The organism is Asanoa sp. NPDC049573 (assembly GCF_040676615.1).
Taxonomy (GTDB): Bacteria; Actinomycetota; Actinomycetes; order Mycobacteriales; family Micromonosporaceae; genus Asanoa.
In genome coordinates this window covers 441,800-498,401 of sequence record NZ_JBFAPI010000005.1, presented here as the reverse complement: position 1 = coordinate 498,401, position 56,602 = coordinate 441,800, and the positions used below count along the sequence as shown (strand labels likewise).

At 71.6% G+C, this 56,602-nt stretch carries 50 protein-coding genes, 1 tRNA gene and 1 pseudogene (2 of these 52 cut by a window edge); 29 read left to right on the top strand and 23 right to left on the bottom strand.

All coding sequences use genetic code 11. The annotated features are described in order from the left end of the window. On the top strand, positions 1-1,406 hold the 3' portion of the coding sequence (gene zwf / locus AB0J74_RS15275; protein WP_363448337.1) for a glucose-6-phosphate dehydrogenase. It extends 124 nt beyond the left edge of the window; only the last 1,406 of its 1,530 coding nucleotides appear in the window; the start codon falls outside the window, past its left edge; it ends in the stop codon at positions 1,404-1,406. Then, the gene (gene aroQ / locus AB0J74_RS15270; RefSeq protein WP_363448336.1) at positions 1,406-1,861 is read left to right on the top strand and encodes a type II 3-dehydroquinate dehydratase; all 456 of its coding nucleotides are present in this window, start codon (positions 1,406-1,408) and stop codon (positions 1,859-1,861) included. The genes zwf and aroQ overlap by 1 nt, the downstream gene beginning before the upstream one ends. Here the strand turns inward: aroQ and AB0J74_RS15265 are convergent. Genes AB0J74_RS15265 through AB0J74_RS15255 form a run of 3 tightly spaced genes read right to left on the bottom strand, consistent with a single transcriptional unit; the run spans position 1,835 to position 4,481 of the window. Beyond that, positions 1,835-2,992 carry a CaiB/BaiF CoA-transferase family protein gene (locus tag AB0J74_RS15265; RefSeq protein WP_363448335.1) on the bottom strand — a complete coding sequence of 386 codons (1,158 nt, stop codon included), beginning with the start codon at positions 2,990-2,992 and terminating at the stop codon, positions 1,835-1,837. The two genes, aroQ and AB0J74_RS15265, sit on opposite strands and share 27 nt — an antisense overlap. Before the next feature lie 12 nt (positions 2,993-3,004). Next, complete coding sequence (locus AB0J74_RS15260) at positions 3,005-3,706, bottom strand: hypothetical protein (protein WP_363448334.1); 702 nt, start codon at positions 3,704-3,706, stop codon at positions 3,005-3,007. Positions 3,707-3,746: 40 nt separating this feature from the next. Next, positions 3,747-4,481, bottom strand: a complete 735-nt coding sequence (locus tag AB0J74_RS15255; protein WP_363448333.1) for a methyltransferase domain-containing protein — start codon at positions 4,479-4,481, stop codon at positions 3,747-3,749. 65 nt (positions 4,482-4,546) lie between these two features. Here AB0J74_RS15255 and AB0J74_RS15250 point away from each other — a divergent pair, with 65 nt between their 5' ends. The 3 genes from AB0J74_RS15250 (at position 4,547) to AB0J74_RS15240 (ending at position 6,871) form a co-directional block, all read left to right on the top strand. After that, a complete protein-coding gene (locus AB0J74_RS15250; RefSeq protein ID WP_363448332.1) occupies positions 4,547-5,584 on the top strand; it encodes an SAM-dependent methyltransferase in 1,038 nt (345 codons plus the stop codon). Positions 5,585-5,634: 50 nt separating this feature from the next. Then, positions 5,635-5,976 carry a YciI family protein gene (locus AB0J74_RS15245; protein ID WP_363448385.1) on the top strand — a complete coding sequence of 114 codons (342 nt, stop codon included), beginning with the start codon at positions 5,635-5,637 and terminating at the stop codon, positions 5,974-5,976. Positions 5,977-6,037: 61 nt separating this feature from the next. After that, the gene (locus tag AB0J74_RS15240; RefSeq protein WP_363448331.1) at positions 6,038-6,871 is read left to right on the top strand and encodes an alpha/beta hydrolase; all 834 of its coding nucleotides are present in this window, start codon (positions 6,038-6,040) and stop codon (positions 6,869-6,871) included. On the opposite strand, the gene AB0J74_RS15235 is transcribed toward AB0J74_RS15240, so the two are convergent. Continuing rightward, the gene (locus AB0J74_RS15235; RefSeq protein WP_363448330.1) at positions 6,857-7,954 is read right to left on the bottom strand and encodes an L-dopachrome tautomerase-related protein; all 1,098 of its coding nucleotides are present in this window, start codon (positions 7,952-7,954) and stop codon (positions 6,857-6,859) included. The genes AB0J74_RS15240 and AB0J74_RS15235 overlap by 15 nt on opposite strands. A gap of 139 nt (positions 7,955-8,093) precedes the next feature. On the opposite strand from AB0J74_RS15235, the gene AB0J74_RS15230 reads away from it, so the two are divergent. The 3 genes from AB0J74_RS15230 to AB0J74_RS15220 are packed head-to-tail and all read left to right on the top strand — an operon-like array spanning position 8,094 to position 10,464. After that, a complete protein-coding gene (locus AB0J74_RS15230) occupies positions 8,094-9,269 on the top strand; it encodes a PLP-dependent aminotransferase family protein (protein ID WP_363448329.1) in 1,176 nt (391 codons plus the stop codon). A gap of 11 nt (positions 9,270-9,280) precedes the next feature. Beyond that, a complete protein-coding gene (locus AB0J74_RS15225; protein WP_363448328.1) occupies positions 9,281-9,694 on the top strand; it encodes a cupin domain-containing protein in 414 nt (137 codons plus the stop codon). After that, positions 9,691-10,464: an SDR family oxidoreductase gene (locus tag AB0J74_RS15220; protein ID WP_363448327.1), complete on the top strand. Its 774-nt coding sequence runs from the start codon at positions 9,691-9,693 to the stop codon at positions 10,462-10,464. The genes AB0J74_RS15225 and AB0J74_RS15220 overlap by 4 nt, the downstream gene beginning before the upstream one ends. Here the strand turns inward: AB0J74_RS15220 and AB0J74_RS15215 are convergent. After that, the gene (locus AB0J74_RS15215) at positions 10,461-11,039 is read right to left on the bottom strand and encodes an Lrp/AsnC family transcriptional regulator (protein WP_363448326.1); all 579 of its coding nucleotides are present in this window, start codon (positions 11,037-11,039) and stop codon (positions 10,461-10,463) included. The genes AB0J74_RS15220 and AB0J74_RS15215 overlap by 4 nt on opposite strands. Positions 11,040-11,305: 266 nt before the next feature. Here AB0J74_RS15215 and AB0J74_RS15210 point away from each other — a divergent pair, with 266 nt between their 5' ends. From AB0J74_RS15210 to AB0J74_RS15200, 3 genes are all read left to right on the top strand, one after another. Continuing rightward, a complete protein-coding gene (locus tag AB0J74_RS15210; protein ID WP_363448325.1) occupies positions 11,306-13,291 on the top strand; it encodes a hypothetical protein in 1,986 nt (661 codons plus the stop codon). Positions 13,292-13,882: 591 nt separating this feature from the next. Next, on the top strand, positions 13,883-14,563 hold the full coding sequence (locus tag AB0J74_RS15205) for a DUF305 domain-containing protein (protein ID WP_363448324.1): 681 nt from the start codon (positions 13,883-13,885) through the stop codon (positions 14,561-14,563). A gap of 97 nt (positions 14,564-14,660) precedes the next feature. Then, positions 14,661-15,434 (top strand): nuclease-related domain-containing protein, encoded by a 774-nt coding sequence (locus AB0J74_RS15200; RefSeq protein ID WP_363448323.1) that lies wholly within the window; start codon positions 14,661-14,663, stop codon positions 15,432-15,434. A gap of 87 nt (positions 15,435-15,521) precedes the next feature. On the opposite strand, the gene AB0J74_RS15195 is transcribed toward AB0J74_RS15200, so the two are convergent. From AB0J74_RS15195 to AB0J74_RS15170, 6 genes are all read right to left on the bottom strand, one after another. Further along, positions 15,522-19,841: a discoidin domain-containing protein gene (locus AB0J74_RS15195; protein WP_363448322.1), complete on the bottom strand. Its 4,320-nt coding sequence runs from the start codon at positions 19,839-19,841 to the stop codon at positions 15,522-15,524. A 299-nt stretch (positions 19,842-20,140) separates the two neighbouring features. After that, positions 20,141-22,312, bottom strand: a complete 2,172-nt coding sequence (locus tag AB0J74_RS15190; RefSeq protein WP_363448321.1) for an MMPL family transporter — start codon at positions 22,310-22,312, stop codon at positions 20,141-20,143. A 1-nt stretch (position 22,313) separates the two neighbouring features. Beyond that, entirely contained in the window at positions 22,314-22,853 is a 540-nt protein-coding gene (locus AB0J74_RS15185; protein WP_363448320.1) for a TetR/AcrR family transcriptional regulator, read from the bottom strand. Between the two features lie 63 nt (positions 22,854-22,916). Beyond that, the gene (locus AB0J74_RS15180) at positions 22,917-23,693 is read right to left on the bottom strand and encodes an isocitrate lyase/phosphoenolpyruvate mutase family protein (protein ID WP_363448319.1); all 777 of its coding nucleotides are present in this window, start codon (positions 23,691-23,693) and stop codon (positions 22,917-22,919) included. An 87-nt stretch (positions 23,694-23,780) separates the two neighbouring features. Next, positions 23,781-25,163 (bottom strand): hypothetical protein, encoded by a 1,383-nt coding sequence (locus tag AB0J74_RS15175; RefSeq protein ID WP_363448318.1) that lies wholly within the window; start codon positions 25,161-25,163, stop codon positions 23,781-23,783. Continuing rightward, positions 25,160-25,672 (bottom strand): SigE family RNA polymerase sigma factor, encoded by a 513-nt coding sequence (locus AB0J74_RS15170; protein WP_363448317.1) that lies wholly within the window; start codon positions 25,670-25,672, stop codon positions 25,160-25,162. Before AB0J74_RS15170 ends, AB0J74_RS15175 begins: the two co-directional genes overlap by 4 nt. 236 nt (positions 25,673-25,908) lie before the next feature. Here AB0J74_RS15170 and AB0J74_RS15165 point away from each other — a divergent pair, with 236 nt between their 5' ends. Beyond that, the gene (locus AB0J74_RS15165) at positions 25,909-26,475 is read left to right on the top strand and encodes a hypothetical protein (protein WP_363448316.1); all 567 of its coding nucleotides are present in this window, start codon (positions 25,909-25,911) and stop codon (positions 26,473-26,475) included. A gap of 600 nt (positions 26,476-27,075) precedes the next feature. After that, on the top strand, positions 27,076-27,300 hold the full coding sequence (locus AB0J74_RS15160) for a hypothetical protein (RefSeq protein ID WP_363448315.1): 225 nt from the start codon (positions 27,076-27,078) through the stop codon (positions 27,298-27,300). Positions 27,301-27,465: 165 nt separating this feature from the next. Here AB0J74_RS15160 and AB0J74_RS15155 read toward each other — a convergent pair. From AB0J74_RS15155 to AB0J74_RS15140, 4 genes are all read right to left on the bottom strand, one after another. Next, positions 27,466-27,537: transfer RNA gene (locus AB0J74_RS15155), tRNA-Val, on the bottom strand. A gap of 34 nt (positions 27,538-27,571) precedes the next feature. Then, the gene (locus AB0J74_RS15150) at positions 27,572-28,036 is read right to left on the bottom strand and encodes a peroxiredoxin (protein WP_363448314.1); all 465 of its coding nucleotides are present in this window, start codon (positions 28,034-28,036) and stop codon (positions 27,572-27,574) included. Positions 28,037-28,042: 6 nt separating this feature from the next. Beyond that, a complete protein-coding gene (locus AB0J74_RS15145; protein ID WP_363448313.1) occupies positions 28,043-28,477 on the bottom strand; it encodes a DUF3052 domain-containing protein in 435 nt (144 codons plus the stop codon). Between the two features lie 155 nt (positions 28,478-28,632). After that, entirely contained in the window at positions 28,633-30,882 is a 2,250-nt protein-coding gene (locus tag AB0J74_RS15140; protein ID WP_363448312.1) for a thiamine pyrophosphate-dependent enzyme, read from the bottom strand. Positions 30,883-30,986: 104 nt separating this feature from the next. Between AB0J74_RS15140 and AB0J74_RS15135 the strand changes: the two genes are divergently transcribed. Together AB0J74_RS15135 and aceE are read left to right on the top strand one after the other, a co-directional pair. Next, positions 30,987-31,394 (top strand): YjbQ family protein, encoded by a 408-nt coding sequence (locus AB0J74_RS15135; protein ID WP_363448311.1) that lies wholly within the window; start codon positions 30,987-30,989, stop codon positions 31,392-31,394. Positions 31,395-31,547: 153 nt separating this feature from the next. Beyond that, complete coding sequence (gene aceE, locus AB0J74_RS15130) at positions 31,548-34,298, top strand: pyruvate dehydrogenase (acetyl-transferring), homodimeric type (RefSeq protein ID WP_363448384.1); 2,751 nt, start codon at positions 31,548-31,550, stop codon at positions 34,296-34,298. 65 nt (positions 34,299-34,363) lie between these two features. Here the strand turns inward: aceE and AB0J74_RS15125 are convergent, their stop codons facing one another. From AB0J74_RS15125 to AB0J74_RS15115, 3 genes and pseudogenes are all read right to left on the bottom strand, one after another. After that, on the bottom strand, positions 34,364-34,747 hold the full coding sequence (locus tag AB0J74_RS15125; protein ID WP_363448383.1) for a toll/interleukin-1 receptor domain-containing protein: 384 nt from the start codon (positions 34,745-34,747) through the stop codon (positions 34,364-34,366). 299 nt (positions 34,748-35,046) lie between these two features. Then, positions 35,047-35,709: pseudogene (locus AB0J74_RS15120) on the bottom strand (ATP-binding protein); the annotation flags it as partial. 1,330 nt (positions 35,710-37,039) lie between these two features. Further along, the gene (locus AB0J74_RS15115) at positions 37,040-38,578 is read right to left on the bottom strand and encodes a polysaccharide lyase family 1 protein (RefSeq protein ID WP_363448310.1); all 1,539 of its coding nucleotides are present in this window, start codon (positions 38,576-38,578) and stop codon (positions 37,040-37,042) included. Between the two features lie 199 nt (positions 38,579-38,777). Here AB0J74_RS15115 and AB0J74_RS15110 point away from each other — a divergent pair, with 199 nt between their 5' ends. From AB0J74_RS15110 to AB0J74_RS15095, 4 genes are all read left to right on the top strand, one after another. Continuing rightward, positions 38,778-40,094, top strand: coding sequence for a GH1 family beta-glucosidase (locus AB0J74_RS15110; protein WP_363448309.1), 1,317 nt, complete (start codon positions 38,778-38,780; stop codon positions 40,092-40,094). Next, positions 40,081-41,358, top strand: coding sequence for an MFS transporter (locus AB0J74_RS15105; RefSeq protein WP_363448308.1), 1,278 nt, complete (start codon positions 40,081-40,083; stop codon positions 41,356-41,358). The genes AB0J74_RS15110 and AB0J74_RS15105 overlap by 14 nt, the downstream gene beginning before the upstream one ends. A gap of 302 nt (positions 41,359-41,660) precedes the next feature. Beyond that, complete coding sequence (gltX, locus tag AB0J74_RS15100; protein WP_363448382.1) at positions 41,661-43,055, top strand: glutamate--tRNA ligase; 1,395 nt, start codon at positions 41,661-41,663, stop codon at positions 43,053-43,055. A gap of 234 nt (positions 43,056-43,289) precedes the next feature. Next, complete coding sequence (locus AB0J74_RS15095; RefSeq protein WP_363448307.1) at positions 43,290-43,937, top strand: hypothetical protein; 648 nt, start codon at positions 43,290-43,292, stop codon at positions 43,935-43,937. A 2-nt stretch (positions 43,938-43,939) separates the two neighbouring features. Here the strand turns inward: AB0J74_RS15095 and AB0J74_RS15090 are convergent, their stop codons facing one another. The 3 genes from AB0J74_RS15090 to AB0J74_RS15080 all read right to left on the bottom strand — a co-directional run bounded on the left by AB0J74_RS15090 (position 43,940) and on the right by AB0J74_RS15080 (position 45,582). Beyond that, positions 43,940-44,497 carry a WHG domain-containing protein gene (locus AB0J74_RS15090; protein WP_363448306.1) on the bottom strand — a complete coding sequence of 186 codons (558 nt, stop codon included), beginning with the start codon at positions 44,495-44,497 and terminating at the stop codon, positions 43,940-43,942. Between the two features lie 46 nt (positions 44,498-44,543). Continuing rightward, positions 44,544-44,888 (bottom strand): hypothetical protein, encoded by a 345-nt coding sequence (locus AB0J74_RS15085; RefSeq protein WP_363448305.1) that lies wholly within the window; start codon positions 44,886-44,888, stop codon positions 44,544-44,546. Between the two features lie 142 nt (positions 44,889-45,030). Continuing rightward, positions 45,031-45,582, bottom strand: a complete 552-nt coding sequence (locus AB0J74_RS15080; RefSeq protein WP_363448304.1) for a hypothetical protein — start codon at positions 45,580-45,582, stop codon at positions 45,031-45,033. A 131-nt stretch (positions 45,583-45,713) separates the two neighbouring features. Here AB0J74_RS15080 and AB0J74_RS15075 point away from each other — a divergent pair, with 131 nt between their 5' ends. Beyond that, entirely contained in the window at positions 45,714-46,892 is a 1,179-nt protein-coding gene (locus tag AB0J74_RS15075; RefSeq protein WP_363448303.1) for a histidine kinase, read from the top strand. Between the two features lie 27 nt (positions 46,893-46,919). On the opposite strand, the gene AB0J74_RS15070 is transcribed toward AB0J74_RS15075, so the two are convergent. Continuing rightward, positions 46,920-47,585, bottom strand: a complete 666-nt coding sequence (locus tag AB0J74_RS15070; protein WP_363448302.1) for a phosphatase PAP2 family protein — start codon at positions 47,583-47,585, stop codon at positions 46,920-46,922. 12 nt (positions 47,586-47,597) lie between these two features. Here AB0J74_RS15070 and AB0J74_RS15065 point away from each other — a divergent pair, with 12 nt between their 5' ends. The 6 genes from AB0J74_RS15065 (at position 47,598) to AB0J74_RS15040 (ending at position 54,011) form a co-directional block, all read left to right on the top strand. Then, positions 47,598-48,812 carry a helix-turn-helix domain-containing protein gene (locus AB0J74_RS15065; protein ID WP_363448301.1) on the top strand — a complete coding sequence of 405 codons (1,215 nt, stop codon included), beginning with the start codon at positions 47,598-47,600 and terminating at the stop codon, positions 48,810-48,812. Between the two features lie 136 nt (positions 48,813-48,948). Beyond that, the gene (locus AB0J74_RS15060) at positions 48,949-50,118 is read left to right on the top strand and encodes an acyltransferase domain-containing protein (protein ID WP_363448300.1); all 1,170 of its coding nucleotides are present in this window, start codon (positions 48,949-48,951) and stop codon (positions 50,116-50,118) included. Further along, positions 50,115-51,059 (top strand): beta-ketoacyl-ACP synthase III, encoded by a 945-nt coding sequence (locus AB0J74_RS15055; RefSeq protein WP_363448299.1) that lies wholly within the window; start codon positions 50,115-50,117, stop codon positions 51,057-51,059. The genes AB0J74_RS15060 and AB0J74_RS15055 overlap by 4 nt, the downstream gene beginning before the upstream one ends. A 48-nt stretch (positions 51,060-51,107) precedes the next feature. Beyond that, the gene (locus AB0J74_RS15050; RefSeq protein ID WP_116075309.1) at positions 51,108-51,347 is read left to right on the top strand and encodes an acyl carrier protein; all 240 of its coding nucleotides are present in this window, start codon (positions 51,108-51,110) and stop codon (positions 51,345-51,347) included. A gap of 1 nt (position 51,348) precedes the next feature. Continuing rightward, positions 51,349-52,575 carry a beta-ketoacyl-ACP synthase II gene (fabF, locus tag AB0J74_RS15045; protein ID WP_363448298.1) on the top strand — a complete coding sequence of 409 codons (1,227 nt, stop codon included), beginning with the start codon at positions 51,349-51,351 and terminating at the stop codon, positions 52,573-52,575. Positions 52,576-52,589: 14 nt separating this feature from the next. Further along, entirely contained in the window at positions 52,590-54,011 is a 1,422-nt protein-coding gene (locus AB0J74_RS15040; protein WP_363448297.1) for a carboxyl transferase domain-containing protein, read from the top strand. Here the strand turns inward: AB0J74_RS15040 and AB0J74_RS15035 are convergent. Continuing rightward, positions 54,008-54,226, bottom strand: coding sequence for a hypothetical protein (locus AB0J74_RS15035; protein ID WP_363448296.1), 219 nt, complete (start codon positions 54,224-54,226; stop codon positions 54,008-54,010). The two genes, AB0J74_RS15040 and AB0J74_RS15035, sit on opposite strands and share 4 nt — an antisense overlap. Positions 54,227-54,267: 41 nt before the next feature. Here AB0J74_RS15035 and AB0J74_RS15030 point away from each other — a divergent pair, with 41 nt between their 5' ends. The 3 genes in view from AB0J74_RS15030 to AB0J74_RS15020 are tightly spaced (at most 13 nt apart) and all read left to right on the top strand, a layout consistent with a single transcriptional unit that may run on beyond the window. Then, positions 54,268-54,966 carry a class I SAM-dependent methyltransferase gene (locus tag AB0J74_RS15030; RefSeq protein WP_363448295.1) on the top strand — a complete coding sequence of 233 codons (699 nt, stop codon included), beginning with the start codon at positions 54,268-54,270 and terminating at the stop codon, positions 54,964-54,966. A 13-nt stretch (positions 54,967-54,979) separates the two neighbouring features. Beyond that, the gene (locus AB0J74_RS15025; RefSeq protein ID WP_363448294.1) at positions 54,980-55,612 is read left to right on the top strand and encodes a class I SAM-dependent methyltransferase; all 633 of its coding nucleotides are present in this window, start codon (positions 54,980-54,982) and stop codon (positions 55,610-55,612) included. A 4-nt stretch (positions 55,613-55,616) separates the two neighbouring features. After that, positions 55,617-56,602: the 5' portion of an ATP-binding protein gene (locus AB0J74_RS15020; protein WP_363448293.1), read on the top strand. 781 nt of this gene lie beyond the right edge of the window; only the first 986 of its 1,767 coding nucleotides appear in the window; the start codon lies at positions 55,617-55,619; its stop codon lies off the right edge, out of view.

Below are 56,602 nucleotides of genomic sequence, written 5' to 3'. Positions count from 1 at the left end.
TGATGCCGGCGCTGGCCCGACTCGCCCAGTACAAGCGGCTGCCCGACGAGTTCCGCCTGGTCGGCGTCGCCCGCAGCCACCTGTCCGACGAAGAGTTCCGGCAGCGGTTCCCAGCCGGGCCGGCCGCCGAGGCGCCGGGCCTGGTGGAGAACATGCGCTACCTGAGCGGCGACTACGACAACCCGGACACCTTCCACCGGCTGCGCGACCTGCTCGACAGCTTCGACCGCGACGCCGGCACCGCCGGCAACCGGCTCTTCTACCTGGCCACGCCGCCGCAGGCGTTCGTACCCATAATCGAGAACCTGGCCGCCGCCGGGCTCAACCAGCCGGGCGCCCCCAACGGCTCGGCCCGGCTGGTGATCGAGAAGCCCTACGGCCACGACGAGGCCAGCGCGCGCGACCTCGACCGCCGCATCCACGCCGGGTTCGAAGAGGACCAGGTCTTCCGGATCGACCACTACCTGGGCAAAGACACCGTGCAGAACGTGATGGCGCTGCGCTTCGCCAACACGATCTTCCAGCCGATCTGGAACCGCACCTGGATCGACCAGGTGCAGATCACCGTGGCCGAGACGCTCGGCGTCGGCAGCCGGGGCGGCTTCTACGAGCACGCCGGCGCGATGCGCGACATCGTGCAGAACCACGTGCTCCAGGTGCTCGCGCTGGCGCTGATGGAGCCGCCCGCCTCGTTCGCGCCGGAGGCGTTGCGCAACGAGAAGGTCAAGCTCCTGCAGTCGATCCGGCACCCGGCGGACGGCGACATCGACCGGATCGCGGTGCGCGGTCAATACACCCGCGGCGGCACCAGCGGCGACCTGATGCCCGGCTATCGCGACGAGCAGGGCGTCGACCCGCTGTCCCGGACCGAGACCTACGCGGCCATGCGGCTCGACGTCGACAACTGGCGCTGGGCCGGCGTGCCGTTCTACGTGCGCACCGGCAAGCGGCTGCCGCGCCGGGTCACCGAGGTCGTGCTCCAGTTCACCCGGCCGCCGCACCTGCCGATCAGCGCCGCCCAGGTCACCGGCCTGCAGCCCGACGCGCTGATCCTGCGCATCCAGCCCGACGAGGGCATCACGCTGCGGTTCGGCGCCAAGGTGCCGGGCCACTCGTTCCGGGTGCGCACCGCGACGATGGAGTTCTCCTACGAGTCGACGTTCCGCGAGGAGTCGCCCGAGGCCTACGAGCGGTTGCTGCTCGACGCCCTGATCGGCGACCCGACGCTGTTCATCCGCTCCGACGAGGTGCTGCAGAGCTGGCGGATCGTCGACCCGATCATCGAGCACTGGGCCAACAGCCGCGGCCGGATCCCGCTCTACGAGGCCGCGTCCTGGGGCCCCGACGAGGCCGACCAGTTGCTCGCCCGCGACGGCCGGTCCTGGCACAACCCCGGCGGCCGCTGATGTCCTCGGTCTACGTGATCAACGGACCCAACCTCAACCTGCTCGGCCTGCGCCGGCCCGAGGTCTACGGCACCACCACGCTGGCCGACGTCGAGGACCTGTGCCGCGAGGAGGCCGGCAAGCTCGGGCTCGACCTCGAGTTCCTGCAGTCCAACCACGAGGGTCAGCTGGTCGACTGGGTGCAGGAGGCGGGCGCCCGGGTGGCGGCCGGCGAGTGCGTCGGCGCCGTCCTCAACGCGGGCGCCTACACGCACACGTCGATCGCGCTCCACGACGCGATCGAGGGTGCCAGCCTGCCGGTGGTCGAGGTGCACATCTCCAACGTGTTCGCCCGCGAGGAGTTCCGCCACCCGTCGTTCATCTCGCCCGTCGCCCGCGGCGTCGTGGTCGGCTTCGGCGTGCGGGGTTACGTGCTGGCCCTGCGGGGGCTAGTCGACGACTCCGGCCGCGCGTAACGCGGCGGTCTCGTCGTCGGGCACGCCCAGCTCGGCCAGGATCGCCTTCGTGTGCTCGCCCGGGCGCGGTGCCCGGCCCGGCGTCGGCGGCGCGGCCGGCACCTCTTCGGGGTCGGTCGCGAACCGCGGCGTCGGTGTCACCTGCGCAGCGCCGTCGTGCCCGGCGATTGGCGCGTAGAGCCCGCGGGCGGCCGCCTGCGGCGCGTGCGGCGCCTCGCCCGGCTCCAACACCGGCGTCACGCACGCGTCGGCCTCGGCGAACAGCTCGGCCCACTCGTCGCGGGTCGCGGTCGCGAACGCCGCCGTCAGCGCCGTGCGCAGCGCCGGCCAGCGGCTCGGGTCGCGGTGGGCGGCCACCAGGTCGGGGTCGCCGTCGAGGCCGAGGCCGGCGAGCAGGTTGAGGTAGAACCGGTGCTCGATCGAGCCGACCGCCACGTAGCCGCCGTCGGCGCAGCGGTAGACGTCGTAGTAGGGGCAACCGGTGTCGATCAGGTTGGTCCCCCGCCGGTCGGACCAGAGCCCGCTCGCCCGCAGCCCTTGCAGCATCGCCATCAGCGACGTGGTGCCGTCGTGCACGTTGGCGTCGACCACCCGCCCGCCGCCGGCCCAGAGCGCGCACATGATGCCGTAGACCAGGAAGAGCGCTCCGCCGCCGAAGTCGCCGACCAGGTTGAGCGGCGGCTGCGGCGGGCCGCCGGCCCGGCCGATGGCGGCCAGCGCGCCGGTCAGGCTGATGTAGTTGATGTCGTGCCCGGCCGCGCCGGCCAGCGGGCCGGTCTGCCCCCAGCCGCTCATCCGGGCGTAGACCAGCGCGGGTCGCACCGCCAGGCAGGGCACCGGGCCGATGCCGAGCCGCTCGGCCACCCCGGGCCGGAAGCTCTCCACCAGCACGTCGGCCCGGGCGACCAGGCGGAGCAGCAGGTCGGCGCCGGCGGGGGTCTTGAGGTCGAGCGCGATCGACCGGCGGCCGCGGTCGACGACCGGATTGAGCGGGTATTCGGGCGAGCCGCCGATGCGGTCGACCCGGATCACGTCGGCGCCCATGTCGGCCAGCAGCATGACAGCGTAGGGTGCCGGACCGACTCCGGTCAGTTCCACGACACTCAGGCCGGACAGCGGGCCCCTGGACATGCGCGGATGGCCTTAAGCTGAAGGGACTGGGGCCGGGCGTCGGGACGGGCGTCCGGCCCCAGGCCCACGTGGGCGGGTCAGCCGCAGGCAGCGCACGCCGAGATAGAGCAGCAGCCCATAGCCGGGCAGCGTGGGCAGGCCGCCGACCAGCGCGCCCCACAGCGACGTGCCGCGGCCGGGCGCGCCCATCGTGAGCACGAGGCCGGCGCCCAGCATCGCCAGCACGGTGACCACCGCGGCGACGCCGACGATCCGCACCAGCGGCGCCGCCGAGACGGCGCGCCGGGCCAGCGCGTGCATCAGCAGCAGGGCGACCGCGAAGCCGATGCTGGCCGCGACCAGGAACAGGTCGTTGGCGTGGGCCAGGTCGTGGTAGGCCCGGGTGGGCGCGACACCGGTGCTGGTCGACCGCCACATCAGCGTGGAAAGCGTCATGACCAGCGGCAGCGCGACCGCGAAGACCCAGGCGGTGCGCCAGGCCTGCGCGACCGCCAGCTCGGCCTGGAACTCCGGGGCGACCGTGCGCAGCGGGCCGAACTCGGCGACCGCCCGCCGCTGCGCCTCGGCCGGGTCGACCTCGGGCGAATCCGCCCGCACGGCCTCGGCCGCGTCGTGCAGCCCGTCGCGCACCTCGACGATCATGTCGTTCTTGCGCCGGCGCGGCCCGTGCAGCCGCCGGTCGAGCTCGCTGACGTAGCTGTCGATCGCGGTCACGGGCTCCATTGTGCCGGCCGATCCGGGCCGCGGACCAGTTTCAGCGGGTACGGGCCTGGTAGAGCTCGGTGTCGACGGCGACCCGGACCTCGTCGCCGAGGCGGGCCAGGATGTCGGCGAACAGGGCCGCGCGGGCCGGCGACGGCAGCGCGGCGTAGACCGTGCGGTTGGCCAGGGTGGCGACGTAGTCGACCGTCGGCATCGTGAGCTGCCAGCGGTAGACCCGCGACTCGCGGTGCACCAGGCCGTGTATCCCCGGCCACGGCCGCTCGTCGGGCAGCATCCCCTGGTCGAACCGGATCCCGGGCGCGTGCTCGCGGTGCGCGGCCTCGAGGTCTTCGGTGACCGCCGGGTCGGTGGTGCGGTCGCGGTTCCAGAACAGCGCGATGACCCCGCTCGGGCCGAGCACCTCGGCCGCCTTGCGCCAGCGGACCGCGGGGTCGACCCGGTGCCAGGCCTGCGCGCTGAACAGCAGGCCGAACTCGCGGTCCGGCACGTACTCCTCGAAGGTGCCGATCGACACCGTGACCGGCGCGCCCGCGACGCGGCGGGTGAGCACCGCGGCGCTGCGCGGGTTGGGTTCGATCGCCGTGACGGCCACGCCGCGGGCGACGAACTTGAGGGTCGCCCGGCCCGTGCCGGCGCCCACCTCGATCGCCGGCCGGCCGGCCAGTCGGGCGTATTCGACGACGTCGTCGACGAGCTGGTCGGGGTAGCCGAGACGGAGCCGGTCGTAGGAACCGACGCGGCGCATCCGCTCTGGCACTTCTGTCACTCGTCGTACCTATCATCCCGACCGCTGCCGGCGCACTCCGGTAGGCCACCTAGAATCGGCGGACCATGCGCTACGCGATGCTGATCCTGCCCTCGGCCAACCGGGTCTACGCCGAGTCCTCCGTCGAACTGACCGCCGCCGAGCTGGAGATCTTCGGTGCGGCGGTGCTCGGCGACGAGCTCACCGACGTCGCCACCGAGCGGATCGGCGGCGTGCCCTACGTGACGTTCGACTCGGCCGCCCTCGACGAGCGGGCGGTCGGGTTCCTGGCCAACCTGTCGTCGATCTACGCGCTCTTCGCCGTCGAGAACGGCGGGTTGCTGCGCCCGATGCCGCTGCGGCCGCTCGACCGCTTCGACGACGACCTGATCACCATCCCGAAGTACTCCGGGAAGACCAACGAGCAGTTCACCAAGCTGCTGCTGAACGCGACCCTGATGGGCTCGGCGTTCGCCGACCGGATGCTCGACCGGCGGTTCAGCGTGCTCGACCCCCTGGCCGGCCGGGGCACGACCCTGAACCAGGCGATGATGTACGGCTTCGACGCGCTGGGTGTCGACCGCGACCAGAAGGACTACGAGGCCTACAGCACGTTCATCCAGCGCTGGCTCAAGGAGAAGCGGATCAAGCACCGGACCGAGCAGGGGCCGGTGCGGCGCAACCACAAGGTGGTGGGCCGGCGGTTGCAGATCACCCTGGCCGCCGACAAGGCCGACTACCGGGCCGGCGACACCCAGCGGATCGACATGGTCAACTCCGACACGACCCGCACGCTGGAGTTCTGGAAGGCCGGCTCGGTCGACCTGGTCGTGGCCGACGCACCCTACGGCGTGCAGCACGGCAGCCGCACCCAGGAGACGGGCCTGACCCGCAGCCCGATCGAGTTGCTGCGGGCGGCGGCGCCGGTCTGGGCCGGCGCGCTGCGCCGGGGCGGCGCGCTCGGCCTGTCGTGGAACACCCACGTGGCCGACCGCGACGCCGCGGCGGAGGTGCTGGCCGGCGCCGGCCTGGAGGTGCTGGACTCGGCACCGCACCGCCGCCTCGCCCACCGCGTCGACCAGGCGATCCGCCGCGACGTTCTGATCGCCCGCAAGCCCGGCTAACGGGCCTCGTCATGCTCTCCCGGGCGCTAAGGTTGGCGGCCGTGAAATACATGCTGCTGATCTACAACAACCCCGCCGCGATCGACGCCATGTCCGAGCAGGAGCGCACCGGCCTGTTCGCCGAGGTCGACACGATCATGGCCGAGCTGACGGCCTCCGGCGAGCTGATCCGGGGCGAGGGACTGGCCGCGCAGGCCAAGACCGTACGCCTGCGCGGTGGTGTCGTGTCGACGACTGACGGGCCGTTCGTGGAGGCGAAAGAGCAGTTCGCCGGCTACATCGCGGTGGACGTCGCGACGCCCGAGCGGGCCGTCGAGATCGCCGCGCGGTGGCCGGACGCCCGCTGGGGCGCGATGGAGGTCCGCGAGATTATTGGCGGCTCCGAGGGCTGACCTGTCGAAGCGGCGTGGTCGGTTCCGACGTCCCGGGTGAAGTCACCCGATGGAGGAAGACATGACGACGCTCAAGGTTCCCGGTGCCACGATCTACCACGAGGTTCGCGGCACCGGCCCGACGTTGCTGCTGATCTGCGGCGGGGTCTATGACGCGGCCGGCTATGCGGGGCTGGCCCGGGCGCTGGCCGACCGCTACACGGTGCACACCTACGACCGGCGCGGCAACTCCCGCAGTCCGCTCGACGGCCCCGACGCGGCGCAGTCGCTGCCCGAGCACGCCGACGACGCGGCCGCGCTGCTCGACCTGGCCGGCGACGGGCCGGCGTACGTGTTCGGCAACAGCTCCGGCGCGATCATCGGCCTCGACCTGGCCGCGCGCTACCCCGGCAAGGTGCGCCGGCTGGTCGCGCACGAGCCGCCGCTGTTCGACCTGCTCCCCGAGCGCGACACGCTGATGGCGATGGTCGACGAGGTGGAGAAGACGTTCGCCGCCGAAGGACCGGCGGCGGCCAACGCGGTGCTGCAACGCGGCCTCGACATGGGCCCGGCCGACGACGCGCAGGAGCGCGCGCCGGGCGGCGGCCCCGCCGAGACGCCCGACCCGGAGACGCTGGCCATGTTCGGCCGCCTGGAGCACAACTTCGGGTTCTTCATCGGGTACGAGGTCCCACCGTTCAGCCGCTACGTCCCCGACTACGCGGCGCTGCGCGGCGTCGACATCGTGCCGGCGGCCGGCGAGGCGTCGGTGGGGCAGCCGCCGCACCGGGCGGCGTTAGCGCTCGGTGAGCGTCTCGGCACGGCGGCCGCGTCGGTGCCCGGCGACCACGGCGGTTTCGGCCAGCAGGTGCCGGCCTTCGCCGCGCGGCTCGACGGGCTGCTACGGGCGCAATAGCACCGGGCCGGCGTCGATCGCGACCCGGAACAGCGCGTACGGCGGTTGGCGCAGGTCCTTTCCGTCGTTGTACGGGGGTGCGCGGTGCAGTTGGTTGGCGGTCACGTAGACGTGGCCGTCGGTGGCCACCGAGAGGGTGTCCGGCCAGAGCAGCCGCGGGTCGTGCACGAGCGTCTCGAACTCACCGCCGGCCGTGCGCCGGAAGATGGCGTTCTGCTCGTACGCGGTGATGTAGAGGCGGTCGGCGTCGTCGGTCTCCAGGCCGTCGGCGCAGCTGCCCTTGTCGCCCTCGTCGACGACGGTGGCGGCGACGGCGGCGGCGTCCAGCGAGCGGTCGCAGAGCGCGTCGACCGAGACGCTGTAGAACCGCCGGGACATCAGGGGGCAGTAGAACAGCCGGCTGCCGTCGGCGGAGATGGCGATCCCGTCGCTGCCGAAGGTCACCGGCGCCGGTGCCGCGTCGCCGGGCCGGCTCATGAAGTAGCGACCCTCGACCACCGGCCGGCCGGCGTGCAGCGACGGCGCCTTGGTCGAGGGGTGGTCGTGCAGCCGGCGCCACGACTCGCCGGTGGCCAGGTCGACCACGATGATGCCGTTGGGACCGTGGTTGGCCGAGTCGGTCACGAACGCCATCCCCTGGTCGCCGCGACGCAGGTCGAAGCGGACGTCGTTGAGGTAGGTCGACGGCAACGCCACGTCGGTCGGGAAGGTGATCACCTGCGCGACCGCGTCGGTGTCGAGGTCGATCCGGACCAGCTTCGGCCCGCCGTGTCTGGTCGGCCGCAGGAACGGTGAGCCGGTGTCGACCACCCAGAGCCGGTCGAGCGGGTCGACGACCACGCACTGCACCGAGACGAAGGCGTGCCGGTCGTCGTCGGCGTCGGGCCGGTTCCAGGCCGCGTCCGGGAACGGCACCCGGGCGCCGTCGCGCAACTCGGCCACGGTGGCCGTGACGTCGTCGCCCCAGAGTGGATGGTTGACGAAGATGCGTCCGGTGTGCGAGACAGTGACACCGGTCGGCATCGGCGGCTCGATGGTGGCAACCAGTTCGAGGTTGCCGGTGGGCTGATCGGTGCTGGCCATCACCCTCGCCTACCCGTTGACGCGAGGCGATAACCAGCGTTTTTCGCAGATGATTTGTAAGGCAGTTTTGGCTCTTGGTCTTTCGGTTGACCCGATGTTACGGTCACCGACCGAACGCTTGCTTCTCCCGGAGGCCGCCGTGACCGATCTCGACCTACGCCTGGCCCGCCGGGCCGCCGGCAGCGGCGACGAGCTGAGCGCGATCCTCTCACTGGTCAACACGCCCGGCCTGATCACCTTCTCGGGTGGCTTCCCGGCACCGGAGATCTTCCCGGCCGGCTACGTCCGCGACCTCGCCGTCGGTGAACTCGGCAACGCGGCCCCGGTGGCACTGCAGTACACGCCGACCGAAGGGCTCGCGTCGTTCCGTACCCTGCTGGCGTCCTGGATCAAGTCGTCACAGGGCACGGCACCGGACGCGCTGATGGTGACCAGCGGCGGCATCGAGGCGCTCCAACTGATCTGCCGCACGTTGCTCGACCCCGGCGACCGCGTGCTGGTCGAGTCGCCGACCTACCTGGGCGCGATCACCGCGTTCAGCGGCTTCGAAGCGCGGATCGACGCGGTCGCCGCCGACGACGACGGCCTCGACCCGGCCGCGCTGGCCGCGGCGCTGGCCACCGGGCCGGCGCCGAAGCTGCTCTACGTGATCCCGGACTTCCAGAACCCGACCGGCGCCTGGCTGTCGACGCAGCGCCGGCACGAACTGGTCGCGCTGGCCCGCCGGCACGGCCTACTGGTGGTCGAAGACGTGGCCTACCGCGAGTTGGGCTTCACCGGCGAGCAGCGGCCGTCGCTCTGGTCGCTGGCACCCGACGTGGTCGTGCAGATCGGCACCTTTTCCAAGATCCTCTTTCCCGGCGTACGGCTCGGCTGGGCGGCCGGGCCGCCGGCGCTGATCCCGCACCTGGTGCGGGCCAAGCAGAACTCCGACCAGTGCGCCGGCGGGTTCGGGCAGTGGCTGGCCGAGTCGTTCCTGCGCGACGGCCGCCTCGACGGCCAGGTCGCGCTCGCCCGCCGCACCTACGCCCGGCGGTGGGCCGCGATGGAGGCCGGCCTGACCGCGCACCTGCCGCCGGGGTTCTCCTGGACCACCCCCCGCGGCGGCTTCTTCACCTGGGTCAGCGGGCCGCCGACCCTCGACACCGCGGCCCTGCTTCCCCGGGCCCGCGAGCTCGGCGTCGCCTTCGTGCCCGGCGCACCGTTCCACGCCCGCCGCGACACCCACCACAAGCTGCGGCTGGCGTTCAGCGCCACCACGCCCGACGAGATCGCCGAAGGCACCCGGCGGCTCGGCGCGTTGTTGTCGTCCTGAGGAGGATCTCCATGAGCACCGCGGAATCGCATTTCGGAAGCGCCGGCGGTACACCCACCACGCCCGGCCGGTTCGTCGACCGCACGAAGATCGACCCACACGAGATCCTGCCGGGCCTGAACTTCCAGCCCGTGCTGGGCGAGAAGAGCCTGCTCAACTTCGTCACCTTCGACGCGCACGCCGAGGCGCCCCGGCACAGCCACGAGGAGGAGCAGGTCGTGCTCGTCCTGGAGGGCGAGATCGAGTTCGAGATCGACGGCGAGGTCCGGGTGCTCACCGCCGGCGACGTCGCGGTGATCCCGCCGTGGGTGCCGCACGGCGCCCGCACCACCGGCACACCGTGTCTCGAGGTCGACTTCTTCACGCCGCCCCGGGCGACGCTGCTCGACCAGGCTCGCGCCGCCGCCGAAAAGGGCGACGCGTGAAGCTGGGCCTTTCCGGCCGGCACGCGCTGGTCACCGGCGGCAGCAAGGGCATCGGCTACGGCATCGCCGCGGAGCTGCTGGCCGAGGGCGCGTCGGTGACCATCTGCGCCCGCACCGCCGACGAGGTGGCCGCCGCGGCCACATCCCTCGGCGGCCCGGTGTCCGGCCACGCCTGCGACGTCACCGACCCGGCCGCGGTCGAGGCGCTGGTCGCCGCCGCGGCGGGCGAGCGCGGCGGGATCGACATCCTGGTCAACAACGCCGGCGGGGCGCACCCGGGCGGCTTCGAAGACCTGACCGACGACGACTGGAAACGCGACCTCGACGTCAAGCTCTTCTCCCAGATCCGCTGCACCCGCGCCGCCCTGCCACACCTGCGGCGCAGCGCCGCACCCCGGGTGATCAACATCAACGCGGTGTACGCCCGCTACCCCGACCCGGCGTTCTTCGCCACCTCGGTCAACCGGGCCGCGTGCCACAACCTGACCAAGGTCCTGGCCCAGCAGTACGGCCCCGAGCGGATCCTGGTCAACAGCGTCAACATCGGCTTCGTGGTCACGCCGCAGTGGGAGAACATCCGGGCCCGCCGGGCGCCGGACCTGACCCCCGACGAGTTCTTCGCGAAACTGGCCGCCGAAGAGGTGCCGCTGGGCCGGTTCGGCGCGGTCGACGAGGTCTCCGGCCTGGTCGCGTTCCTGGCCAGCGACCGCGCCAGCTACATCACCGGCGCCTCGATCGACGTCGCGGGCGGGATGGGCAAGTATTCCTAAGGGTTGTCGCGCAGTTCGGCGATCAGGCCGTGGACGAACTCCTTGCGCGGGGTCTCGGCCAGGCTGAGCAGGGTCTCGGTGCGGGAGACGCCGGGGATCTGCCAGATCCCCTCGAGCAGGATCGCGCGCAGGTGGGCCTGGTCGCGCACCCGCAGCCGGGCCAGCAGGTCGATCGAGCCGGTAACCACGCTGACTTCCTCGACCTCGGGAATGGCGTGCAGAGCGCGAATTATCGCGGCCTGGTCGGTGGCCGCGATGACGGAGAGGAAAACCTGCATCGGAAAGCCGAGCGCGGCCCAGTCGATATCGGCGCGGTAGCCGCGGATCACGCCCAGCCGTTCGAGGCGCGCGATCCGGTCACCCACCGCCGGCGGCGACATCTGCAGCTCACGGGCCAGACCCCGCTGGCTCGTGCGGGCATCCTGAACGAGCAACTCCAGCAGGCGAAGGTCGACGGCGTCGAGCGTGGCCGGCGCGACCGGCGTGCTCACGACATCGGCGATCGCCGCCAGCGGGCTGCGCTTTTTCCGCGCGTCTTCCGTCACGCCGGAATCCAATAACACCGCCGCGACCATGTCAAAGAACGCTTTTCGGCGCGGTACCCGGTGGGCCGGCTGTCCCATGTGGCCGGTTGCCCGATCATGCGCGTGCCCGCAGCGGCCGAATCGTTGGCGGTTGTACGGACAGTCGGGCGTGCCGGCTGGCGTACGTGTGCCAAAAGCCGAGGAAGTTACCCCGTAGGCATTATCGAATGCCCACTGTTCGATATAACGTGTCACCGAGCGAGGCGGTCGTTACCGCGACCGCGACTGTTGGGTCCCCCTGCCCCGAGAGGCTCCGCATGGCTCCTTCCCTCAGAAAGGGTTTCGCCGTCACCGCGGCGGCCCTGCTCGCCCTGGCGTTGCTGCCGGGCGTCGCCGCCGCCGACCCGGATCCACGGATCGGTCTCGGCGGCGGCTGGCTCGACGCCCAAGAGGCGGCGAGCAACATCGAGCACCTCGCCCACGTCGACAAGCCGGCCGGCGCCTTCGACCCGGCCAACCCGTCGAACTTCTCCTACGTCGCCTCCGACATGGCGTTCAGCGGCACGCACGCGTTCATGGGCGGCTACAACGGCTTCACCGTCTTCGACGTGTCGAACCCGTCGTCGCCGTCGATCGTGACCAACGTGATCTGCCCCGGCGGGCAGGGCGACGTCTCGGTTTACGGCAACCTGCTGTTCATGTCGGTCGAGGAGACCCGGGGCCGGGTCGACTGCGGCACCGACGCGACCGTCGGCCAGCGCTTCCAGGGCGTCCGCGTCTTCGACATCAGCAACGTGGCCAGCCCCCAGCAGGTGGCGGCCGTCCAGCTGTGCCGCGGTTCGCACACGCACTCGCTGGTCACCGACCCCAAGGACGCGTCCAACGTCTACGTGTACGTGTCCGGCACGGCCGGTGTCCGCAACGACGGCCTGGCCGGCTGCAACAACAACCCGGCGGCCGGCGAGAACCCGTCGCGCTGGCGGATCGACGTGATCAAGGTTCCGCTCGCCGCTCCCCAGACGGCGGCCGTGGTCAACAACCCGCGGCTGTTCGCCGACGAGACCACCGGGGCGGTCGACGGCCTGCAGAACCAGCCGCCGGCGCCGCGGCACCCGTCGGGCAGCAACTGGAGCCCGTCACCGGTCACCGACGCCTGCCACGACATCACCGCCTACCCGGCCCTCGGGCTGGCGGCCGGCGCCTGCGAGGGCAACGGCATCCTGATCGACATCTCCGACCCGGCCAACCCGAAGCGGCTCGACGAGGTCTCCGACCCCAACTTCGCGTACTGGCACTCGGCGACGATCAACAACGACGGCACCAAGGTCGTCTTCACCGACGAGTGGGGTGGTGGCACCGGTGCCCGGTGCCGCGACACCGACCTGCCCGAGTGGGGCGCCGACGCCATCTTCGACATCGTCGACGGGAAGATGCAGTTCCGCAGCTACTACAAGCTGCCGGTGCCGCAGACGGTGCAGGAGAACTGCGTGGCACACAACGGCTCGCTGGTTCCCGTTCCGGGCCGCGACATCATGGTCCAGGCGTGGTACCAGGGCGGCCTGTCGCTGATGGACTTCACCGACTCGGCGCACCCGAAGGAGATCGCCTTCTTCGACCGCGGTCCGCTCAACCCCAACACCCTCTCGCTCGCCGGTTTCTGGTCGGCCTACTGGTACAACGGCCAGATCTACGGCAGTGAGATCGCGCGCGGCTTCGACACCTTCGGGCTCAAGCCGAGCGGGGAGCTCAGCGCGGCCGAGATCCAGGCCGCCCGCGAGGTGCAGGCGCCGCGCCTCAACGCGCAGCACCAGCAGAAGATCACGTGGACGCCGAGCCTGGCGACCGCGCGGGCGCGTTACGACCAACTCGCCCGCACCTGCACCTCGACGGTCACCGGCAACCGCAACGGCGGCCTGGTGGTCGACGGCGTGACCTGCCTCGACGGCGCCACCGTCCGGGGCGCGATCACGGTCCGGCCGGGTGCGTCGCTGCTGTCGATCAACTCGTCGATCAGCGGTGGGCTGTCGTCGGCCTCGGCCTCGGCGCTGCACCTCTACGACACCACGGTCAACGGCGCGGTCTCGGTGAGCGGCACGACCGGCAGCCTGGCGGTCGTCGACTCCACCATCCGGGGCGCGGTATCGCTGAGCGGGGCGCGCACGCCGGGCGTCGAGCCGGTCATCGCCGGCAACGAGGTCAACGGCATCCTGTCCTGCTCCGACAACACCCCGGCGCCGATCAACGTCGGTTCCCGGAACACGGTGCGTGGGCTGGCCGCCGGCCAGTGCGCGAGCCTGGACTAGGTCACCCGGTCGCGGCGCTCTCCTCGGGGCGCCGCGACCGGTGGGCGGCGGACGCCGCGCCACGCGGGCCATCCCCCCGGACCGCGCCGCGACGTCCGCACCAGGCCGGGGCGCCCACCCCGCTCCCCCCGCAGGGTGGGCCCCCGGCCTTTGCTCTGCACCCTCACAGGAAGCGCGCGGGGTGTCCGCCGCTACCCACGGGGTGCAGAGCAACCGCAATGCACCCCGCAGGAAGCGCGCGGGAGCCCGCCTCGCTCCCCACGAGGGTGCAGAGCAACTGCAATGCAGCCTTACAGGAAGCGCGCGGACGCCCCACCTCGCTCCCCACGGGGGTGCAAAAAGAATTGCAATGCCACCCTTACAGGAAGCGCGCGGACGCCCACCTCGCTCCCCACGGGGGTGCAGAGCAATTGCGATGCCACCCTTACAGGAAGCCTGCGGACGCCCACCTCGCTCCCCACGGGGGTGCAGAGCAATTGCTCTGCACCCGTGCAGGAAGCGCGCGGGCGTCCGGCCGGTTCCCGCAGGGGTGCAGAGCAAAGCCTCGCGAAGGCCGTCCTGTCCGTGCACCCCGGAACCGTTCGAGGATCCATGCCGCAACCGCTCAGCCGCCGCACCGTTGTCTCGTTCGTCGCCGTCGCCGTTGTCGCCGCCGCCGTCGGTGTTGCCGTCGCGGTCACCCGTGACGACTCGCCCGCCGCCGGCACCACCGCCGGGCCGCCGGTCCGGGTGGTGCAGCCCGGCGCGCCGGGCGCGTCCTCGCGCACTCTCTCCCCCGACGAGGTCGCGCGGATCTCCGCGCCGCCGCACGCGCCGGCCGACACCGACTTCATGCAAAAGATGATCACGCATCACCTGCAGGCGCTGGAGTTGACCGCGCTGGTCGCCGGTCGCAGCGCCAGTGCCGACATCCCGCAGCTCGCCAAGCGGATCGAGGTGTCCCAGAAGGACGAGATCGCCCAGCTCCAGCAGTGGCTGGTCGACCGGGGCGAGCAACTGCCCGAGCCGCACCAGAACCACGTCGGCCACGGCAACCTGATGCCCGGCATGCTCGACGCGACCGACCTCGACAAGCTGGCGGCGGCCCACGGGCCCGCGTTCGACACGCTGTTCCTGCAGCTGATGATCCGCCATCACGAGGGCGCGCTGACCATGGTCAACCAGCTCTACCAGGCCGGCGGCGGCGTCGAGTCGGCCAGCGACCGGGTGGCCCGGGAGGTCACCGCCGACCAGTCCATCGAGATCCGCCGGATGCGGGACATGCTCGGCTGAACGCCTCCTCCGCATCGATTCCGTCACTTTAGGTAGCGATCTGGCCACCCAAGGTGATAGAAATACGTGGATTCGTCGATGCGGAGGGAGCGCGCCGATGCGCGTCGAGATGCTCTCCGACCACGGTGGGGCGCTCCTGCGCGGGTCCCGCGACCGGCTGCGCGGCGCCGTCGCCATCGCGCAGCTCGAATACCGGCAGGCCTGGGCGCACGTGCGGGCGGTGCACCGCGCCCGGTCGCTGTGGCGCCGGGTGCGCGGCGCCGCGCCGGCCGCCGAGCAGCAGCCCGGGTCGCCGGGCGGCACCTGGCAGGAGGTGCTGCTCGCGCGGGAGGACCGCGTGGCCACCTGCTGGGGCGGGGACCCGTTGACCGCGGCGCTCGGCGTGCTGCCCGACGACTGGGTGATGCTGCGCGGCTACCGCAACCGGCGCGGCGAGACCGACCACGTGCTGGTCGGCCCGCAGGGCATCTGGGCGGTGGCGGTCAAGCGGCGGCGGATCCGGCTGCACGCGGTCGGCGACCGGTGGTGGTGGGAGAAGCTCGACGCCCGCGGCCGCAGCATCGAGACCGGCTGGGCCGTGGAGGGCGGCCGCAGTTGGGCCCGCCAGGTCAACGACATCGCCGACGACCTCGCGGCCTGGCTGCGCCGCAACCGCCATGACGTGCCGGTGCGCACCGCCGTGGTGCTGCTGCACGAGCAGGCCCAACTCGGCCGCTGCCAGGACCCGACGGTCAGCCTGGTCGGAACCGGACCGACGCAGCTGCTCGAGGCGCTGGCCCGTTACGCGGCACCGCTCGCGGCGCCGGAGATCGCCGACCTGGTCCGCCGCGACCACGCCTTCCATCAACGTCGGCGCGACCGCCGGCTGTAAGACCCGCCCGCGCGGAAACGGGGGCGCGCGGCGCGGACGCGCGCCCCGGTGCCGGAGCACCGGGGCGCGCGCCGTCCGTGGAGCGGATTACTGGGTGGTGATGGTGAACTGGGTGCCGGGCTCCCGAACGATGTCGCCGGTCGCCGAGTTGGTGATCGTGACGTTCGACAGCGTGGCGCTGCCCTGCGCGCCGCTCATCGCGAGGATGCCGGCGCCGTTGTTGGACCGGTCGATCCGGACGTTGGTGATCGTCGCGGTGACCCGCCCGCCGCCGGTCTTGAACTGGATGCCGTCGTAGGTCGAGTCGACGATCTCCGTGTCGCGGATGATCACGCCGGGGATCGGCAGGCCCGGTGCGAACAGGGTGATCGCGCCGAACTTCTGCGCCTCACTCCAGAACGCGCCTCCGGACCGGAAGATCCCGTTGTTGGCGATCGTCGTCGTGCCGCTGAACGGCTGCGGCGAGTGGTCGGTGGCCAGCATGATGCCGGGGTAGTTCATCGTGTCGTACACCAGGTTGTTCTCGATGGTGTTGCCGTAGCCGCCGTAGATCGCGATGCCGTTGGCCCGCCAGGGCAGCGCCACCGTGTTGTTGGTGAAGTGGTTGTCGTGTCCGATGTCGACGGACTGGTCCTTGACGAAGGTGCTCGACCAGACCGCCAGCGAGTCGTCGCCGGTGGTGCGGAACGACGAGTTGAAGACCCGCGAGTTGCGCGTGCTGTTGGCGAAGTTGATGCCGTCGGCGTACGTGTCGCGGATCCGCATCCCGGAGAAGTCGAGCCCGTCGCCCGGGTTCCAGTAGGCCGGCGTGTCCGAGTAGTCGCGGCCGACCCAGGCGCCGACGTTGACGTGCTCGATCCACACGTTGCTGATCTTCGTGTTCTTGCCCAGCCGGCCGTTGATGCCGTGGCCGCGGTTGGCCCGGTTGGTGGTCATCCCGAAGATGGCCAGGTCGGAGATCTGGGTGTTGTCGTCGACGTCGAAGCCGACGTTGCCCTCGTGCGGGTGGTTGATGTTGCCGACCACGTTCTGCGGCTCGGTGTTGGTGTAGAGCACCGTGTGCCACATGCCGGCGCCGCGGATCACGGCGTTGCGGATGCCCTTCTGGTTGTACTGCCCGCGGGTCGGGTCGGGCGAGAGGATCTTCTGTTCCTGCCGCCACTGCCCGGCCGGGATCCAGACGCAGCTGATCACCCCGTTCTCGTCGTCGGTGACCGCGCGCTGGATCGCGCCCGAGTCGTCGACGTTGTCGTTCGGGACCGCGCCGTACGAGGTGATCGAGGTGCACCCCGCCGGCTGGCTCAGTGGCGGCGCGACCTGCTCCAGGTCGATCAGGTCGAGGTAGTAGAACGCCGCGTCGTCACCGCTGTCCTTCTGCAGCTTGAACCGGGTGCCGACCGGGTAGGACTGGGCCAGCAGCGCGTGCGACTCGTCGAAGAGCCGCCGCGCGTTGGCCTGCGGGCTGTTGGACAGGCCCTCGGTGTCGTCGGTGAGGCCGTAGAGCCAACTGTTGCGCGACGAGAGCGTCAGCTTCTGCACGAACTGGTCGTTGGCGTAGAGGCTGATCGTCGCCGTGGTGCCGCCGCCGCTCGGTGAGTCCGGGATCGAGTTGCGCACGACGATCGAGTTGGTCGGCACGGTCGAGGTGAACTGCACGTACTGGCCCTGGCTGGTCAGCCGCACCGACCTGCGGCCCGACGACTCGGTGCCGAAGTTGGTGTGCCCGAACGTGCGCAGCGCGTCAGCTTCGATCAGCGTGCCGGTGTACTGCCCGTTCTCCGCCTCGTAGGAGGTGAACGGCACGGCGGCGCCACGACCGACCACGATCGCCTGCGTACGCGTGTTGTTGCCCTCGTTGGTCTCCGCCACCACGTTGGTCGCGTCGGCCGTCGCCGTGATGGTCGCCCCACCGCTGGTCGCGGTCCACGTGCCGCTGACCGCCACGGTGGCGGTGGCACCGGAGGCGACCGAACCGGTGTTGGTGTTGAGCGTGGTCCCGCCGACGGTCAACCGGGTCACCGACGCGGCCGCCGCGGAGGTGCCGCGGTTGTTGACCGACACGGTGAAGCTGACCTGCGCGCCCACCGCGGGGTTGGCCGGGTTCGTGGTGATGCCGGTGACCTGCAGGTCCGGCCCGGGCGCCTGGGCGACGACCAGTTGCGACGGCGCGGTCGTGCTGTTGTTGGCGTTGTTCTGCTCGACGATCGTGTTGGTCGGGTCGACCACCGCGGTCACCGCGTAGCTGCCCTGGGCCCGGGTACCCGCGTCGAACGTGACGGTCTGCGACGCGCCGGCCGCGAGGGCCCCGACGTTGGCCGAGCCGACGACCAGGCCGCCGAGGCTGAAGTTGACGGTGGTCGCGCCGGCCGCCGCGGTGCCCGCGTTCTGCACCGTGGCCGACAGCGTGATCGCGCTGGCCTCGTTGGGCGACGCGGGCGTCCAGCTCACCGAGCTGACCACCAGGTCGGGGTTGGGCGCCGGGGTGCCGCAGACCTCCAACTCCGCGACCTGGCCCGACGGGGCACCGGTGTTGGAGGTGAAGCGCAGCCGCACGTCGGCCGTGGTCGCCGAGACCGGGATCGCGACGACGTTGTTGCCCTGGACGAACTGGTAGTTGGCCGCCGCCACCAGGCTCGTGTAGGTCGAGCCGGCCTGGTCACGACCGAGGACCTGGATGTTCTGGGTACGGGTGCCCCACGCCGGGTCCGGGTTGAGCTTGACGTTGACACCGGTGACGACGTGGTTGGCACCCAGGGCCACGGTCAGGTCCTGCGGGTAGCTCGCGGCGCCCTCCCAGTAGGTGGCGAGCTGACCGTCGTTGGCCTTGTCCGGGGTGAAGGTGAACGTCGAGCCGGTCGCCGACATCGTCTTGCCCGCGGCCACGTTGGTGCAGCCGGGCGGCTGGGTGCCGGTGCGGGTGACGGTGTTGCTGTTGCCCGACAGGTTGCCGGCGTTGTCGCGGGCCCGCACGAAGTAGGACACCGTCGCGGTTGCTGGTTGGCTGTCCTGGTAGGACGTCGCTGTCCCGGCCGTCGCGATCTGCGCACCGTTGCGATAGACGTTGTAACCCGCCAGGCCACTGCCGCCGCTGTCGGTCGACGCACCCCAGTTGAGCGTGATCGTGGTGCCCGAGACGGAGTAGGACAGCGTCCCCGGCACGCTCGGCGGCGTGGTGTCGCCGGGCGCGGTGCCGGTCCGGGTGACGGTGTTGCTGTTGCCCGACAGGTTGCCGGCATTGTCCCGCGCCCGCACGAAGTAGCTGACCGTCGCCGTCGCCGGCTGGGAGTCCTGATAGGACGTGCCGGTGCCGGCCGACGCGATCAGCGCGCCGTCGCGGTAGACGTTGTAGCCGGCCAGCCCGCTGCCGCCGGAGTTGTCGGTGGACGCGCCCCAGTTCAGCGTGATCGTGGTGCCCGAGACCGTGTAGGACAGCGTGCCCGGCACGCTCGGCGGCGTGGTGTCGGTCGGGGTGCCGGTCGGCCCGTACACCTCGACCTCGGAGAGCTGGCCCGCGGGCCAGGCGCTGTTGGCGGTGATGGTGATCCGCACGTAGCGGGTGGTGGCCTGCGCGAACGTGATCGTGACCGCGTTGCCGGCCACGGCCGGGTCGAACGTGTAGGTCTGCGAGCCGGCCAGGTCGGTGAACGACGTGCCGGTGGTGCTGCCCTGCACGCTGAGCGTCTGGGTGCGGGTGCCCCAGCCGGAGGTGGGCAGCTTGAGCACCACCCGGTTGACGGCCTGGGTGGAACCGAGGTCGACCTGCACCCATTCGGGGAACGAGTTGTTGGTGCTCTCCCAGTAGCTGCCCTGGTTGCCGTCGACGACGTTGCCGGAGCCGTAGACGTCGGCGTGCCCGCTCTCGGCGGTGGCCCTGCCCTGGGCCAGGTTGCCGGTGCCCGTCGTGCCGGCACCGTAGACCTCGAGCTCGGACAGTTGCGCCGCGCCCCAGCCGGAGTTGGCCGAGATGCTGGCCCGCACGTACCGGATGCTGGTCGCGGTGAAATTGATCGTCACCGCGTTGCCGCTGGCCGGGTTGAACGCGTAGGAGGCCGATCCGACGACGGTGCTGAACGTGCTGCCGTTGGTGCTGCCCTGCAGGGTGACCGTCTGGTTGCGGGCGCCCCAGCCGCCGGGCAGCTTGAGCACCACCTGATCGACGCCGGTGCTCGCGCCGAGGTCGATCTGGGCCCACTGCGGCAGGGCGCCGGAGCTCTCCCAGTAGCTGCCGGCGTTGCCGTCGTTGAGGTTGCCGGTCACGAAGCCGTTGTTGGCCGAACTGGCCGAGGCGGTCTTGCCGAGGGCGAGGTTGGGTCCACCGGCCGCGGACGCCGGCACCTGCCAACCCATGGTGACCAGGGCGGCGGCGACAGCGGTCGCCACCACCACCCGGAGTCTGGATCGTCTCATCGCTGTCCTTTTCGCAGTGGGGACTTCTCCCCGGGGCGCACGGCGCCCGGGGAGGGGCGGAAGTCGGCACGGAGCCGGTGGAACGGCTTGGAGTGGTGCGCTGCGCGAAAATTCCAGAGCTGCACGACGAGGCTTGCAAAGCTTTGTCGCAATCTTGCGGCAAGTTGGCCAAAGGTTACCGACGTGCTACGGGACCGTCAACACGTCCACAGCAATCGATGCCCGACGCGGCGAGAAAGACCTCGGACTGCGACGAGCGGGGCCGGGCTACCGCCCGACCCCGCCGCTTCGCACCCCACTCAGACGCCGACCGGCACCCGCTCCTCGACCGGCGCCTCGAGCCGCGCCCGGAGCTTCTCGCCCTCGATGTCGACATTGGGCAGGGCCCGGTCGAGCCACCGCGGCAGCCACCAGGCACCGCGGCCCAGCAGCGACATCACCGCTGGCACGATGGTCATCCGCACCACGAACGCGTCGATCATGACGCCGAGCGCCAACGCGAAACCGATGGACTTGATGATCGGGTCGTCGATGAGCACGAAGCCGGCGAACACGCTCGTCATGATCAGAGCGGCCGCGGTGACCACCCTGGCGCCGTGCCCCATGCCGGCGATCGTGGCCTGTTGGGCCCCGGCGCCGTGCACGTGGTCTTCGCGCATCCGGGAGACCAGGAACACCTCGTAGTCCATCGCGAGTCCGAACAGGATGCCGACCAGCAGGATCGGCAGGAAGCTGATCAGCGGCCCGGGCGTGCCGACGCCGACCCAGCCGGCCAGGTGCCCGTCCTGGAAGATCCAGACGGTGATGCCGAACGTGGCGCCAACCGTCAGTAGGAAGCCGAGCGCGGCCTTGAGCGGCACGAGCAGGGAGCGGAAGACCAGCATCAGCAGCAGTACGGAGAGCCCGACCACGATCAGCAGATAGATCGGGAGCGCGTCGGAGAGCTTCTCCGAGACGTCGATGCCGACCGCGGTCTGCCCGGTCACGGCCACGTCGGCGCCGCCGATCCCGTGCGTCTTGGCCCGGACCTCGTGCACCAGCGTCTCGGTGCTCGCCGCGGTCGGCCCTTCCTTCGGAATGATGCCGAGCAGCGCGGTCCGCCCGTCGCCGCTTAGCGTCGGCGGGGTGATGGTGACCAGGTTGGGCGTACCGCCGAGGGCCGGTCCGACCTGCTGCACCGCCGCGGCGGTCCGCGCCGCCGACGGGCTGGAGACGACCAGCGTCAACCGGCCGTTGAAGCCGGGCCCGAAGCCCTCCTTCACCAGGTCGGCGGCCTCCCGGGCGGGGGTGCCGACCGGGCCTGAGCCGGCGTCGGGCAGGGCGAGTCGCATGTCGGCGGCCGGCAGGGCGAGCGCGCCGAGACCGAGGATCCCGACCACGATCACCGGGATCCGGGCCCGGGTGACCAGCCGCGCCCAGCGGAAGCCGAAGCCCTCCTTGTGCGCGTGCGGCGCCGAGTCGCGCTGGCGGCGCGGCAGCACCTTGGTGCCGGCGAAGCCGAGCAGCGCGGGCAGCAGTGTGATGGCGACCAGCACGGCCACGGCGACGGTGCCGGCGGCGGCCAGGCCCATCGCGCTCAGGAACGGTATGCCGACGACGGCGAGCCCGGCCAGCGCGATGACCACGGTGATGCCGGCGAAGACCACCGCGGAGCCGGCGGTGCCGACCGCGCGGGCCGCCGCGTCTTCCGGGTCGAGCCCCTCGGCGAGGTGCTGGCGGTGCCGGGAGGTGATGAACAGCGAGTAGTCGATGCCGACCGCGAGGCCGAGCATGAGGGCCAGGACCGGAGTCACGCTGGTCAACGAGACGACGCTGCTCAGCGCGAACAGCCCGGCCATGCCGGCGCCGACACCGATGAGGGCGTTGAGCATCGTCATGCCGGCGGCGACCAGCGACCCGAACGTCACCAGCAGCACGACCAGCGCGATGGCGACACCGATGCCCTCGGTGCCGCCGACCTCCGGTGGCGAGTTCATCACCTCGCCGCCGTGCCCGACCCGAAGTCCGGCCGCCTCGGCACTCGCGCCGGCGTTCTCGTACGCCGTGCGTTGCGCGTCGGTGAGTTCGTCGGCGCGACCCGCGAACTGCACCTGGACCAGGCCGTAGCGGCCGTCCTGCGAGACCGCCTTGGCCGTGAACGGGTCGACCGCGCCGACCACCCCGGGCACCGCCGTGGTCTCGGTGACCAGGCCGGCGACGGCGGCCTTGAGCGGGGCGTCGGCGAGCGTGCGCCCCTCCGGCGCGGCCACGACGATCACTCCGACCGCGCCGCTGGCCTCCGGGAACTCGTGTCGCAGCGAGTCGATGGCCCGCTGCGACTCGGTGCCCGGCATGGTGAAGTTGCTCGAGGTCGGCCCCTTGAAGGCGACCGCCGCACCGCCGACCGCGGCGAGCAGCACCAGCCAGAGCACGACGACCAGCTTGCGCCTGCGGTACGAGGCCCGGCCCAGCCGGTAGAGCAGCGTTGCCATGTCAGTCCTTCCCAGGGAGGAGGGCGCGCCGGGCCACCGCGACCAGCGCGGGCCGAAGTTCGACCGCGTCGCGCTTGTCGTCGATGACCACGGCGGCGATGCCACCGAGCAGCACCTCGGCGGCGATCTGGTCCGCCGGCTCGGCCGAGCGTCCGGCGAACCCGGCGCGCAGGGCGTCGGTCAGTTCGCGCACCGCGGCGAACCGCGGCTCCTGCAGGAACTGCGGCGTGACGTCGTAGATCAGCGCCACCTCACGCCGGTAGCGCAGGACGAGGTCGATGAACCCTTCGATGGCCGCGACCCGGACGCCCTTGTCGTCGACGCCGGCGAGGCGCGCGACCAGGTCGATCAGCGACTGGCGGGCCGGCTCGACCAGGGCGAGCAGGATCGCGTCCTTGTGCGCGAAGTGGTAGAGCAGGGTCGCCTTCGAACAACCCACCTCGGCGGCGATGTCGTGCAGCGACGTGCCCTTGAAGCCGTAGCGGGTGAACAACTCCCCCGCGACCCGCAGGATCTCGTCACGCGTCCGGATGCGAACCACGAACGCATTCTCCCTGACCGCTCGGTCAGCTTCTGACCGAGCGGTCAGTTTGAGTGACTTGTGTCACCCGTGTGGGTGACCCATCAGCGCGTCCGTCTCGCCGAACCCGAGGTCGGCATCGAGCGCGTCGTACGTCCCCTTGGTCAGTAGTTCGCGCGCGGCGGCGCGGGTGGCCGCGTACGCGGCCAGGGTGATGGCCGGGCCGACGCTGACCCGGGCGACGCCGAGGGCGGCCAGTTCGCCGACGGTCGGGGAGCCCGGGCCGGCCATGACATTGAGCGGCGCCGAAATCTCCTTGGCCAGCTTCGCGATCGTCTCGGGGTCGGCGACGCCCGGCACGAAGATGCCGTCGGCGCCGGCCGCGACGTAAGCGGCGGCCCGGTCGAGGGTGTTTTGGAAGCGGGTCGCGGGGTCACCGAGCGCGCGCAGGTAGGTGTCGATCCGGGCGTTCACGAACAGGTCGCCGGCGTCGCGGGCGGCCCTGATCCGGTCGGCGTGCTCCTCCGGCGTCGCCAGGCCGTCTTCGAGGTTGACGCCGACGGCGCCGGCGTCGCCGATGCCGCGGATGGTCCCGTCGATGTCGCCGTAGCCGTCTTCGACGTCGGCCGTGACGGGCACGTTGACGGTGGCTACGACGCGGGCGACGAGGTCGATCGCCGCCCGCTGGCCGATCGTGCCGCCGTCGCCGGCACCAAGGCTCCAGGCCACCCCCGCGCTCGTCGTGGCGACCGCGGCCGCTCCCGCCTCTTCGATCAGGCGGGCGCTGGCGGCATCCCAGGCGTTGGGCAACACCAGCGGCTGTCCGGCGCGGTGCAGTGAACGGAAGTGTGCGTTCGTCATGCCCCAAGCCTGGCCGCCGGCGAGGTTCGGGTCTGGCGGCTTTCGGACCTCAACCGATCGGCGACCCGCGACGGCGGCTCGCGCGGGTCAGGGGACGATGCGGGTGCCCGGGGTGTCGCCGGGTAGGCGGGACATGTCGTTCTCGAACGGCGGGACCGGTGTGCTGCCCAGGATCGAGCCGTCGGCCGCGTACGCGGTCACGGTCGCCGGCTGGTCCGGTGGGACGGTGGTCGTGCCGGCGCCCCACGCGTCCAGCGCCACCGGCACCGGCGACCCGCCGCCGATCGTCACCGTCGCGGTCGCCGTGCCGGGCGCTGTCGCCACGCGCACCTCGCCCGTGCGCCCGTCGCCGCCCTCCGCCCGCAGTCGCCAGCCGACCGGCCGTGCGGACGCGTTCTCCGCCGGCAGCAGCAACCGCAGGTCGGTGCGGCTGCTGGTGGCGCCACCGTGCATCGCGTAGGCGATCACACCGCCGCCCGCCGGTTGCACCGTCAGCAGGGCGGCGGCCTGCCCGTTCACCGTCCCCCACCAACGCAGCCGAACCGTGCTACCGGCCGCCGGCAGTTGGCTGTCGGTGAGCGCCAGCCCGACGAAGCTTCTCAGGATCGCGGGATCCGGGGCTGTCCCACGGCTGCCCCGCGCGGCCTCGGCGAGTTGGGTCGCGGTCGGCACCGACGGGTCGCCCGCCGACGAGCCCCACCCACCCGCCACGATGCCCTGGTAGAGCACCTGCGGGCCGCGCGTGACGCGGGCCTCGAGACCCGGCGGGAGCGGCGCGGGCGGCAGCACCGCGAGGCCGACCCCGGTGCCGTCGGAGGAGGCGAGTTGCCGCCGCTCCACCACACCGCCCGCGGTGTAGTGAGGGTCACCGCTGATCGTGACGGCCGCGTCGGGTGGACCGATCACCACCGCATACCCGCCGTGCTCACCGTCGACCTGGGTCAGCGTGACGACGGGATTGCTCGCGTCCTCGTTACCGCCCCGCATCATCTGCCGGGGAGCGGCGCCGACCGGGCCGTCGTACCAGATCAGCTCCCAGCTCGTGATGAAGCCGAGCCGCAGGGGTACGAGCACGAGCGCGACCCGGCGGCCCGGCGCGTCGCTGGCGTAGAGCACCTTGATCCGGTCGCGGCCCGCCACGGCCCAGAAACCGTCCGGGTCCTGGATGCCGGTCACCCGGTCGCGGAACCCGGCGAGCCACGCCTGGTCGGCGGTGAGCGAACCGCGGGGTGGCACGTGCGCCAGGGCCGACCACGGCGACGCGATGGCGATGCCGGGCGCCCAGCCGGGTAGCGGCACGACGTTGGCCTGCACCCCGACCGCGGCGGCGACCACGGCGGCGAGCGCCACCCGGCGGACCCGGCGCGCGCGGCGGTGCGCCCGCTCGCGTCGCGCGAACTCGGGCCACGGGTCCTGCGGCAGGTCGATCGTCTCCGCCGCTTCGCGCAGCGTGTCGGTCAGCGACGTCATGTCGGTTCCCCCTGGAGTCGTACCGGTGGCTGTTCGGCGAAGTCGACGCGAAGCCGGGCCAGCCCGCGCGATGCCTGGCTCTTCACGGAGCCGACGGAGCAACCGAGAACCCGGGCGGTGTCGGCCTCGCTCAGGTCCTCGAAGTAGCGCAGCACGAGCACGGCCTGCGTCCGCGGCGGCAGTTGGCGCAGCGCCACGAGGAGTTGCTGCCGCTGCTCCACCCGCAGATAGTCGTCGGGCGTCGGCGCCGTGTCCGTGGCCAGCAACGGCACCTCGACCGGCCGGCGCCGCCGCCACCAGGAGGTGGCGGTATTGACCATCACCCGGCGTACGTAGACCTCCGGGCTCTCGATCCGGGCCCACCGCCGGTGCGTCTTCTCCAACGCCGACTGCACCAGGTCCTCGGCCGTGCCCCGGTCGCCGGTCAGCAGGTAGGCCGTCCGGGTCAGCGGACCCCATTGCGCCCGCACGAACAGCCGGAACCGTTCATCGTCCTCGCCGGATCCCACGCCACCTCCCCGTCACGCTCACCATCGGACGCGGGGTTAGACGCCGGTCAGGTGCGCGGAGGTTGAGTGCCGGGAGAAATCACCAACGGAGGGAGGACTGCCGGTTTCGGCTATGCCGTCTACCTGGACCGCTGGGACTGGTCGGCGGGCGACAACGTCGTCGTGCGGATGTCGGAGGCGTTGGCGCCGGCCGACGTGTCGGGAGGAAGCCGGCACGATCGGTCGTGTCGTGCGCGATGTTGGCGATCCGCACGACCGAAGCCGCGCATGAGCTGAGGCAGCAGGCATTCACTACGATCGGGGCGTTCAGGATGCAGGACATGATCGACGGGAGTGCCGTGTCGGCCACGAACACACCCCCGATCGAGCGACCGCGGCCGGTGGTCGCTGCCAGCTTGCTGCTGTACGCGCTCGCTGGCCTGCCGGCCCTGTCCGCGCTCCTGCAACAGCTGTTCCGTGCCGATCCGACGGCCGCCGGCGGTGGCGCCCTCGTCCTGCTGCCGGGCGCCCTCGTCAGTGGCGTGCTGGTCGCGGCGCTCGGCTATTTCTGCGCCACTGGCAGGAACGCCGCGCGCGTCGTCGTCTGGTTGTTTACCGCCGGCGCGATGTTCAATCTCGTCGCCGTCACGGTGACAGTCCTCAGGCCCGACAGCTACGCCACCCGGCCGGACTGGTACCCGATCTTCCTAGTAACGGTCGGCGCGGTGCAGCTCGTCGTCCTGGCAGCGGCGTCAATCCTGTTGGCCCAGCCCACCGCTCGGCCGTTCTTCCGCCGGAAGCACCTGCGCCTCAGTTCTGGTTGATCTCGACGTACACCCCCGGATCGCGATGGCGATCCTCAGGCACGCCCACAGCCAAGCGGTGGGTGCGCACCCTGGCGGCGGCGCGAGCGGCCCGTAGGGCCGCCTTGAAGACGTACGGAAGTTTGCACATCTTGGGCCGGCAGCCGGTGTCCGGTCTCAGGATCTGCGTGACACATCGGTATCAAGGACGTGGGTGACACTCCGCTGAGTGCTGTGGCGTTGGCTGCGATACACCAGCGCTATCAGGCTGTGTCGGAGGTCCAGGCCGAGGTGCGGCCATGCATGGCGTGGATGGCAGCAAGAGCGGGCGTTCGTGGACCCCCGGGCCGACCCCGATGGCCAGCAGAAGGTCAGGGACTACCTTCGGCTTGGCACGACATACGTGGCCTGCAGAGGTTTCTCTTCGTGTCGGCTGTGCGGCGCGCTCAATCGCCGGGTGGCACCCCTTCTGACGCACCTACCGCGCAAGATCGTCTAGCCGGACGTGTCACTCATGTCGTCCTGAGTCTCGACATGGGCCGGCAGCCGGCGGCCCGGTAGCCGGTAGCCCTAGACCCGCCTGGGCGTGCAGATCACGGCCCTGCGGAAGACGATGGAGTGATGGGTTTGCTCAAGGTCCTCCGGCAGCTGCTGGGCCGCGACGCGGAGACGATAGGCGTGACTCGGGTGTCCCCCGCGGCGATCGCCTACAAGCAGGCGGACCTGCTCCGTGACGGACAGATAACTCGTGACCAGGCCCTCGCCGCGATAGCCGCGCACCACCCCGAGCTGACGTCCAGGCAGGTCGAGCGTCAGCTTGGGCAAGCGTTGTTCGAGACCCGCTGACTCCCTACTCGCTTGCCAGTGGGTGAAGGCCCTCCTGGTGCTGCCGCCCGGGCCCTGGGTGTACCGCCGCACACCGTCCAAGCCATCGCCCGGCACGCGGACGTGAAGATCACCCTGAAGATCTACTCGCACACCAACCTGGACTGCATCGGCCGGTCACGGGTGTGGGCGCGGCAGGGTTCGAACCTGCGACCCCTCGCTTGTAAGGCGAGTGCTCTTCCGCTGAGCTACGCGCCCCGGACCGGCCGAAGCTTACCTGACCCCGGCCCGGTCAGCCTTCGTCAAGGTTGGCCACCGCGGCCAGCCACACGGTCGTGTCGCGGGACTCGCCCGGACCCTTGCACTCCGCCCACCTGATCGTTCCGGCTCGGTCGATCAGGAAGGTGCCGCGGTTGGCGAAGCCGGCCGACTCGTTGAAGACCCCGTAGGAATCGGCCACCGCGCCGTGTGGCCAGAAGTCGGCCAGCATCCGCATCGTCCAGGACTCGCGGTCGAGCCAGATCTTGTGCGAGTAGGGCGAGTCGACGCTCACCGTGAGCACCTCGACGCCGGCGGCCGCGAACGCCGGCAGGGACTGCTCCAGCGCCGCCATCTCACCGCCGCAGGTGCCCGTGAAGGCCAGCGGGTAGAACACGAGCAGGACCGCACTGGACCCGCGGTACGACGAGAGTCGTACCGCCTGGTTGTTCTGGTCCTTGAGTGTGAAGTCCGGTGCCGGCGTGCCGACCTCGAGCATCGTTCGCTACTTCTTGCGGGATCCGCGCGGCACCACGAGCCGTGCTCCGCTCCAGTCCTTGCCGGCGTTGACCGTCGACGTCTGCTGGAGCCCGGCCGTCGGCGCCAGCTCGGTGATCTCGCTCGGCTCCACGTGGCCGTCGCGGCCGGCCTTGGGCGTCAGGAGCCAGACGACGCCGTTGGCGGCCAGCGGGCCGAGTGCGTCGACGAGCATCTCGAAGAGGTCGCCGTCGCCGTCGCGGTACCAGAGCAGCACCGCGTCGACCACCTCATCGGTGTCTTCGTCGACCAACTCTCCGGAGCGGTCGGTCAGGGCGTCGCGGAGTTCCTGGTCGACGTCATCGTCGTACCCCATCTCCATGACGACCATCCCCGGCTCGATGCCGAACCGGTCCGCCAGGCTGCGTACGCCGTCGGCGGCCTGACCAGCGGTCGCGCTCACTGTTGCGTGCCTCCCTCGTTCGTTGCGATTCCCGCAAAGTCCACACAGTCAGACGCCCACGCGCAAGTGGCGCACCGACCGATCCCGGCTCGATTTTCCGGTCAGCCGGGTCGAAGGTGCCTACTGACACGGACTTTTCGGGCCCCTCGGGAAACTTACCGTGCCAGAAGCGCCCGGGCACCCTGAGTGATGGCATCCTCCGCGACCAGCACTTCCTTGGCCGCGGGGCCGAGCGGGACGAAGGAGTCGACCGACGCGATCCGGCTAACAGAACCGACATATCCGGCATCGACCAGGGCCGCGAGCACCCCCTCGCCGACCCCGCCGGACCGACGTGTCTCGTCCACGACAAGGACCCGCCCGGTCGCCGACGACTCCCGGATCACGTCGGCGACCGGCAACGGGGCGAGCCAGCGCAGGTCGACCACCCGCGCCCCGATGCCCTCGTCGACCAGGCGGGCGGCGACCCGCAGCGACATCCGTACCCCGTTGCCGAAGGTGATGATCGTCAGATCGTCGGCCGTGCCCACGTTGTAGACCCTGGCCCGCCCGATCGGCACGTGCGCCTCGGACCACGACGCCGGCCCCAGGTAGGGCGCCAGCCACTCGTTGTCGCCCTCTTCGTAGAGGTCACGGGTGTGGTAGAGGGCGATCGGCTCCAGGAACACGCAGACGCTCCCGTCGACCGCGGCCGAGGCCAGGCAGGTACGCAGCAGCGGCGCGGCGTCGTCGGCCCGCGCCGGCACGGCCACCACCAGGCCCGGGATGTCGCGCAGCACGGCCACCGAGTTGTCGTTGTGGAAATGCCCGCCGAACCCCTCCTGGTAGGCCAGCCCGGCCAGCCGCACGACCATCGGGTTGCGGTAGGCGCCGGCCGAGAAGAACTGCATGCTGGCCGCCTCGCCGCGCAGTTGGTCCTCGGCGTTGTGCAGGTAGGCCAGGTATTGGATCTCCGGCACCGGGAGCATGCCGGCCAGCCCGGAGCCGAGGGCGAGGCCGAGGATCGAGGTCTCGTCGAGCAGCGTGTCGAAGACCCGGGTGGCGCCGAACTTGTCGCGCAGGCCCTTGGTCACCCCGTACACGCCGCCCTTGATCGCGACGTCCTCGCCGAAGACCGCCATCTTGGGGTTGGCCAGCATGCCGTCGGCGAGCGCGGCGTTGATCGTCTGGGCCAGGGTCAGCGGGCCGGCGTCCTCGGGGAGGCGTTCGCCGAACGCGGCGGACCGGTCGGCGGCCGATAGAACCGACAAATCAGCCAGGGTACGGGCGACCCGCACCGGCCGCCGCGGTGCCAGCGCGGCCACCACGTCCGCGGGACTGGTCAGCTTGGGTTCGCCCAGCACCTCCTCGGCGACCTTGCGGACCAGCCAGCCGACCTCGTCGTAGCGGGCGACGATCTCCTCCGGCGCGGCCAGCCCGGTGTCCACCAGCAGCCGGGCGGTCGCCACGACCGGGTCGCGGGCCAGGTCGCGCTCGAGGTCGGCGGCCGGCCGGTAGGCGACCTCGGCGTCGGCGCCGGCGTGACCCATGAACCGCACCGTCCTCAGGTGCAGCACGGCCGGCTTCCGGCTCTTCCGCACGTGCTCGACCGCGCGCACCGCGGTCGCGTAGGCGCCCATCGGGTCGTCGCCGTCGGCCGCGAAGTAGCGCAGCCCGGGCCGGGACTTCAGGGTCGTCTCGACCCAGCCCTGCGGCGACTTGACACTGATCCCGATGCCGTTGTCCTCGCAGACCAGCAGCAGCGGCAGGCGCAGGCCGGTGTGGTCGATCCAGCCGGTGGTGTTGAGCGCGGCGGTGGCGGTCGCGTGGTTGACCGAGGCGTCGCCGAACGAGCAGACCACGATCGCGTCCGGCGGCCAGGGCGCCTCCGAGGTCTCGGTGCCGTTGACCTTGCGGAGCCGCTCGATCGCGAACGCGGCGCCCACCGCGCGGGGCAGGTGCGAGGCGATCGTCGAGGTGGTCGGCACGACGTGGTGCGCGGCGTTGCCGAAGACCTTGTGCCGGCCGCCGGCGATCGGCTCCCTGGCCGACGCGACGATGCCGCGCAGCACGTCGCGGGCCGCGTCGGCGACCGGGTCGGCGCCTCCGGCCTGCGCCACCCGGGCCGCGTAGAACGCGCCGGAGCGGTAGTGCAGCAGCGCCGGGTCGGTGTGCCGGAGGGCGGCGGCGACCACCGCGTTGCTCTCGTGCCCGGCCGACCCGATCGTGTAGTAGCCCTCGCCGAAGCTGCGCAACCAGCGGGCGGCAAGGTCGAGGTGGCGGCTGGTCAGCTGGGCGTCGAACAGGGCGCGGGCCAGCTCGGCGGTCATCCCGTCGGGGAGGCCGGCCGTGCCGGGCACCAGCGCGCCGACCGCCGTCCGGAACCGTTCGTCGAGATCTTGCGGCGTGGTCACGCCGAAAAGCATTACCGACCGAAGCCACCCACTGCCAGTCACCTGCCCCATCCGCCACGCGGGACCCGCCGGGGACTGGTCCACTCAAAGCCAGAAAGATCCCTAGACTTGTCCGGATGCGGAGTCAGGTGATCACGGTCGAGACGGGGCGCCGCCCCGCCGTGCGCGACGTGACGGCGGAGGCGCAGCAGTTCGTCTCCGGCGAGGGCGACGGCCTGCTGCACGTGTTCGTGCCGCACGCCACGGCCGGCATCGCGATCATCGAAAGCGGCGCGGGATCCGACGACCCCGACCTGATGACGGCGATCGACGGGTTCCTGCCGGCCGACGACCGGTGGCGACACCGGCACGGTGCGCCCGGGCACGGGCGTGACCACGTCGTGCCGGCCTTCATCGCCCCGTACGCGTCGATCCCTGTTCTGGGTGGTCGGCTCGCACTGGGCACCTGGCAGTCGGTCTGCCTGGTCGACACCAACGGTGACAATGCTGTCCGGCAGGTCCGGTTTTCGTTCCTTCCGGGGTGAGCTACCAGATAGTAGCTGTGTCGCGTGTCGCGTCTGCAGTACGCGACGTGACGCCGGGGCGTGAAACGGGGCAGGATGAGGTTGGAGACGAATCCCACACCCGGGACACTTGGCTCCGAAATGTCAGTCGTCCCCACAATCTGAGGAATGCCTGTGGCTACGGAACGCAAGCGCCCGGTGATCAGTGACGGCCTGCCGAGCCAGCTTCCGGACGTCGACCCTGAGGAAACCGCCGAATGGGTCGAGTCTCTCGACGGAGTCATCGACGCGGGTGGCGCCAAGCGCGCCCGATATGTGATGTTGCGGTTGCTGGAGCGGGCGCGCGAGCGCAACGTCGGCGTCCCCCCGCTGACCACCACCGACTACATCAACACGATTCCGCCGGAGCGAGAGCCCTGGTTCCCCGGTGACGAGTTCGTCGAGCGCCGGATCCGCGCCTACATCCGCTGGAACGCCGCGATGCTGGTGCACCGCGCGCAGCGGCCGGAGATCGGCGTCGGCGGGCACATCTCGACCTACGCCAGCGCCGCGGCGCTCTACGAGGTGGGCTTCAACCACTTCTTCCGCGGTCGCAACCACCCCGGTGGCGGCGACCAGATCTACTACCAGGGGCACGCGTCGCCGGGCATGTACGCGCGCGCGTTCATGGAGGGTCGCCTCTCCGAGGAGCGCCTCGACGGCTTCCGCCAGGAGTTGTCGCACGCCGGGCTCGGCGGCGGCCTGCCGTCCTACCCGCACCCGCGGCTGATGCCCGACTTCTGGGAGTTCCCGACGGTCTCGATGGGCCTCGGCGGGCTCAACGCGATCTACCAGGCCCGGTTCAACCGCTACCTGCACAACCGGGGCATCAAGGACACGTCCGACCAGCACGTATGGGCGTTCCTCGGCGACGGCGAGATGGACGAGCCCGAGTCGCTCGGCGCGATCGGGCTGGCCGCCCGCGAAGAGCTCGACAACCTGACCTTCGTGATCAACTGCAACCTGCAGCGCCTCGACGGCCCGGTCCGCGGCAACGGCAAGGTCATCCAGGAACTGGAGTCGTTCTTCCGCGGCGCCGGCTGGAACGTCATCAAGGTCATCTGGGGCCGCGAGTGGGACCCGCTGCTGGCCGCCGACTCCGACGGCGCGCTGGTCAACCTGATGAACAGCACGCCCGACGGCGACTACCAGACCTACAAGGCCGAGTCCGGCGCGTACGTCCGCGAGCACTTCTTCGGTCGTGACCCGCGGACCCGCAAGATGGTCGAGAACTTCTCGGACGACGAGATCTGGAACCTCAAGCGCGGCGGCCACGACTACCGGAAGATCTACGCGGCCTACAAGGCGGCCACGGAGCACACCGGCCAGCCGACGGTCATCCTGGCGAAGACGATCAAGGGCTGGACCCTGGGCTCGTCGTTCGAGGGACGCAACGCGACCCACCAGATGAAGAAGCTGACGCTCGACGACCTGAAGACGTTCCGGGACCGCCTGTACCTGGACATCTCAGACAAGCAGCTCGAAGAGAACCCCTACCTGCCGCCCTACATCCGGCCGGAGGACAAGTCCGACGAGATGGAATACCTGCACGAGCGCCGGCGCGCGCTCGGTGGCTACATGCCGACCCGCAACACCAAGGTGATCCCGCTGCAGATCCCGGGCAGCGAGCGGTTCGGCGACGTCAAGCGCGGGTCCGGCAAGCAGAAGGTCGCCACCACCATGGCCTTCGTACGCCTGCTCAAGGACATCATGAAGGACCGCGCGTTCGGTGACCGGTGGGTGCCGATCATCCCGGACGAGGCCCGCACGTTCGGCATGGACTCGCTGTTCCCGACGAAGAAGATCTACTCGCCGCACGGGCAGAACTACACCCCGGTCGACCGGGAGCTGTTCCTGTCCTACAAGGAGGCGCTCGGCGGGCAGATCCTGCACGAGGGCATCAACGAGGCCGGCTCGGTGGCGTCGTTCACCGCGGCCGGCAGCTCTTATGCCACGCACGGCGAGCCGATGATCCCGCTCTACATCTTCTACTCGATGTTCGGCTTCCAGCGCACCGGTGACGGCTTCTGGGCCGCGGCCGACCAGATGGCGCGGGGCTTCGTGCTCGGCGCCACCGCCGGCCGCACCACGCTCAACGGTGAAGGTCTCCAGCACGAAGACGGCCACTCCCACCTGATCGCGGCCACCAACCCGGCCGTCGTCGCGTGGGACCCGGCCTTCGCGTTCGAGATCGCGCACATCGTCGAGCGCGGCCTGCACCGGATGTACGGCGAGGAGCAGGAGAACGTCTTCTACTACCTGACCGTCTACAACGAGCCGATCCTGCAGCCCGCGGAGCCGGTCGACGTCGACGTGGAAGGCCTCCTGAAGGGCATCTACCGCTACTCGCCGGCACCGACGGTCGAGGGCGGCGGCATCAAGGCCAACATCCTGGCCTCGGGTACGGCCATGCAGTGGGCGCTCAAGGCCCAGCAGCTGCTGGCCCAGGACTGGGGCGTGGCGGCCGACGTCTGGTCGGTCACGTCCTGGACGGAGCTGCGCCGCGAGGCGGTGCAGGCCGAGGAATACAACCTGATGCACCCGGGCAGCGAGCCGCGGGTCCCCTACATCCGCCGCAAGCTGGCGGGTGCCGACGGCCCGGTGGTCGCGGTCAGCGACTTCATGCGCGCGGTGCCCGACCTGATCTCGCGCTGGGTCCCGGGCGACTACACGTCCCTGGGCACCGACGGTTTCGGCCTGTCCGACACCCGGCACGCGTTGCGCCGCCACTTCCACGTCGACGCCGAGTCGGTGGCCGTGGCGACGTTGCGCCAGCTCGCCGTCCGCGGCGAGATCGCACCGGCGATCCCGGTCGAGGCGGCCCGCAAGTACGCGATCGACGACGTCAACGCCGCACCCGTCGGCGAAACCGGCGGCGACTCGTAGGTCCGGTCGTTGTGAAAAGGGCGCCCCGCTTCCGCGGGGCGCCCTTTCTCGGTTGACGCGTCGGCCTACTCTTTCTCCTCCAGCCGTCGCTCGATTCCGGCAAGGTATTGCACCGACCTGACGGTGTCCGGGTGGTCGTCGCCGAGCACTGGGCGTTGGGTGGCCAGGGAGTCGTTCCCGAGTACCCGGCGCCGAGCTTCCAACGTTCTTCGCTGAGCCGACGAGAACGCTCGATCTTCGTCCACGCCCGGAGTGGTGAATCGTTCGACCTCGAAATAGGCGTTCGCGGCGACCGCCACGACGATCTCGGCGCGATCCAAGGCCTCGGACATGCGGACGACGAAGTTGTCGCCGGCCGAAAGGTCCCACCGATCCAGGTCGACCGCGTAACCGGCCTCGCGAAGGCTGCCAGGCGACCCACTCCGCCCAGGCCTGATCGCGTGTGACACGAGCTCCTGGCCCTGGAATGCCTCGAGCACTCGGCGAGCGTGCACTTGAACAGCACGAAACCGACAGTCCTCGGTCGGTCGCTAGCTGGCGTAGGTCTCCAAGTCGGCGACCCGCGCCGCTTGTGGGTCGGGGCGGTGGCGCTCACCGGCCGGCGGGCCCGGGCCGTGGGACCCAGAATTCGATCTCGGTTCCCTCGCCCGGGGTGCTGTGGATCGTCGTGGTGCCGTTGATGTCGGATGCGGCCACGTATCGACTGGGCGACGCCCAGCCGGCCTGCTTCGGCTGCCTCGGCCAGCCTTTCCGAGGCAAATCCGATCCCGTTGTCGCGCACGGTTATGCGCACGGCGTCGCCCTCGTCCTCGAGGAGGAGCCAGGCGCGGGCGGCCGGGCCGGCGTGCCGGCGGACGTTGTCCAGAGCGGCCTGCACCGCGGCGGTCAGCTCCGCGGCGCTCGGTGCCGACAGCGGCACGGGTTCGGCCGGCACCGCGACCTCGACCGCGGGCGATGCCAGGGTCGTCAGCCCCGCCCGCAGGTCCTGCTCTCCGTCCGGATGGGGGGTGGCCGGGCCGGTGAGCAGGGTCCGCAGGGCCACCTCCTGTTCCGCGGCGAGCGTGGCGAGCTGCGTGCCCGGGTTGCCGAGTTCGGAGCCGTGGCGCTGCACCAACGTCAGCACCTGCAGGACGCCGTCGTGGATGGAGCGGGCCAGCCGTTCCCGCTCGGCGGTGGCGGCGTCGCGGCGGATCTGCTCTGCCTGCTCGCGCTCGGCCCGGCGTGCGGCGACCTGCTGTGCGAAACCCAGGCCACCGATCGCGGCGCCGGCCACCAGCAGCAGGATGGCCGACGTCGGCAGGTGGAATGCCGGGTTGAGGTAGGAGCCCACCGGCGAACCGGCTCGCAGGTAGGTCGCCCCGACCGTCTGGAGTCCGCTCGCGGCCAGCACAGCGGCCACCGGTCCGAGCATGACGGGGAGCGCGCCGCGTGCCGCCAGCACCGGAGCCGTGGCGCCGACCACCGCCGTCGCCGCCGCGGTGATCACGATCAGGATCAGTGCCGCCGGGGTGGTGGCCCGTTGATCGGCCAGCTTCTCGGGCTGTCCGGACGTGGCCGCGTACGCGATGAAAAGGGCCACGGCGGCCAGCACCGTCAGCGCGCTGGCGAGCGGTGTCCGCCACCGACTGCCGGCCGCGACCGCGCCGAGCAGCACCCCGGCGAGCGCGCAGGGCCACCTCAGCGGCCCGCTGAACGCCAGGGCGGTCAACGCGATGATCATCGGCGCCACGACCGCGATCCGCACCGTCGCCGCGATCAATGCGCCGGCCAGAGACCGGAGGCCCGCGACGAGGCCGATGCCGGTCGCAGCCACGAGGGTGATCGCCCCGACGATGGCGGATTCCACGAAGGTCCGGATGTGCAGGGCGATGAAGCTGACCCCGAGCAGGTCGGCCAGTCGTTCGGTGGTCAGCAGGGACAGCGGAATCGCCAGACACGCCACCAGTGCGCCGGTCACCACCAGCCGGACCCGGCGCCCCGACCAGCGTGCGGCATCGGCGAGCCCGACCGCGCCCGGGTCACCGTGCCTTCCGCGCCAGGCCGCACACAGCACTCCGACGAACCCGACCACGGACAGGACGGGGTGCCAGGTCGCGATGGCGCCGTTCGAGATCAGCCAGCCGGCACCGACGATCGCGGAGCCGAACAGCTGGGCGCCGACGGAGAGGCCGGTGAGCGCCGCGCCCCAGCCGGGCGAATCCCTCACCAGGCTCTGGGCACACGCCAGCACACCCAGGATCGCCAGCGGATACCCGGCCCTGGCCACGGCGTCGACCGCGAGCGAAGGGGTCAGCCCCACCGATGCGGCCAACATGTCGGGCACGGTCAGCAGGCCCGCCACGACCAGCAGGTAGGGCCACCACCGGAGCGCGCAGAGCCCGACGACGGTGGCCGCGATCGGCACCACCAGATAGGCCCACCCGGCGCCGTGGAACTCGACGTGCGGCGGTGTGTCGATGAACGGTGGCAGCCCGTTGGCGTAACGGGGCGATGTCCATACGACCAGGAACAGGCATCCGCCCAACCCGCCCAGCAACGCCGGCAGGGACCGGGGCGTCAGCGCGTTCACGCGCACATCATCCCCAGCGGTCCCCCGTTGGCACGTACCCGTAATGACATGAGAGCAGGATTCCGTGGTCGTTACGGGTGTGACCTGAGTTCCGCTACTCATCCGCGCTGGGTAGCGGAGCCTGAACCGGTCCGGCGGCCGTCGGGTCGGACGGTCGCCGGACCGGTCGTCGTCAGCTGGCGTAGGTTTCGAACTCCGCCACCCTCGGGGTGCCGGACGAGCTGGTGATGTCGAGGGTGATCTTCTTTGCCGACGTGCGCGTGAACGTGATGACGCCCGCCCGGCTGCCAGAGGCCAGGACCGCGCCCGTGTCGCCGTTCAGGACCCGCCACGAGCCGATGCTGCCCACCGCGCCCGACGCCTCGCGGATGTTGATGCGGGAGACCGAGGTGGCCGAGCCCCACTTGATGGAGATCGAGCCGGTCGCGCCCGCCGGGGACCAGTAGGTGGCCATGTCGCCGTCGCGGACGTTGCCGTAGCTCGTGCCGCTGGCCTTGCTGGAACCGTCAGAGCCCGCGCCGATGCTCAGGTTGGTGCCGCTCGGCGGCGTCGTGGGGTTTGACGTGGGCGGCGGCGTGGTCGGGCCAGAAGTCGGGTTGCCGCTCGGCGGGTTCGTCGGCGAGCAACTGCCGTTGGAGACCTGCAGGCCGCGGTTGGCACCGGCCGTCGCGGCGACCACGCTCGGCACGCACGAGGCGCCGTCCAAGGTGAACGCGTACGGGATGCTCACCGTCGTGTTCGAGGTGACGTTCGGACCCGCCGGGTTGGTGTCGTCGCCGGGTGCCGACCAGGTCACGTTGTCGAAGATGTTGCCGCTGACCTGCCAGGTGCCGGCCTCACTCGTGTAGAACGTGCCCAGCACGTCCTTGGAGTTCTTGAAGTAGTTGTTGTCGACCCGCGCGCGGGCGCCGGCCCGGGAGTTGATGCCCGACTCGTTGAGGCTCACGTAGTAGTTGTTGTACATGTGCGCGATGCCGCCGCGCAGCAACGGCGTACGCGAGTCGATGTTCTCGTAAAGGTTGTGGTGGAACGTCACGAACCCGTTGGAGCGGTCGCTCTCGCTCGAACCGATCAGGCCGCCGCGGCCCGAGTTGCGTAGCGTGCTGTAGGACAGCGTCACGTACTGCGTGTTGTCCTTCATGTCGAACAGGCCGTCGAAGCCCGCGTCCTCACCGCCCGAGGCCAGCAGGTTGACGTGGTCGACCCAGACGTTGCGGACGTCGCTCTCCATGCCGATCGCGTCGCCGCCGTTGGACGTCGGCGAGCCGGACTTCTTGACGTTCTGCACCGTCACGTTCTGGATGATGATGTTGCTGGCCTCGCGGATGTGGATGCCCACCTGGTCGAAGACCGCGCCGTTGCCGACGCCGACGATCGTGACGTTGCTGATCTGCTTGAGCTCGATCACGCCCGCGGCCGTGTTGCAGCTCGCGCCGGAGACCTTGGTCGTGTTGCCGTGGTTGATGGTGCCCTCGACCTGGATGACGATCGGGGTGCTGCTGCTGGCCCGGCCGCACAGGGCCGCGTGGATCGCCGTGCCCGTCGTGGCCCGCACCGTCTGCCCGCCCGCGCCGCCGGTGGTGCCGCCGTTCTGGGTCGCGTAACCGGTCACGCCGCCGACCGCCGCCGAAGCCTCGGGGGTCGCCAGCACCAGCGCTCCGATCACGGCCACGGCGGCCGCCGCGGCCAAGGGAAACAGGGCTCGTCTCATCATCGTCCACCTTCGTAGAACCGGGGTAAGGGATCGAACTATGCTGATGTCCAGGTTAGGAAAGCGCTTACCTAAGGCACAAGAGCTGGCGTTTGCAGGTTTGTTGCAGGACCCCTCGACGGGCGGATGATCCGGGGTTACAGTCCCAGCCAGTCTCGGCTTACCAGCCGGTAACGAGTTGAGGGGACGGCGGAAGCTGATGCCGGAGCTGCCTGGCGGGTTCCTGTGGGGGGTGTCCACCTCCGCCTACCAGATCGAGGGCGCGGTCACCGAGGACGGCCGCGGGCCATCGGTCTGGGACACCTTCAGCGCGGCACCCGGCCGTATCGTCGACGGGACTACCGGCGCCGTCGCCACCGACTCCTACCACCGCTACGCCGACGACGTGGCGCTGATGCGCGACCTCGGTGTCGGCGCCTACCGCTTCTCGGTCGCCTGGCCGCGGATCCAGCCCGACGGCACCGGGCCGGCCAACGCCGCCGGGCTCGACCACTACGAGCGGCTGGTCGACGCGCTGCTCGACGCCGGCATCGCGCCGGTCGCCACGCTGTTCCACTGGGACCTGCCGCAGGCGCTCCAGGATCGCGGCGGCTGGCTGTCGCGGGAGACCGCACACCGCTTCGGCGAGTACGCGGCCCTGGTCGCCGGCCGGCTCGGCGACCGGGTCCGGATGTGGATCACGCTCAACGAGCCGTTCGTGCACATGTCGCTGGGCTACGCGCTGGGCACCCACGCGCCGGGCGAGCAGTTGCTCTTCGACGCCTTCCCGGTGGCGCACCACCAGCTTCTCGGGCACGGGCTCGCGGTCGCCGCGCTGCGCGACCACTCGAGCAGCCCGGTCACGCTGGCCAACAACTACTCCCCCGCCCGCCCGGCGACCGACGACCCCGCCGACCTGGCCGCCGCCGCCGCCTACGACGCGCTGCAGAACCGGGTCTTCACCGACCCGCTCTTCGGCCTCGGCTACCCCGAGGGCGCCGCCGACCTGTCCGTCGTCCGCGAGGGCGACCTCGACGTGATCGCGGCGCCGATCGACGCGCTGGGCGTCAACTACTACAACCCGACCGGCGTACGCGGCCCAGCAGACGGGAGCCCGTTGCCGTTCGAGATGGTGCCGCTGGAGGGCTACCCGACGACGGCGTTCGGCTGGCCGGTGGCGCCCGACGGGCTGCGCGAGATGCTGGTCGCGCTGCACGCCCGCTACGGTGCCGCGCTGCCGCCGGTCTACATCACCGAGAGCGGCTGCGCGTACGACGACGTGATCGGTCCCGACGGCTCCTGCGACGACCCGCAGCGGATCGCCTACCTCGACGCCCACCTGGATGCCCTGGCCGCGGCCCAGGCCGACGGGGTCGACGTGCGCGGCTATTTCGTCTGGTCGCTGCTCGACAACTGGGAGTGGGCCGAGGGGTTCACCAAGCGGTTCGGGCTGGTGCACGTCGACTTCGACACGCAGGCGCGTACGCCGAAAAGCTCCTTCGCCTGGTTGCGGGAGCGCATCCGTGACCACCGTTGACCCGGAGGCGTCCGCCTTACCGGCGGCGCTGGCCGAGCCGACGGTCCGGGTCCGGCGCGGCTGGGTCGCGCTGCTGTTCTCGGCCAACCTGGGCGTCTGGATGGCGTTCTTCACACCGATCCAGATCCTGCTGCCCAACCAGGTCGCCGCGATCGCCCCGGGCCACAAGGAGACGGCCCTGGCCTGGGCGATGGGCTTCGGTGCGCTGGCCGCGATCGTCGCCAACCCGCTGGCCGGCGCGTTCTCCGACCGCACCTGCCTCACCATCGGCGGTCGGGTCTTCGGCCGCCGGCACGTCTGGACCGTCGCGGGCGCCGTGCTCGGCGCGCTGTCCCTGCTGTTGCTAGCCCAGCAGCAGACGATCCTCGGCGTCACGCTGGCCTGGGTGGCGGCGCAGGCCGCCTTCAACGCGATGCTGGCGGCGCTGACCGCGGCCCTGCCCGACCGGGTGCCGGTCGACCAGCGCGGCGGCGTCTCCGGCTGGGCCGGCATCCCGCAGGCACTCGGCCTGGTGATCGGCGCGGTCCTGGTGACCACGATCTTCACCGGCAACGCGTCGGGTTACGTGGCGGTGGCGGTCGCCGTCCTCCTGCTGGGTCTGCCGTTCGCGTTCTTCACCGGCGACGACCCGCTGCCGCGCGAGCACCGGCCGCCGTTCTCGCTGCGCGCACTGGTGCTCGGCATGTGGATCAGCCCGCGGCGCCACCCGGACTTCGCGTGGGCCTGGGGCACCCGGTTCCTGGTGCAGGTCGGCAACGCGCTGGGCACGCTCTACCTGCTCTACTTCCTGGAAGACGGGGTGCACTACGCCGACCCCGAGGGTGGGTTGCTGATCCTGATCCTGCTCTACACGGCCGGCATGATGGCCACGGCCGTGGTCGCCGGGCGGCTGTCCGACCGGTCCGGCAGGCGCAAGGTATTCGTGATCTGGTCCGGCATCATCATGGCGGTGGCCGCGCTGATCCTGGCGATCTGGCCGATCTGGCTGGCCGCGGTGGTCGCGGCGGTCCTGCTCGGCGCCGGCTACGGCGCCTACCTGGCGGTCGACGCGGCGTTGATCACCCAGGTCCTGCCGGCGGCGACCACCCGCGGCAAGGACCTCGGCGTGATCAACATCGCCAACTCGGCACCGCAGGCGCTCGGCCCGTTCGCGGCGGCGTGGATCGTGGTCTATCTGGGCGGCTATCCCACTCTGTTCGCGGCGACCGCGGTGATCACGCTGCTCGGCAGCGTCCTGGTGCGGAAGATCCGCTCAGTCCCCTAATAAGCCGGACATTTCCGGCAGTTCATGTCGGGCCGTTTCTTCCGGCTTTGCTCTGCACCCTTGGAGGAAGCGCGTCCTGACCTGGGCGCTTCCTGCAGGGGTGCAGAGCAAAGGCCGGCGAACGCCCCGGACCTGGGCGCTTCCTGCACGGGTGCAGAGCAAGGGCCCAGGCCCTTGCTCTGCACCCATATAGGCAGCGGCCGTCGGCGGGGCGCGCCTATATGGCAGCAGAGCAACGCGCGGGAAACCTGGTGGCGGCCCGCCCTGGGGGCGCCCGTAGGCTGGACCGCGTGACGGTACGCGTGCGATTCGCCCCCTCCCCGACGGGCATGTTCCATGTCGGCGGCGCCCGGACGGCGCTGCAGGACTGGATCTACGCCAAGCAGCACGGCGGGGTGTTCGTGCTGCGCATCGAAGACACCGACGCCGCGCGCAACCGCCCCGAATGGACCGAGGGCATCCTGTCCGCGCTCGACTGGCTGGGCATCCGGCGGGGCAGCTACGAGGGCCCCTACTTCCAGTCGGCCAACGCCGACGAGCAGCGCGCCGCCGCCGGCCGGCTCTACGACGCCGGGCGGGCCTACTACTGCGACTGCACGCGGGAGATGGTGCAGGCGCGCACCGGCAACGCTTACACCGGATATGACGGTTTCTGCCGCGACCGCAACCTCGGGCCGGGCGAGGGCCGGGCGCTGCGGTTCCGCACGCCCGACGAGGGCGAGACGAAGGTCATCGACCTGGTCCGCGGCGAGCCGACCTTCGAAAACGCCAAGATCGAAGACTTCGTGGTCGCCCGGGCCGACGGCTCGCCGGTGTTCCTGCTGGCCAACGTCGTCGACGACATCACCATGGGCATCACCCACGTGATCCGGGCCGAGGAGCACCTGCCCAACACGCCCAAGCAGCAGTTGCTCTGGGATGCGCTCGGTGTCAAGCCGCCGGTCTGGGCCCACGTGCCGGTCGTGGTCAACGAGAAGCGGCAGAAGCTGTCGAAGCGTCGGGACAAGGTCGCCCTTGAGGCCTACCGCGACGAGGGCTATCTGGCCGACGCGATGCGCAACTATCTGATGCTGCTCGGCTGGGCACCGGCCAACGACCGGGAGATCGTGCCCTGGTCGGTCATCGAGGAGGAGTTCCGCCTCGAAAACGTCAACCCTTCGCCCGCGTTCTTCGACGAGAAGAAACTGCGCGCGTTCAACGGCGAATACATCCGCGCGCTGAGCGTCGACGAGTTCATCGCGGCGTGCCAGCCCTGGCTCACTGGCACCGCGACCATCGCGCCGCCGCCGTGGCGGCCCGAGCGGTTCGACCCGGCCCTGTTCGCGGCCGTCGCGCCGTTCGCGCAGACCCGGGTCGCGGTGCTCAGCGAGATCGTGCCCAATGTGGACTTCCTGTTCGTCGACGAGCCGGCCTTCGACGAGGCGGCCTGGGCGAAGGCGATGAAGGACGGCGCGGCCGAGCTGCTCGACGACGCGGCGCGGGCCTACGAGGCACAGACCGACTGGAGTGCCGAGGCGCTGAAGAGCACGCTCGAAGAGGTCGGCGCGGCCCGCGGGCTCAAGCTGGGCAAGGCCCAGGCCCCGGTCCGGGTCGCCGTCACCGGCCGCTCGGTCGGCCTGCCGCTCTTCGAGTCGCTCGCGGTGCTGGGTCGGGAGCGCACGCTGGCCCGGATCCGCGCGGCCCGCGCCCGGCTCTGACGGCCTCCCCGGCCCCCACGGCATTGCCGTCGCCGGTTACGATGCCGGCCAGCCTTCGATCACCATCGTGGTCCCTCGCAAGGGTCAACGAGATGGCAGAAGCTGCAAATAACCCGACCGTACGGTGCAACCGACCGGACGTGCGCGGAGTCTAGAAAGTAAGCACCAGCCAGCCATCGGAACGGGGCGAGGAGGACGGTGGTGGGGCGATCCGTCTCTAGACGCTTGTTGCTGGTGGTTGCCGCCGGCTTGCTGCTCGGCACCGCCGGCGCCGCGACGCCGGCACTGGCCGCGGCCCCGGCGACCACAGTGGTCGGCCAGGCGCCCAAGGCACCCAAGGCGACGGCGTTGACCCTCAAGAGCGAGGGCATGGCCGACATCACCGTCACCGCCACCGAGAAGCCACAGCTCTTCGGCGACCTGCTCAAAGAGGTCAGTTTCCTGAGCGAGCCCGGCGGGCAGATCGCCGCGCCGAAGACCTCGACGCTGGGCCGCAAGTTCACCGTCGACATCCAATACGACAACAAGCCGCGCTACACCTACGACCTCTACCCGCTGGCCAACGGCGGTCCGAAGGCGTTCCGCCCGGCCGCGCAGCCCGACAAGCGCAAGACCAGCGCGGCCTGGTTCCTCGGCCGGATGACGATGTCCGAGGCGCTGCGCATCGCGGGCGCGCCGATCCCGGAGAAGCCCGACGTGATGAGCGGCGGCATCGGCGGCGGCTCCCGGGTCATCCCGGAAGACTCCCTGCCCACCGGCCACGACCTCGACACGCTGCTGGCCGAGTTGCGCCGGCTGATGCTGCTCAACGGCGGCGTCGTGCTGGTCGTGCTGTTCATGCTCGCCGGCGTCGCGCTGCTCATCCGGCACCGCGCGCGCTGAGGTCAGGCCGCTCCCGAGCGGCCGATGATCTGCTCGATCAGGCGGATCTCGTCGTCGAGGTCCGCGGCGAACTCCGCGTCCCAGTCACCGGCCGCGGGCTTCGCACCGAACCTGCCGTTGACCTCTGAGTTGGCGAAGCCGAGCAGCAGCGTCGAGAGCAGCCGCTCGAGCCGCGGCACGTCGGCCGCCGGCACACCGGCGGCGCCGAGGATGTCGGAGATCAGGTCATCGAGCCGGCGGGTCTCCGCGGTGGCGCCGGGCCTGGCCACGATCAGGGGGTACGCGCCAGGGTGCCGCCGGGCCAGCGCCCGCACCGCGGCCGACACGGTCCGCAGCCGGTCCTGCCAGGAGCCCGCGGCGGGTGCCATCGCCAGCAACTCGCCGAGCAGCCGCTCGACCACCCCGTCGAGCAGGGCGTCCTTGCTGCGCACGTAGGGGTAGATCGCCATCGGGCTCAAGCCGAGTCGCTGGCCGACCGCCCGCATCGAGACAGCGGCGATCCCCTGCTCATCGGCGATCACGATCGCCTGGTCGATGATCTGCCGCTGCTTCTCGTCCATATCGGGCAAAATTTACATTACGAACCGGCTAGCCGTGCCCGGCCCGCTAGCACCAGCGGTCTGGTGGGCGTTCCCGCCGGGACGCGCGACGCCGCGGCCGGACCGCGCCGTGCCGGTGCGCTCCCGCCCAGCCGGGGCGCTCGCTGCGGCAGGCCGGCGCGCGGCCGCCGTGCAGCATCGGGCCGGAGGCCGCGTCGGCGACGTGGCAGCCCTGCGGCTCGTCGTCGTCGTCGCTCGGGTCGTCGGCGCGCTCCACGCGGTGGCGTTCGGCCGCCGGGCCCGCACAGATCCGCCGGACCGGTCGGCCGATCGCGGCCGGAGCCACCTCGTCCGGATCGTGCGGTTGGCTCTCCGCGTCGGCGCAGCCGGAATCGGCCTCCCCGTGCGCCATCACGGCCTCCTGTTCTGCGCCGTTCCGCCACCCGGCCGCCACCGGATGACCCATCAGGCCTTCACACCCTAATGGGCTGAGCAGCGAAAATCCCGTCCGCGGGGCCGGGGTAACTGCCTGCATATTGCAGCAATCCGCTCCGTCAACGAGCCCTGTCCTCTTTGGCCCGTCCCGGGAAGAGTGTCGCCCACGCGGGACCGACGATGAACCAGATCACCACGACGGCGGGCATCCGCTGGAGCCACGCGACGAGGCCGGCCGCGCGTTCCGCGTCGCGGACCAGGAGGATGCCCGCGCCGAGCAGCGCGGCCGAGATCCCGCAGGCGATGACCGCCTTGCCCCACTCGCGCCATTCGTAGCGCGCCCGGGCCCAGCCACCCTTCGGCGGCTTCCACGGCGGCGGTCCGCCGGCGAACCGGTGCGCGAACCGCTGGTCAGCCCAGCGGATCATGGCGTGGCCGAACATCACCGTGAAGCCGAGGTAGATCGCCGCCAGCCCGTGCATCGGGCCGGCCGTGCCACCGCGGCGCAGGTCGAGAATGGTGGCGAGGAGCAACACCAGGTCGAGGACCGGCGAACCGAGCAGGAGTACGACGCTGAGCCGGCGCAACCGCAGCAGGTAGCGGGCGACCAGACCGGCACCCAGCAGCACCCAGAAGCCGACTTCGCTGGCCACGATCAGCGCCACAATCATGGAACCAGCGTTTCGCGGGCCGGGCGGCGCGGCGTCGCCGCCGCTGACGAAACCGGTGTCCTCCTCGGGGTGGAGCGGCCTCCTCTCGCAGGCGGAGGCTTCGGCGCGCGAGGCGTGGTTCCATCGAGGGCATGCTCCGCATCCCCCCGCGCGGTTCGCTCGCCCGCGACCTGGCGCTCGCCGCCGTCGCGCTGCTCGGCGGGACATTGATCATCGTTTCCGGCGCCTACCGCACGCTCCAGCCGGCCCCGCTCGACGCCGCACCGGAATGGTTGATCTACCTGCCGATGGTCACCGCGAGCGGCGCGGTGGCGTTGCGGCGACGGGCGCCGCGGACCGGTCTCGCGATCGGCACCGCCGCGCTGGTCGCCGACCTGGCCCTCGGCGGGTCGATCGGGACGTTGCTGATCTACACCCAGGTGCTCTACGACGCGTGCGTCTTCGGCCCGGCCCGGCTCTGGCGGCGGGCGCTGGAGGTCTCGATCGTGGTGGTCGCGGCCACCGCCGTGCTGGGCGTGATCTCCGAGGGCTCGGTGCGCGGGCTGGCGCTGGGCATCCCGGCGGTTCTCGTGCTGGTGCTGCCGATCCTGACCGGGCTGAGCGTCCGGCAGTACCGCGACCAGGCCGAGTTGGCGCGCTCCCGGGCCGAGCAGACCGCGCGGGTCGCCGAACTCGACCGGCGGCAGGCGGTGGCGGCCGAGCGCACCCGGATGGCGCGCGAGTTGCACGACATGGTCGCCAACCACCTGAGCGTGGTGGCGATCCACGCCACGGCGGCGCTGAGCGTGCCCAACCTGTCGGCGGCACAGGTCGAGGAGTCGCTGCGGGTGATCCGCCAGAACAGCGTGCAGGGCCTGGCCGAGATGCGGCAGATGATCGAGGTGCTGCGCGGCCCGGAGGGGATGCCCGGCGACGACCCGGTCGCGCCGGGGTTGGCCGAGGTCGAGCACCTGGTCAGCGGCGCCCGGGCGGCCGGGCTCGCGGTCGAACTGACCACGACGGGCTCACCGCGGGCGTTGCCGGTGGGTGTCGACCTCGCCGGCTACCGGATCGTGCAGGAGTCGCTGACCAACGCGCTCAAACACGGCACGGGTACGGCCAGCGTCACGGTCGACTATGGCCCCGACGAAGTGCGGCTGACCGTGCACAACCCGGTCGCGTCGCCGGGCCCGCTGGACCATCTCGGCGGCGGGGCCGGGCTGATCGGAATGCGCGAACGGGCCGCCCTGTTACGGGGCCGGCTCGACGCGGGCCCGGACACCGGCGCGCGGTGGCGGGTGGTCGCGGCGTTGCCGCTCGAGGCGGCTTAGCGTCGCCCGTTCGAGGGATTGGCCGGGCTACGCCACGCGGGCGCCGCGCCGGGTAGCGGTCGGTCCGCCGCCGGTTCGTGTCGCGACGCGCGCGGCGAGCGGGACCACCGCGAAGGCGAGGAGTACGCCGCCGACGACGTCGCTGGGCCAGTGTGCCAGCAGGGCGACGCGGGTGTAGGCGATGAACAGCGTGAAGGCCGCCGCCGCAGTGCAGAGGGCGGCGCGGGTCGGCGCGCTGGTGCGGTGCCAGGCAAGCAGGACCACCGCCAGGGCGAACGCGGCCGCGTTGGTGGTGTGCCCGCTCGGGAAGCCGGAACTCGCGACCGAGACGAAGCCGTCGACCGGGCGGGGCTTGTGCAACAGGGCGTGCAGCAGACCCCACGCGATCGGGACGACCGCCGTGACCAGGCCGCAGAACAGCGCCGTCCGGCCGTCGCGGCGGAGGGCGAAGAGCAGGGTCGCCGCGGCGCCGGCGGCGAGGAACGGGATCGTCGCCGCGACGCTGGTCAAAGCCCGCAACCAGTCGATCAGCACCGGGTGTGCGAGGCCGTGGGCGCGCAGCGTCGCGCTGGCGTCGTCGTCCCAGCGGACCAGTGGCGGCCAGGCCGCGGCCACCAGGCCGAGCAGCACCCCGAAAGCGGCCGCGGCGGCGACAGGCAGGGCGGCCGGCGGGCGCGTGGGAAGGCGGTGCATCCCGGCCAGCCTATGGTGTATGTCGTGGATGACCAGCCAGCAGACAGTCTCGCGGCGACGTTGCGCCGGATCGAGCGGTCGGCCGGCGCCCTCGCGACGGCCAGCGTGGCGCGGATGGACGAGACTCTGGTCTGGTTCCGCCAACTGCCGGCCGACCAGCGGTCCTGGGTCATGCTGGTGGCCCAGGCCGGCGTGCGGTCGCTGGTCGAGTTCATGCGCCAGGGCCCGAAGAGCCGGCCCCGCGAGGTCTCCGACGAGGTGTTCGCCGCCGCCCCGCGGGCGCTGGCCCGGAGCATCAACCTGCAGCAGACGGTGGCGCTGATCCAGGTCACCATCGACGTCGTCGAGGAGCGGGCGGCCCAACTGGCCGCGCCCGGCGAAGAACGCGACCTCCGCGAAGAGGTGCTCCGCTTCTCCCGGGAGATCGCATTCTCAGCGGCCCGGGTCTACGCGCGGGCGGCCGAGTCGCGCGGTTCGTGGGACGCCCGCCTGCAGGCGCTGCTGGTCGACGCGCTGCTCCGCGGCGACTCCACCGACGTGCTGGCCAGCCGGGCCGCGGCGCTCGGCTGGGCCGACGCCCCGCCGGTCGCGGTCGCCGTCGGGCGCTCCCCCGGCGGCGAGGTCGCGCCGGTGCTGCACACGGTCTACCGGCACGCCCGGCGGATCGGCGTCGAGGTGATCAGCGGCGTCCACGGCGACCGCCTGGTCGTGGTGCTGGGCGGCGCGGCCGATCCGCTCAACGCGACGGAAAAACTGCTGGAGGGCTTCGGCACCGGGCCGGTGGTGGTCGGGCCGGCGGTGGCCAGCCTCGACGAGGCCACCGAATCGGCGCGGGCCGCGCTGGCCGGTTTCCGGGCCGCGCCCGCCTGGCCGGACGCGCCGCGCCCGGTCGCCGCGGCGGCGCTGCTGCCGGAGCGGGCGCTGGCCGGTGACGCCGCCGCCCGCCGGGCGCTGCGCCGCGACGTCTACGGCGCGCTGGTGCGGGCCGGCGGCGAGCTGATCGAGACGCTGGACGCCTTCTTCGCGGCCGGCGGCGTGCTGGAGAGCGCGGCCCGATCGCTCTTCGTGCACCCCAACACCGTCCGTTATCGGCTGCGGCGGATCGGCGACGTCACCGGCTTCTCGCCGCTGTCGCCGCGCGACCTGTTCGCCCTGCGGATCGCATTGACCGTCGGGCGGCTCGACCCGCGCGGCGGGGCGTCGCCGGTCAGCCCGGCGGACGCCTGAACGCTCGTTTGGAAGAAATTACGCCATACCGCACGTGATCGCTGCCACTCGTTGTAGAAAACCTACAAAACCAATAGTGTGGTTTGGTGCCTGCCGGCAACCACATGACCCACGAGTATCCCGCAGAGTCGTAAACGTGCTCGCCGTACTCTCTCCTGGCCAGGGCTCGCAGAAGCCCGGTTTCCTCGCTCCGTGGGTCGAACTTCCCGGCGCCGAGGCCCGGCTCCGTTGGTGGTCGGCACTCTCCGGAGTCGACCTCGTGCAGCTCGGCACCGAGGCCGGCGCCGACGAGATCAAGGACACGGCGCGCACCCAGCCGCTCCTGGTCGCCGCGGCACTGCTCGCCGCGGAGCGGCTGCCGATGCATGACGTCGCCCTGGTGGCCGGCCACAGCGTCGGCGAACTCGGTGCCGCGACCCTCGCCGGGGTGCTCCCGGCCGAGGCGGCCGTGACGCTGGCCGGCGTCCGCGGCCGCGAGATGGCAGCGGCCTGCGCGCTCGAGCCGACCGGCATGTCGGCCGTGCTCGGTGGCGACCCCGACGAGGTGCTCGCCGCGATCGAGTCCCACGGCCTCTTCCCGGCCAACCGCAACGGTGCGGGCCAGGTCGTGGCCGCCGGCGCGATCGACGCGCTGGCCAAGCTCGCCGCCGAGCCGCCGGCCAGGGCGCGGGTCATCGCGCTGCAGGTCGCCGGCGCCTTCCACACCCCGTTCATGGCCCCCGCCGAACAGGCGCTGGCCGCCGTCGCGGCCGGCATCACCCCCGCCGACCCGACCCGGATCCTGCTCTCCAACCTCGACGGCAACGCGGTCACCCACGGCCGCGAGCTGCTCACCCGCCTGGTCCGACAGGTCACCGCGCCGGTCCGGTGGGACCTGTGCATGCGCACGCTGGCCGACCTCGGCGTGACCGCGGTGATCGAGCTGCCACCCGCCGGCACCCTGGCCGGGCTGGTCAAGCGCGAGCTCAAGGCCAACGGCATCGAGATCGTGACGCTCAACACTCCCGACGACCTGCCCGCCGCGCGCGACCTCGTGGCCCGCCACGGTGTGGCGCCGAGCCACGAGCCGGCACCCCAGTTCCGCGTCGTCGTCGCGGGTGCGGCGGGTATGTTCGCTCCGTCGGACGGGCTCGCCGAGGGCGACGCCGTCCGGACCGGTCAGGTCATCGGGCACGTCATCACCCGGCAGGGCCCGGTCGACGTGGCCGCGCACAGCGACGGCCTGCTGACCGAATGGCTCGCCCACCACGACGACCCGGTCGCACCGGGCCAGCCGCTCGCGCGCATCGGAGGACAACCCGCATGACAGGCTCCCGCATCCTCGCCTTCGGCCACTACCAGCCGTCCCGGGTGCTCACCAACGACGACCTGGCCCAGATCGTCGACACCAACGACGAGTGGATCCGGGACCGGGTCGGCATCGCCACCCGCCGGATCGCCGACAGCGAGACGGTCGCCGACATGGCCGGCTTCGCGGCCGAGAAGGCCCTGGCCAACGCGGGCCTGACGCCGGCGGACATCGACCTGGTCGTGGTCGCCACCTGCAGCTCCGTCGACCGCAGCCCCAACGTGGCCTGCCGGGTCGCCGCCAAGCTCGGCATCAACGCGCCGGGCGCCTACGACATCAACACCGCGTGCTCCGGCTTCTCCTACGCGCTGGGCACCGTCGACCACGCGATCCGCGCCGGAGCGGCCCGCAACGCGCTGGTCATCGGCGCCGAGAAGCTCTCCGACTTCACCGACTGGACCGACCGGTCGACCTGCATCATCTTCGGCGACGGCGCCGGCGCCGCGGTGGTCACCGCCGCGGCCGAGGAGGACGCGCCCGGCGTCGGCCCGGTGATCTGGGGCTCCGTGCCGGAGAAGTCCGACGCGGTCCGGATCGAGGGCTGGCGGCCCTACATCCAGCAGGAGGGCCAGTCGGTGTTCCGCTGGGCCACCACCGCGCTCGCGCCGCTGGCCCTGCAGGCCTGCGAGCGCGCCGGAGTGGCGCCCGAGGAGATCGCCGCGTTCGTGCCGCACCAGGCCAACGCCCGCATCATCGACGGCATCGCGAAGCGGCTCGGCATGCCGCAGGCGGTCGTCGCCAAGGACATCGTCGAGTCCGGCAACACGTCGGCGGCGAGCGTGCCGCTGGCGCTGTCCAAGCTGATCGAGCGACGCGAGGTGCCGTCCGGCGCCCCGGTGCTGCTGTTCGGTTTCGGCGGCGGTCTAACGTACGCCGGGCAGGTTGTTCGCTGCCCGTAAGCGCGCGACAGGCATCACCACACCACATCCCGAGAGGAAACAACCGCAATGACCCGTGACGAGATCACGTCCGGCCTGGCCGAGATCCTGGAAGAGGTTGCCGGCGTCAACCCCGACGACGTGGCCGAGGAGAAGTCGTTCACCGACGACCTCGACGTCGACTCGCTGTCCATGGTCGAGGTTGTCGTCGCGGCCGAGGAGAAGTTCGGCGTCAAGATCCCCGACAACGAGGTCCAGAACCTCAAGACCGTCGGCGACGCCGTCACCTACATCGAGTCGAACGCCTGACATGAGTCGCCCCGACGTCGTCGTCACCGGGCTCGGAGCGACGACCCCGCTCGGCGGGGACGTCGCGTCGACCTGGGACGCCATGCTGGCCGGCCGCTCCGGGGTGGGTCCGCTCACCCAGGAGTGGGCCGGCCAACTGCCGGTCCGGATCGCGGCGCAGCTCGCGGTCGAACCAACCGAGAAGATCGACCGGGTCAAGCTGCGCCGGCTCGACCGCTCCGAGGCGATCGCGCTGATCGCCGCGTACGAGGCCTGGGCCGACGCCGGCCTGGCCGACTCCGGGCTCGACCCGGAGCGGCTCGCGGTCAGCATCGGCTCGGGCATCGGCGGCGCCACCACGCTGCTCGCCCAGGACGACATCCTGGAAGCGTCCGGCCCGCGGCGGGTCTCCCCGCACACCGTGCCGATGCTGATGCCCAACGGCCCCGCCGCCTGGGTCGGCCTCGAGCTCGGCGCGCAGGCCGGCGTCCACTCGGTGGCCAGCGCCTGCGCGACCGGCGCGGAGGCGATCGCCCTCGGCCTCGACATGATCCGCGCCGGCCGGGCCGACGTGGTCGTGGCCGGCGGCACCGAAGCGGTCATCCACCCGCTGCCGATCGCCGGTTTCGCCTCGATGCGGGCCATGTCGACCCGCAACGACGAGCCCGAGAAGGCGTCCCGGCCGTGGGACAAGGCCCGCGACGGCTTCGTGCTCGGCGAGGGCGCCGGGGTGCTCGTGCTGGAGCGTGCGGACCACGCGGCCGCGCGCGGTGCCCGGGTCTACGCCCGGGTCGCCGGTGCCGGCCTGACCTCCGACGGCTACGACATCGTGCAGCCGCACCCCGAGGGGCGCGGCGCGATCCGCGCGATCGCCAAGGCGATCGCCGACGCCGGCGTCGCCAAGTCCGACATCGTCCACGTCAACGCACACGCGACGTCGACGCCGGTCGGCGACCTGGCCGAGATCGTCGCCCTGCACGCCGCGCTCGGCGGCCACCCCGTGGTGACCGCCACCAAGTCGATGACCGGGCACCTGCTCGGTGCGGCCGGCGCGCTCGAGTCGATCGCGGCGATCCTGGCCATCCGCGACAGCGTGGTGCCGCCGACGATCAACCTCGACGACCCCGACGACAAGCTCGACCTCGACGTGGCCGCCAACAAGACCCGGCCGCTCGAGATCCCGGCCGCGCTCAACAACTCGTTCGGTTTCGGCGGCCACAACGTGGCGCTCGTGTTCACCCGGGCCTGACGGAAGAAGCACCGATGACCAGCACCATCGTGCCCGACGAGCAGGCGGCCGTGGACCATCGTGATCCCGAGGTGCGGCTGCGCGCCCTCTTCGACGCCGGCTCGCTGCGCCTACTCGCGCCGCGCGACGGCTCGGGGGTGCTCTGCGCCCGCGGCGAGATCGAGGGCACGCCCGCGGTGGCGTACGCGACCGACGCCACCCGGATGGGCGGCGCGATGGGCACCGAGGGCTGTCAGCACATCGTCGACGCGATCGACCTCGCGGTGCGCGACCGCGTACCCGTGCTGGGTCTGTGGCATTCCGGCGGTGCGCGGCTGGCCGAGGGCGTGGTCGCGCTCGACGCGGTCGGCCAGGTCTTCGCGGCCATGGTGCGGGCGTCGGGGCGGGTGCCGCAGATCTCGGTCGTGCTCGGCCCGGCGGCCGGCGGTGCCGCCTACGGGCCGGCGCTGACCGACATCGTGGTGATGAGCGGGGCCGGCCGGATCTTCGTGACCGGCCCCGAGGTGGTCCGCAGTGTGACCGGCGAGCAGGTCGACATGGAGCGGCTCGGCGGCCCCGAGCCGCACGGCCGGCGCTCCGGCGTCGTGCACGTGACCACGGCCGACGACGGGTCGGCGCTGGCCGAGTCGCGCAGGCTGGCCGCCCTGCTCGGCCGGCAGGGCCGGATCTCGCCGGCCGACATCCGCACCGACGACGAGGAGCACGACCTCACCGGCACGATGCCGGAGGCGGCCAACCGGGCGTACGACGTCAAGCCGGTGGTCAAGGCCCTGCTCGACGAGCCCGGCGTGGAGTTGCACGCCAAGTGGGCACCCAACATCGTCACGACGCTGGGTCGGTTCGGTGGCCGCACGGTCGGCGTGATCGCCAACAACCCGCTGCGGCTCGGCGGATGTCTCGACGCGGCCAGCGCCGAGAAGGCCGCCCGGTTCGTGCGGATGTGTGACTCGCTCGGCGTGCCGCTGATCGTGCTCGTCGACGTGCCCGGCTACCTGCCCGGCCTCGGCCAGGAGTGGGACGGCGTGGTCCGGCGCGGCGCCAAGCTGCTGCACGCGTTCGCCGAGGCGGTCGTGCCCCGGGTGACGCTGGTGACCCGCAAGGCCTACGGCGGCGCCTACATCGCGATGAACTCGCGGTCGCTCGGCGCCACGGCCGTGTTCGCCTGGCCGGCCGCGGAGATCGCCGTGATGGGCGCCTCGGCCGCGGTCAACGTGTTGCACCGCAAGAAGCTGGCCGCCGCACCGCTCGACGAACGCGAGGCGCTGCGCGCCCAGCTCATCGAGGAGCAGGTGAAGGTCGCCGGCGGCGTGCAGCGCGCGCTGGAGATCGGCGTCGTCGACGACGTGATCCAGCCGGGCGAGACCCGCCGCCGGATCGCCGAGGCGCTGGCCGCCGCCCCGGCCGCCCGCGGTGCGCACGGGAACATCCCGCTCTAGCGGCGGTTGCGCGGGTGGTTCTTCGCCGTCCGTTCGTTGCCGTGCCGGTAGTTGCCGGTCCAGCGGGCCATCACTTCCTGCGGGTCGTCGCCGACCTCGGCCAGGAACTCGGCCGCGCGACCGCCGCGCAGGGTGGTCGCCGGGCGGCTGTGGTGGGTGATCACGACGGACCCGTCGGCGCGCTCCGTGTAGGCGAAACCGTGTGGGTCGGGCATGGCGGGCAGCGTACCGCCGACGGGTCGATAAGGTGGTGCCCGTGGAAGCGACCGAGATTCGCAAGCTCGCCGCGCTCGAAGACCGCCACTGGTGGTATTACGAGCGCCGCGTGCTGCTGGCCCGGTCGCTGCGCAAGCTCGGCACGCCCGGCGCGGCGCTCGACATCGGCGCGGCCGGTGGCGGCAACACCCGAGTGCTGCGGGCGCACGGCTGGCGGCCGGTCGCCCTCGAATACGGTGCCGAAGGTGCGTCGGTCGCGCGCGAGCGTGGCCTGTCGGTGATCCGCGCCGACGCCCGCCACCTGCCGGTGCCCGCCGAGCGGCTCGACCTGGTCACCGCGTTCGACGTGCTCGAGCACATCGACGAGGACCACGAGGCCGCGGCCGAGATCCGGCGGGTCCTGCGGCCGGGTGGCACGGTGCTGATCGCCGTACCCGCTGACATGAAGTTGTGGTCGGCCCACGACGAAGCGGTCGGCCACGTCCGCCGTTACGACCGGTCGGGTCTGCTCGACCTGGTCGAGAAGGCCGGCCTGGTCGTCGACGAGCTGTGGAGCTGGAACGTGCTGCTCCGCCCGGTCGCCGCGTGGCGCCGGCGCAGGTCGACCGGCAGCGACCTCGACGATCTCGCCACCCCGGTCAACCTCGGCCTGCGCGCGGTGATCGCGGCCGAACGCTATCTTCCGGTGAAGTCACTGCCCGGCGTCTCGCTGATGATGCGCGCCCACCGTCCGGCTTAGGAGTTCCGTTCCCGTGTTGACACCGCTGAAGAACCTGCTCGGCAACGTCACGATGTACGTCGCCCTGCAGAAGGCGCTCGGCTCGGACCGCCTGCGCTACCGCTGCCTGGCCGAACTCGACCTGCGTGACGGCGACACGGTGATCGACGTGGGCTGCGGCCCGGCCTACTACTTCGACCGGCTCCCCAAAGTGACCTACTTCGGCTTCGACACCTCGGAGCGCTACATCGCACACGCGTCGGCCCGCTACGGCTCGCCGCGGGCGTCGTTCTCGACCGAGATCTTCGGCGAGCAGCACCTGGGCGTGCTGCCACCCGCCGACGCGGTGCTGCTGCTCGGCCTGCTGCACCACCTCTCCGACGACGACTCGCGGTCGCTGCTGCGGGTCGCCTCGCGGGCGCTGGCGCCGGGCGGCAAGGTGATCGCCGTCGACACCTGCTACGCACCGGGCCAGGGCCGGGTGTCCAAGTGGATGAGCGACAACGACCGCGGCGAGCACGTCCGCGAGCCGGCCGCCTTCGAGGCCCTGGCCCGCGAGTCGTTCGCCGACGTCTCGGGCGAGGTGGTCGACGACGCGATCCGGGTGCCGTCCAGCTTCTGGCTGATGCGGATGGCGAGCCCGCTATCGGTGGCGGCCGCCGGCTGAGCCCATGCGCCGAGTCCACCTGGAAGCCGCGGAGGATCATGTCCAGCGGCTGGCGCGTGAGAACGACCCACTTGGTGCGGTCAAGGAGCTGATCTGGAACGCGCTCGACGCCGACGCGACGCGGGTCGACGTGGTGTTGCACCGGTCGCCGCTCGGGGCCGTCGAGCGGGTGACGGTGCGTGACGACGGCACCGGGATGGCACCGGAGGCGCTGGCCGCGGCGTTCGACCGGATCGGCGGGTCGTGGAAGAAGTGGACCTCCGGCACACTGCTCAAGCAACGCACCCTGCACGGCAGCAACGGGCAGGGACGGCTCCGGGCGTACGCGCTCGGCGACCACATCCGGTGGACGACGGTGGCCGACGGCGGGGCGGGGCGGTCCCGGACCGAGGTGTCGGCGCATGCCACCGCCCGCAACGACTTCCTGATCGGTGACAGCCGCCCCACCGCGGAACCGACCGGCACCCTGGTCGAGGCGTGGGGCAAGCAGTCGCCGCGGCTCGACCGGCTGCCGTTGCGCGCCAACCATCGCCGGCTGACCGCCGAGTTGGCGCCCTACCTGATCGCCTATCCCGAGGTCACCGTCGTCTACGACGGAGTGCCGGTCGACCCGGGCACCTCGATCCGGCGCACGGCGGTCTACCCGCTGACCTTCGGGGCCGAGACGGCCCAGCTCAAAGTCATCGAGTGGTCAGCGGCGGTCGACCGCGAGCTGCACCTCTGCGACCAGCACGGCATCCCGGTCGGTTCGGTCGACGCCGGCATCCGGGCGCCGGGCTTCGAGTTCACCGCGTACGTGCTGTGGCACGCGATGGCCGACAACGTGGGCGACGTCCACCTCGGCGACGGGCACGACAGCGACGTCACCGCGCTGGTCGCCGTCGCCCGGGAGCAGCTCCGGGCGCACTTCCGGAGCCGGGCCGACGACCGGCGGCGCGAGTTGGTCGACGGCTGGCGAGCCGAGGGCAGCTATCCCTACGACGGCAGGCC

Coding starts and splice junctions, on each gene's coding strand:
- aroQ (WP_363448336.1), top strand. CDS start 1,406: ATGTCCTCGGTCTACGTGATCAACGGACCCAACCTCAACCTGCTCGGC.
- AB0J74_RS15265 (WP_363448335.1), bottom strand. CDS start 2,992: ATGTCCAGGGGCCCGCTGTCCGGCCTGAGTGTCGTGGAACTGACCGGA.
- AB0J74_RS15250 (WP_363448332.1), top strand. CDS start 4,547: ATGCGCTACGCGATGCTGATCCTGCCCTCGGCCAACCGGGTCTACGCC.
- AB0J74_RS15245 (WP_363448385.1), top strand. CDS start 5,635: ATGCTGCTGATCTACAACAACCCCGCCGCGATCGACGCCATGTCCGAG.
- AB0J74_RS15240 (WP_363448331.1), top strand. CDS start 6,038: ATGACGACGCTCAAGGTTCCCGGTGCCACGATCTACCACGAGGTTCGC.
- AB0J74_RS15235 (WP_363448330.1), bottom strand. CDS start 7,954: ATGGCCAGCACCGATCAGCCCACCGGCAACCTCGAACTGGTTGCCACC.
- AB0J74_RS15225 (WP_363448328.1), top strand. CDS start 9,281: ATGAGCACCGCGGAATCGCATTTCGGAAGCGCCGGCGGTACACCCACC.
- AB0J74_RS15215 (WP_363448326.1), bottom strand. CDS start 11,039: ATGGTCGCGGCGGTGTTATTGGATTCCGGCGTGACGGAAGACGCGCGG.
- AB0J74_RS15210 (WP_363448325.1), top strand. CDS start 11,306: ATGGCTCCTTCCCTCAGAAAGGGTTTCGCCGTCACCGCGGCGGCCCTG.
- AB0J74_RS15205 (WP_363448324.1), top strand. CDS start 13,883: ATGCCGCAACCGCTCAGCCGCCGCACCGTTGTCTCGTTCGTCGCCGTC.
- AB0J74_RS15200 (WP_363448323.1), top strand. CDS start 14,661: ATGCGCGTCGAGATGCTCTCCGACCACGGTGGGGCGCTCCTGCGCGGG.
- AB0J74_RS15195 (WP_363448322.1), bottom strand. CDS start 19,841: ATGAGACGATCCAGACTCCGGGTGGTGGTGGCGACCGCTGTCGCCGCC.
- AB0J74_RS15190 (WP_363448321.1), bottom strand. CDS start 22,312: ATGGCAACGCTGCTCTACCGGCTGGGCCGGGCCTCGTACCGCAGGCGC.
- AB0J74_RS15180 (WP_363448319.1), bottom strand. CDS start 23,693: ATGACGAACGCACACTTCCGTTCACTGCACCGCGCCGGACAGCCGCTG.
- AB0J74_RS15175 (WP_363448318.1), bottom strand. CDS start 25,163: ATGACGTCGCTGACCGACACGCTGCGCGAAGCGGCGGAGACGATCGAC.
- AB0J74_RS15165 (WP_363448316.1), top strand. CDS start 25,909: ATGTTGGCGATCCGCACGACCGAAGCCGCGCATGAGCTGAGGCAGCAG.
- AB0J74_RS15160 (WP_363448315.1), top strand. CDS start 27,076: ATGGGTTTGCTCAAGGTCCTCCGGCAGCTGCTGGGCCGCGACGCGGAG.
- AB0J74_RS15150 (WP_363448314.1), bottom strand. CDS start 28,036: ATGCTCGAGGTCGGCACGCCGGCACCGGACTTCACACTCAAGGACCAG.
- AB0J74_RS15140 (WP_363448312.1), bottom strand. CDS start 30,882: ATGCTTTTCGGCGTGACCACGCCGCAAGATCTCGACGAACGGTTCCGG.
- AB0J74_RS15135 (WP_363448311.1), top strand. CDS start 30,987: ATGCGGAGTCAGGTGATCACGGTCGAGACGGGGCGCCGCCCCGCCGTG.
- AB0J74_RS15115 (WP_363448310.1), bottom strand. CDS start 38,578: ATGAGACGAGCCCTGTTTCCCTTGGCCGCGGCGGCCGCCGTGGCCGTG.
- AB0J74_RS15110 (WP_363448309.1), top strand. CDS start 38,778: ATGCCGGAGCTGCCTGGCGGGTTCCTGTGGGGGGTGTCCACCTCCGCC.
- AB0J74_RS15090 (WP_363448306.1), bottom strand. CDS start 44,497: ATGGACGAGAAGCAGCGGCAGATCATCGACCAGGCGATCGTGATCGCC.
- AB0J74_RS15085 (WP_363448305.1), bottom strand. CDS start 44,888: ATGGCGCACGGGGAGGCCGATTCCGGCTGCGCCGACGCGGAGAGCCAA.
- AB0J74_RS15080 (WP_363448304.1), bottom strand. CDS start 45,582: ATGATTGTGGCGCTGATCGTGGCCAGCGAAGTCGGCTTCTGGGTGCTG.
- AB0J74_RS15075 (WP_363448303.1), top strand. CDS start 45,714: ATGCTCCGCATCCCCCCGCGCGGTTCGCTCGCCCGCGACCTGGCGCTC.
- AB0J74_RS15070 (WP_363448302.1), bottom strand. CDS start 47,585: ATGCACCGCCTTCCCACGCGCCCGCCGGCCGCCCTGCCTGTCGCCGCC.
- AB0J74_RS15065 (WP_363448301.1), top strand. CDS start 47,598: ATGGTGTATGTCGTGGATGACCAGCCAGCAGACAGTCTCGCGGCGACG.
- AB0J74_RS15055 (WP_363448299.1), top strand. CDS start 50,115: ATGACAGGCTCCCGCATCCTCGCCTTCGGCCACTACCAGCCGTCCCGG.
- AB0J74_RS15050 (WP_116075309.1), top strand. CDS start 51,108: ATGACCCGTGACGAGATCACGTCCGGCCTGGCCGAGATCCTGGAAGAG.
- fabF (WP_363448298.1), top strand. CDS start 51,349: ATGAGTCGCCCCGACGTCGTCGTCACCGGGCTCGGAGCGACGACCCCG.
- AB0J74_RS15040 (WP_363448297.1), top strand. CDS start 52,590: ATGACCAGCACCATCGTGCCCGACGAGCAGGCGGCCGTGGACCATCGT.
- AB0J74_RS15035 (WP_363448296.1), bottom strand. CDS start 54,226: ATGCCCGACCCACACGGTTTCGCCTACACGGAGCGCGCCGACGGGTCC.